Below are 57,671 nucleotides of genomic sequence, written 5' to 3'. Positions count from 1 at the left end.
AGAATGGGCTGTCTCATATATGCTCGTAATGTTTTATAAAAGATATGGAACGGTAGATAGCAAAAACAGTGCTTGGCAGTTTATGAGTGTTTACCTACAAATAACTTTAAGGATCACACTGCGAGAGGATAATCACTTTGCTAAGGTCAGTCAGTTAGGCGTTAGAGTCAGAATGGGATTAAATTCGCACAATCCTCAATCTGAAATAATAAATGAGCTCATTGGTATACATGCCCAGCAGAGTTCATTAGAAAGTATACTAAATGCTATTCGCCGGTATGAGGCTTTAACTAAGCAGTCAGAAGCGTCAAATAAGGTTGTCAATAAAAAGCTGGCAGCAAAAATTAGCCGCATTAGGCTCGCCTATGAGGTTGTGGCGGAAGATAAAGCGTTTATTGGCAAGACTTATTCTAAGTCTGATGACACTGCCAATAATAGTGTTGGTTTAAACAAGGTTTTTCTTGATAGTGATGATGAACCACTTAGAGCCACTATATTTGGGATAAGTCACCAAAACGATAATGTGTCCTCCAATGAAAATTTAGCTGATGATGATCCAGAGAAGCTTTTAGATAATGATTTTAAGCCTTCTAAGTATACTGCTAAGTCTGCTGAGCTGCAGCAATGGAAACTCAAAAATAACTTTCGCCACGCTAGGCGCAATCAATTTGGCTTTCCAACAAGCTTAAGGCAGTTAAGTTTACTCAGTATTCAAAAATTGTTTAATAGAGTTTGGCAGCTTTCAATGGTTACGGATGATGATAGTCGTTTTGGCTATGTAGTTATCTTAATGTCATTCCTTAGTGGACGTAAGATCCAAGAAGTCATTAATGAACTTGGCAAAGAGAAAAGCCAACGCACGTGGCTCAGCAGTAAAAAAATAATAGGTGAAAGCTACTACACTTTGAAGATTGTAGTAAACGTTACTATGAATCGCAGAAGTCATCTACTGCAACATCGCAAGAGCATTGATAACGAATTTATACTTCTTTTACCTACTCAATTGCATTCCATTATTGACGCAGTCAATATCGAAAATACAGATATATCTGAAATACTAAAAGACCTACAAGAACAATTAGACCTGCCTGCACTCAGTTATCAACACATAAATTCAGCTCTATACCTCATCATAAAAAATAAGTTAAATGAGCCGTTGCACGCTGATTTAATCACTGGTGTTGACGTTAGACATAGCTCGCCTCTTTACTACACAAGCATTGATTCTAATAGTATTGAGAATACATATAGAAGTGCTATTTTGTTAATGAGAAAATATTGTCCTGATATGATTCAATCACAGCTTCGTCAAGATTACAAAACTAAATCAGAAAATATAGAGCGCCAGAGTTATATCGGTAGTGATATGGCTTTAAATAAACTGACATGTCAAAAGTTCTTTTCAGAATTAGCGAATGGAGCCGAAAGTTTTAATGGATGCCTTGAGCGAAACTTAAGTATTCGACAGGATCGTTATATAGAGCAGTTTAATGCCTATGGTATTTGGCTATGGCATATTATCATGATTCAGACAGGTATAAGACCTGTTGTACATGCGCCAGGTGTGTTAAACCAGCTTGATTTTATAGCAGGGTTGTTTTGGGTCTCTGATAAAGAAGAGCGTCAAGGACAAGAGCAGGGAAGACTCATACCTTTAAGCAAATTTTTAATTATAGCGATACAAAATTATATTGAATATATAAAAGAATTTGCTTCACTGCATAATGTTATATATCCCTCTGAGCAGTTTCCCATAGATGATATTTTAAACTCTCGCCAACCTCTTATTCAAATCTTTAGTAAAAACCCTAAGGGGTTTTCAGGCATTACACCTAGCAAAGTTCGCTATCAATTAAAGAGATTCTTTAGTCATCAAGACAATTGGCTGAGACACCAGTTGCGATCAATGTTAGTAAATAGAGCGCCAGAGCACTTGATATGCGCTCTTTACGGTCATGAACACCCTGATCAGGAGGCGATGCATCCAATGTCTTCATTATCAATTAATGAGCTAAAGGGAATAAGTAACTATTTGGATGAAATTGCTTATGAACTTAATCTGAAACAAGTTGAGGTGACTATATATGTCTGAGCTAGTTGCACATAAGCTAAGAGCTGAGAATCGTAATAGCGCTCATGAGGACATTAAGAACGAAGCTAAAAGCCTTGTTAAGTCTTATATGAACTCTAATCCACTCTGTAAAGGTATAGATCTGTTTGATTATTACCAAGATATAAATACCATTTTAGAAATCAACTTTGACACTCCTCTTAGTTTTCAGCTGGCACGTCAAGGATTTTTAGAAGTTATTCGTATATATAATAAAAATCATAAAGTTTATCTTGATGAGCCAGTTGTTCCTGTCTTAGCAGAGAGAGACAGCTTGAGCATTGGTTATGATTGGTTCGTAAAGGGGTCACAGGTCAGTCAAGCCAGCCGAGAAATGATAGAAATATGGCAAAGGAAGGTAAAGTTCACTACCAATGATTTGGTCGAATCCGCGATATTCTGCAGCATTGTCTACGGCGCCCTTAACGATATTGAAGTATTAAAAGCATTTTACGAATGGCTTTTGGCTGAATCCGAAGTCTATAGAATAGATTTACCTAGTGAAGGTAATACGGTAGGTGTTGAGAGTGTACCGATTATTCTATTAGTTATTGACGATAATAGTTATGGGTGTTGGGAGTCATCTAGTAGAAACTCAAGTGATACTCCTGACAGCGAATTAAAACGCTATGTTGAGTATGTTCCAGATGATGTAACGTTGTGTTTTTTATATGCGTTAAAGGATAAAGTTTTTAAAAAGGGAGACATTAAATCTTTCGATACAATAATTAGTGATATTAGTAGAAAGCTTTCACTGCAAAACAAAGATAAGACAAAGCCACATCTTTCACACCTGATCAAATACGCTAACTATCACTGGAGACAATTAGAAGGAGCTGATATTGATAATGCATTAGCTACGATCAAGCAGGGTAAAATTAAAACTACAAGTCTACCTATAAATAAGCTGCTTAGTTACAATAAAGAAGAAATTAACTCTAATGTTAAACAGCTGCAATGGAATGAGTTATTTGAACTAGATTATTCTAAGCCTATAAATGCAAGTAGAGAAAGTATAAGTTATCCTGCGTTTAGTAAAAATATGATCAGAGCAATTCAGGAAGAGCTTAAAGATACTAGAGTAAATGCCATAGATGGTATTGAGCAGTTACAGAATGAGTTTCTTCAACCAAACGCACAGCGCATACTAGGATGGGTACGTCAGTTATTGGATGATAAAAGTTTAAATCAAGAGAGCATAAGCAAATATTTGGGGTGTATAGGGCGCGATTGGTTAATGCTGACAATTAATGAGGATATAGATAAATGGGACGGCGAAGACTTTGAGGTTATTTATGAGCAAGTTATTCAGAGCAAAAATAAAGATGGTCGAAAAAAATCAGTCATAAATAAAGACTCTAATTTTGATGATAAGCTAGTAGGTAGTAATGATCGTTCGTACATGAATAAGCTTAGAGATGGTCAAGGGTTTACTTATGGTCGTTTAAGAGCTTTTCATGATTATCAGCGTGAGTGTCATGATGCGCCCTATGTATATTTTGCATGGCGTAATAATAGGCAAATCGTCAAAGCTAATATCATTTCTCCTCGCATCTACCATGCTATGAAAGTATATGTTGACGAATCAAAGTTAGAGCTTGAGCAGAAAAGAATTTGTCTAGTTGTTCTGAGTATTGCTTATAGAACAGGGCTACGGATAAAAGAGCTCATTGGTATTAGAGTTTCAGATATTGCAGATATTTATACTGACAATTATAATCAAGAAATTGATGAGCCTAAGATTTGGATAAGACCGAATCGTTATCGTAGACTTAAAAGTAGCAGTGCAAGTCGTGTAATACCTATTAACTGCCTTTTAAAAAAAGATGAAATGGATTTGTTTATCGAGCTTTTTAAGCATCAGAAACGGTTAAAACGGAAATACTTGTTCTCACAAGGTTCAGGTAAACAGCCATTACCGAGTACGTTCTTTAGTAATATGATGAAGTTAATTTGGGATAGACTGCTTGGAGAGCATGACTTTACTTTTCATAGCTTTAGACATACAGCCATAAGCCAACTGGCTTTAGTGCTAGGTAAGTCTTCCTTAGCATCAATAATGACAGATTATGATGCTAAGCAGCGTGAGACTATTATTGAGGGTATCCTTGGCTACCATAAAGCACAAGGATCATGGTTTGGGCTGGCAAGTTTTGCAGGGCATTTGACACCTGATACAACATTTGAGCACTACATTCATACTGCCCACCTGCATACAGCAATACAGTTAGCTGATGCTAAGTTACAACTTCCTTATACAGTCTTTCAGCAAATCACAGATTTAAAATATCAGACTATACATAGACAAAACAAAGATGTTTACGATGCTAAGTCTAAAAAGGTAAGACTTAGCCTGCTAAGATCGTACTTAGTTAAAAGCTTAGTGACTAATAAGAACCCTTTATTTGTTGATAGTCTTAATATTTCTACAAATTCGCCAGTCATAGAATCTAATAGATTAGCATCGCAATCTATTTTTATTCATCAAAAATATTCGGATGTGATTGCCTATTTAGAAGAGCTACAGAAACTTAACTTAGAAAAACGAGATAGACTATTGCCTGAGGTTGCTATAAGACATGGCATTAATATAACCGAAGCTAGACAGTTATATTACAATGCAAATCTGATTTTTGCTAGCGATGAAAAAATTTTACTAAGCTCGCCGAATGGTAGTAAGAATCAAGAACTGTTAGTTAAAGCATTAGAAAAAGCATATCAAATGTCTATTCATGAACCCGATCAACTAAAAATGTTTGTTGAAATATTCGTAGCGAAACAGAATATAAAAACATCATCTATACATTTTGGGATCAAGCCTAGTGAAATAAAGATGTTAGAGCAGTTCTTAGAGGTAGGATGTAAACTTATTAATGCACTACACTGGCAAATTAGAGCTTCAGGTGAAAACGAAGTAACTCAATTAAAACGATGTTTGAAGCTAGATAGTCAGATACGTACTGGAAGTCGTCAAAATTTCCATGGTTATGAAGTTAGGGTAGTGCAGAAAAAAATCAAACGATCAGATAAGAATATGGCTATATCTGAGAATTATTATGCTTCATCAGGTGTGCTGAAGTATCTTGGATATTTATTGAGTGTGCTGATTTATATAGAGTAATTTAGCTTTAACTACTCTAAATTAACTTGAATAATTTGAAAGCATATTATAACTAAAAAATTTTAGTCAAGCTTAATTCCTATGTAGAATTAGGAAATAAATTAATTATGATAAGCTGCAAGTAAACTCATACAAAAAATTGGGTCTTAATAATGTCCTAGTATTTAATTCTTCTCATCATTATAAACGTTGTTTATGTCTATAGTTCGTAGTAATCAACTTTGTTTATTGATAATATCGATATAATCATTTATCTGAGTAGGTGTACCAACGTTTATGCTAGCAAATAATATCAACTGGAAAGATATAAAAAGCTATGAGTATTCACAAAACACAGCCTTTGAAGAGGTTGTTTGCCAATTAGCTTATAACGAGAACAAAGAAAATGGTCAATATATTAGAGTAAAAGCTCCTGATGGTGGCGTTGAGTCTTATTTAATTTTAGACAATGAAGAAGAGATTGGCTGGCAGGCTAAGTACTTCTTCGATATTCAAGATAGTCAATTCAAGCAGATTAAGAAATCGTTTGAGACAGCTATCACAAAGCACCCAAATCTGGTGAAGTATTACGTTTGTTGTCCTATTGATAGAGCAGACCCAAGAATACCAGATAAAAAGTACCTTCAAGATAGGTGGAATGACTTCGTAGAAGATTGTGAAGCGATAGCGTCAGATAAAGGAATGACCGTTGAGGTTGAGTTTTGGGGTGCTTTTGAACTTAATAATAAACTTCAAAAACCTGAAAATGCGGGCATGGTTCAATTTTGGTTTGGTGGGGATAGCTTTTCTAAAACATGGTTTGCCGAACAGGTCAATACGTCTATTAAAAATTTAGGACCAAGGTTCACGCCTGAACTCAACGTGGAAATACATGGGATCAATCATTATCTTGATGCTGTATTGAAGAATAAACAGTCAAGAACCTATATTTTTGAGAAACTTAACTTGCTCTATAAAGCACTTAAAAGTTTAAAAGAATTTTGCGATAAGTATGGGTTAGATTTAAAGGATGACTTTAGTAAACTATCAAATTGCTTAGTAGATAGTTGGCAAAATATATCAAGAGAAGACGCCAACGTCATCATAATTGGAAATACTGATGACATAGCAGTTAAAGAAATAGTAAGGTTATCTAGAAGCATTCTCGATAAAATTAGTAAAGAAAGCAGAACAATTGAAAGTGATAGCGATAGACGAACGTTTCAAAATGACATGTACGAATTTAGGAATGCTATTGATGATTTTGAAGTTGAGTTACAAACATTTAATTTATTTAATCATCCCTGTCTGATCGTTTATGGCGATGCGGGTATTGGCAAGTCTCATCTATTGGGTGATTTTTCAAACAAGTTGATTAAAGATAATAAGCCCAGCATTTTCGTTCTCGGTCAAACATTGACAGACACCACGAACCCTTGGACGCAAATCTTAAAAGATGAGCTAAGACTTGACTGTAATGAAGATGTATTTCTAGGTGTTTTAAACACCATAGGTCACGCTCAACAAGAGAGAGTTCCTATTGTCATTGATGCTTTGAACGAAGGCAAAGGACGTTCATTCTGGAAAAATACACTGGCAGGTTTTATTGAAAAGTTTAAAAAATATCCTTGGGTAGCATTGGTACTATCAGTTCGAAGTGAATATAAAGAAGGGATTTTAACTAACGTACAGCAAGATATCGAGGATAGTATAGTCAATGAGATTCACCATCTTGGGTTTCAGTCTAACGTTTTTGAGGCGGTTCGGTCATTCTTTGAGTACTATCAGTTAGCTTTGCCCAAAGAGCCGTTATTAACGCAAGAGTTTAGGAATCCTTTATTTCTTAAAATTTATTGCGAGTATAGAAAACACGCAAAAACCGATGACTTCACAATGGTATTGACAGAAGTTTTCGATAATTACTTCTCATCAATCAATGCCAAGATAGCTGATGAGTTTGGATATAGACCTGCTCTTAATTATGTGCAAAAAACACTGAATAAGTTAGCTGAAGAAATTTTTCGTAATAATACTCAATCGTTAACTTATGAAGATGCAATTCAAGTTGTCGATGCTCAAACCTATTCTTTAAATGCAGATGCATTTTTGCAAGTATTGATTGACGAGAACCTACTGATTTCTTACCAAAATCAAAGAGATAATAGCGAAATACTTTATTTCTCGTATGAGCGTTTTTATGACTATTTGACCGCTGAATTTATTTGTAATGACAATGCGACACTGAATGATTTAGAAGCTTACTTAAGTTGTGATATATCAAGCATAATGTATAAAAGCCAATATCTATCACAAGGCACATTGAGTATCTTAACTGTGCTTATTCCTAGCAAATTTGAAGTTGAGCTGTTTGAATTGTTAGATAAGGATAAAGTTCATCAAAACTATTCTTTTGGCTGTGCTTTCATTGACGGTTTGTACTGGCGTGACAATAGCAATTTTGATTTGAGCAAGTGCAAAAGTTATATAAATAAAAGTCTTTTGAGAACTAGAGGACTGTTTGCAGAATTTATAAACCTACAGTACAAGGTAGCAGGTAAAGAAAATCATCCATTAAATGCTAAAAAGTTGCACGAGTGGCTTTCAAAGTATAGTTTAGCTGATAGAGATGCGTTTTGGACGACACATATTAGTGATAGCTATATCAATGATGATTCTGCTATTTATACGCTTATCGACTGGGCAAAAAAACAAGGTTTTTCAGAGAGTTTAACCGATACTAGCAGATACCTAGTCGCTGTTGCCCTTAGTTGGGTTTTTACCAGTACAAACATTAAGTTACGAGACAATGCCACAATAGCATTGACTCGCCTTCTGCAAAACCATATTCATGTTGCGGTTCAATTGCTATCAACCTTTCAAGAAGTAGATGATCCTTATGTGTTTGAGCGTGTTTTAGCTTCAGTGTATGGTGCAATATTATCGTCACAGAGCCATGAATCAATAAATGAGATATCCAGTTTTATCCTTAGCAATATTTTCGCTAAAGAAGAGGTGTATCCTAATGTTCTTGTAAGAGACTTTGCTCGAAATATCATTGAATATGCTAATAGTCATAATTTAGTAGGTTTTAGCGAAAGTGAGCTGAAGTTAGCTAGACCACCATATAAAAGTGTGTTTCCTAAAACTATTCCTAGTAATGAAGACATTGACAATGAGTACGCGAATGATTATGAAGATAAAACCATTCCTAAACATCGTTTTGCTCAAGATAAAATTATAGACTCAATGACGACAGAGTATGGTAGAGGTATAGGTTGGTACGGTGATTTTGGGCGTTATACCTTCCAGTCAAGTTTAGACGATTGGGAAAACGTGCAGATTGATAAGCTTAGTAATTATGCCATAGAAATAATTTTTGATAAATTTGGCTATAATTCAGAAAAACACGGCGAGTTTGACAACAATATCCCATATACAGGTCGTAGTGAAAATAGTGTAGAACGAATTGGTAAAAAATATCAGTGGATGGCAATGTATGAAGTAGTAGCTAGAGTAGCAGATAACTTTAAAATGACAGATCCATCAACACGTTGGAAAGATGATAAGAAATACATATGGTACAACGGTTCTGTAGAGCCTTCTTTTAGAGATATAGACCCTACATTTATTCCCCCTGATTCAACAGATATTCGTCTAATAACTTCTCCCAATTACAATGGTTGGAGCGATGATTTCGAAGAATGGGTAGTTTCAAAAGATAATTTAGTTGATTCAAAAGAAGTCATTTTAAACGACTTCCAAAATGAAGAATGGTTGTCTTTACATAGGCATATTGACTTTAAGCCTAATAAAAAGTTGGGTGATGGTAATTATTCTGGCTCATATCAAAGTATGTGGTATATGGTCAAAGCATACCTAGTAAAAAATGAAGATTTTGATCTGGTCGTAACAAATATAAAAAATAAAAACTTTATGGGTCGATGGATGCCTGAGCCTGTAGAGAGGCATAACGATATATTTAACTTAGAGTATTACTGGTCGCCTCTACTTGAAGTCTATGAAAATGAATATTACGGTAATTCTGGGTGGCAAAACATATATGAACGCCGAGCTGGTTCAAATGAAGATAGTTTAGGTGAAGTCTATGTTTGTTCAGAAAGTCACATTTCAGAAGGGATAAAAAATCGTGATTTAGGCTATAACATCAGCGCACCTGCTAAGTTACTATTTGAAGCGTTAGATTTAAAAAATGATAAATTTTCTGGTTCATGGGTTAATGAGAATGATGAATTAGTAATGTTTGATGCTTCTTTTTATGGGAATAAGTCTGGCAACAACCTAATTGTGAAAAAGGACGTATTAGAAGATCTGCAAAATGATACTGGATGTAAGGTAATTTGGACAATACTGTCCGAGAAGATTGCGATGTACGGAGGTACTAAATCAACTGAAAAAAGGTTAAATATTTCGGGTGTATATTACCTAGAAGATGGCGAGTTGGTCGGTGAGGATTTTTTCTTTACAACTTGAGTTTTATAAGTATACGGAAAACTAAAAATTTAAGAGTTTCCTGGGGCAAACTCCAATATTAAGCACACTACCTAAGTAAAATGCTAAATACGGAAACTCCAATATTAAGCACACTACCTAAGTAAAATGCTAAATACGGAAAGGGTGCTAACGCTATATATCGTAGTACGTTAGCACCCTTTTTTACTACTGCCAATATTCAATTATCATCAATATTTATTCATTACACTAATAATTTCAATCCCTCGTTAATAAGGCTATTAGCATCTAAGAAATTATCATTTGATCCATAAAATAAGTTTTACTAGATGCATTATCATCAATGCGCTTTAGCACTAGCTCGCTGTTTGAACACTAGTAAGCAAACAATAATAAAGCCTAACAGCGCAGCTGATGCACCAAAGCGGCTTAGGGCAAGACCGCCATGATTAATGGGCTTATCTAAAAAGTCACCTAACACCGCTCCTAAAGGGCGAGTCAGTACGAAAGCACTCCAAAATAATAGTGTTTTAGATATTTTAGTACCAAAATGGGCTAGAGCAATAAGTACTAATAAAGAGCCAAAAATGATAGCACTCGTTGTATAGCCCATGCCTTTAGTGTCTGCTACCCAGTCACCAAGTGCAGTACCTAATGTTTGCGAAAATATAATTGTCGTCCAATAAAATACTTCCGCTTTAGGTTTGCTAATACTATTGACGGCAATGCTGCCCATCGTTTTTTGCCACGCTATTAAACACATACCAAGTAGAGCTACTAGCAGCGCTGACCCGCCAGCGTAGCCAATTCCTAAGGATCTAGTCACGTAATCCGCTATCGTTGTTCCCAAAGTCGTTGTCGCTATAATGGTGATCCAATATAACCATTTATTAAATGAATTAGCTTTGATTTGGGTGGCTACTGCTATAGCAAACAATACAGCGAATATACCAGTACTGACAATATAGCCTAGGTTTAGCTACATAGATAAGGCGTCACCTGCTGTCTCACCAAGCGTGGTAGCAGCGATTTTAATTATCCAAAAAAGAAGGGTAACTTCTGGAACTTTGGACAAAGCTTTTAACAGGGGATCGTAACTAGAACCAGTGGGTGAATATCGGGCGTTCAAGGTTGTATTCATAGGTGGATTCACTCTATTGAGAAGCAAATTTAATGTTACGTTGTAGACGTCACTAAATTATCAGTAGAGGAGTTAAGAAAGTGTGAAGATATAGCTAATTAAAGCTATTAAAATTTGTATGTATGGGTTTAGAAGATTAGCGTTATACAAAGTCCTCGATTCCCATTTAAATTTACAATTTCAGAAGTAGAGTCATTCATAAAGACATCGATACCTGCCTGCTCACAGATTGACTTGACGATAGAGAGCCCAAGTCCTGTGCCTTCAATTTCTTGTGATTGCCTACTGGCACTATCTGATCTTAAAGCGCTTATAGTATCGCTGGATTGATCAGTAGCTGCTGTTAGCTGATTGAGCCGTACAAAAGGGTCAAAAGCATTTTCATAATCGCTAGGATGAATGCCTGCACCTGAGTCTATTATCTGCAATACCAATCTGCTACCTGACGTTTTATATAGATTACTTGGTTTTCCAGAGTGAATTATATGTGAGCCAAAATTATATTGAGTATTTAGAGCTAATTTATCCAAGCTATCTGAGTGTGGCTTAAGTTGGTACAGTTTAATCATTACTTGACCACCAGATGGCGTGTAAATAATAGCGTTTTGAATCAGATTTTTGATGAGCATTAATAGTGAAGTCTCATCTATCTTTACTTTGCTATTAGACTCTAAATCGACAGTCAGCTCAATGTTCTTATTATCTGCAATAGGTATGAGTAAACCGATGACTTGTTCGATTATAAATTTAACGTTAGTCGATGTATCTTCATTACTGAGTGCTGTATTGATATTACCCGCTCGTGCCAGTGTTAATAGCTGCTCAACCAAACTTTGATTACGTTTCAGGCGAATAGCTAGTTTATCAAGACCTTCCGACATAATGTCATCATTAGTAATACGCTGTAGTCGTTGTAGCTGTAATGAAATGGCAGTCAGTGGCGAGCGCAGTTCATGGGCGGCATCAGCGATAAAGCGTTGCTGACGTTCAATACTGACTTTTACCAAAGCCAATAATCTATTTAGAGATTCGGCTAGTGGCAGCAATTCAGAGGGCAGTCTGTCAATATGCAAAGGACTCAAGTCATTTTCATTACGTGCGCTTATTTCATGATGTAATTGGCGCACAGGTTTCATCATTCGCCACATGATAAAAGGGAGTAAAAGCAGTAATAATGCTATACCGATAATAAGCGGTAAAAAAGACTGTAAAGCGCTGGCTTTGGCTAAATCATCCTGTAAATCCGTCTGTTGGCGTAAGATTAGCGCCACTTCTTCATTAGGATCTAAAGACTTGATCTCGACATCATTTCTATAAGTTCGCCAAGAATGGCCGTCAATATCTTGATCACTTATTCCTTTTGGAATGCCACTTACTAACGCCATCGGTATAGGCTCTGAGTAATCATGCTCATCATCGCTTTTATTGTTCTGATAATCTTGCACTCCGTTATCGAGTGAAGCAGAGAGTATGACAATATCAACGGTAATAGCACCATCATCGTCATCGGTATCAAAATGGATATTGCTGCTGGCAAGCTTTTCATTGCCTAAAGCAGCCGAATTACTATTTAAACTACTAATATTAAGCGACTGCTCTAATAAAGCGGCGGTATTTTTTAAATTATCATCTTGAAAGTCATTTATCTCGTTATAGCTATACCAAAACCCGTAACCCCCCGCGATTATGGCCAATAGTAACAATGACAAAACGGACCAAAAGATTAGTTGGAATTGTAGGGAGTTAAGGAGCTTACGGAATTTAGGCATATCAGTTATCTTCTAGAAATGACAAGGTGTTTTTAAAGTCATGTGTTTAAAGTTAGGCATTACTGATATACCATCCAAGGCCGCGAACATTCTTAATTCTAGCTTGTCCGACCTTTTTACGTAAGCTATGAATCAAAAACTCAATAGCATTACTTTCAACTTCACCGCCCCAGCCATACAGTGAGTCTTCAAGCTCAGTCTTTGACATCACCTTTTCAGGAGACTGCATAAAGGTAGTGAGCAGCATGTATTCTTTAGCGGTTAAATCTACAGGATTGCTATCCATCATGACTCGTTTATGCGCGGTATCTAAACTCAAATTGCCAACCACTACCTGATTATCCGCTTTACCTTGGGCACGGCGAATCAGTACACGCATTCGTGCAAAGACTTCTGCTAGCTCAAAAGGTTTAACGACATAATCATCGGCCCCTGAATCTAATCCTGCAATTCTGTCTTTTAATTGATCGCGTGCGGTGAGTATTAACACTGGTGTATCAATCCTGGCATCACGCATAGCAGTTAATACGCCCATACCATCAACCTCTGGCAAGCCTAAATCTAATAAGATGATGTCATAAGGCTGCACCCTTAATGTCAGGATAGCTTGGCGACCATCTTTCACCCAGTCGACAGTGTAAGCCTCATCTTGCAACGCTTCACTCAGACTCTCACCAATCATAAAATCGTCTTCGACCAGTAATACGCGCATGGGTATTCCTTATTTGTGAGCTATTTTCTTGGCTATTAGGGTTATCAAAATATAAAAGACGGTTTGCTTTAGTTATAGTGGCACTTTTTAAACGGTATTTGAATTAAAAAGCTCTAATCGATACTAGTGTACAGAGTAGAGCTTCGTGGAAATATATTGAAACTAAATTTTTACCGCATTAATCATCATCGTCTAACTGACTACTGATAACCTGACCATTCATGCTATCGATCATTAGTTTGTATATTTCCATCCCTTTAGCCATTTCAATCTCGTAAGCGGGTATGCCGTTATCAAAATCAAATTTGGCTTCAATAATTTTACCATTGATACTTTTCGTCGCTTTTTGCATGGCTTGGGTTAGACTGATTTTAGCCTGTTTCAAAGCTTCATATTCTGCTAAATCTTCTGCATCAAGTTTTTCTTGTTTGGTCTTTAAAACTTTACCGCTACTGGAATCAATTTTTACTTCATGCTCCACACCATTGGTGATAAATTCGATTTCATACTCGCCACCTGCCATATAATCGTTTTGATCAAATTCAGCGCTAATCAAGTCTCCCTTGACTGTTTTTTGCGCAATAGCGATGGCTTGCTCTAGACTGATTTTACTTTTCGCTATTGCAACTGCGTCACTAATCTTTGCGCCTGAAATAGCGGGTATTTGACCTGAGGCAATGGCGATGGTACCGATACCTAAAGCACCAACGACAACGATGGCTGATTTGCTTAGTGTTGATAGTTTTTTCATAATATTTACTCCGTATTTAAGATTCATGGCTGACTACATCATCGATGTGAATGTCAGATGTGTCCATCATACAAAATAAGACATAGGAGAAACTTAGCGTAGAGTAAGCGTTTGATTAGAGGCTGAAAAATTGAGAGTGATGAAACCTATTCACTAGAACAGATTTATCTTAAAGCTTTGTAGCACAGTTGCGAATAGTGCAAAAAATAAAGCCGTCAGCAAGCTACTAGACAATAGTGCCATACCAAAACCAAATTTATTGAGCAGGTAAGGGAATAACAAGAAAAAAGGCAACGTTCCGAGAACATACCAAAAGGTGTAGTAGGCGTGATTACTTATCTTAGCTATCGGTTGCTTTTCAACATACAGCCAAATTAAGGTAAGGAGAGTGACTAAGGGCAAGGAGGCAAGCAAAGCGCCGACTCTGTCGCTACGTTTGGCAACCTCAGAGATAACAACAACCAGTGAGGCAGTAATTGCGTATTTAAGCCATATATTCAAGGTACTCTCCTAGACACAGATCACCCCATTCAGATTTTATTAACTTCAACAGACACATGAGAAAGCTGAGGCAATGACTCTGATAATATTTTTTTGTATTCTTCCGTACTTAAAGGGGATGGGGAGGATACTGAAAGAATGGCGGCTTGGTGGGTTGACGCTATTTTCCACACATGAATATCGTTAATAATCGTATTTCTCTTATCGAGAGTCTGCGATATCTTCTCAAAAGTTGAAACATCAACAGATTTATCTAAAAGCACGGTACTCGATTCTTTGATCAATCCATAAGACCAGTGAAGAATCACTATTGCACCGACAATGCCCATGACAGGATCAATCCAGATGATGCCCATATATTTACCAGTTAATAACGCCACGATAGCAAGCACAGAAGTGAGGGCATCCGCTAAAACGTGTAAATAAGCCGCTTTCATATTGTGATCATGGTCATGATGATGGTCGGAATCGCCATGACCATGATCGTGATCGTGATGGTGATGGTCATCTTTAAGTATAAATGCCGACACTATGTTTACGATTAGACCGACAATAGCAACGATAATGGCTTCGTTAAAATGTATGTTGTTTGGCTCTATTATTCGTTGGACTGATTCTAAAATCATTAATAATGCGACAATGGCTAATGCAATGGCACTCGCAAAACCACCGAGATAATTTACCTTGCCCGTACCAAAACTAAATGATTTATTATTAGCGTTCTTTTTAGCGTATGAATAAGCAAATATAGCGATAAGAAATGCGGCTGAATGCGTGCCCATGTGCCACCCATCAGCAAGTAATGCCATAGAGCCAGACCATGTACCAGCAGCGATCTCCAAAACCATGATTATCGTCGTTAACCAGAATACAATCTTTACTTTAGATTTGTTTTGGGCGTTATCGACACCGAAATCATGAGAGTGTTCCCACTGAATAGTTGATTCTTTCACGTTTTAAATCCCTAGCTGTGTATGAAAAGATGGCAATCTTATGTATTATAAACATCATCAATAAATATACTACCCCCCAGTATATAATGAGGTAATAAAAACAATGTCACACACACAAAAAAACAAGAGCAAGCTACTAGGGCGCATTAGACGTATCAAGGGTCAGTCAGTAGCAATAGAAGCGTCATTAGAAGGCAATCCTGAATGTATGGCTCTTTTGCAGCAAATAGCGGCATTAAAAGGGGCGGTAAACGGTCTCATGAAGGAGGTCTTAGAAGAGCATATAAGAGAACATTTAGGGGCAGAAGACATTACCCCGCAACAACGACAACAAGAGATAGAAGACGTGTTGTCTATCCTAAAAACTTACCTAAAGTAGAAAGATAAAGGTCTTTAAAAAGGTACTATTTTATTATGTTAGAAATATTATTATTGGCGTTAGCACTGGCTGCGGATGCGTTTGCGGCTTCAATTGGTCTTGGTTCAACGCATAGAAGCGATGTTAAGTCGCAGTTTATAAAAATGGCGTTACTCATTGGATTATATTTCGGGGTTGCTCAGGGAGTGATGCCGCTGATTGGTTATGCACTTGGCTCTACCATGCTGGGCTGGTTTGCTGAGGGGGCTTCTTGGGTAGCCTTTGTCATACTGGTCGCGCTTGGGATTAAGATGCTCTATGAGTCGCGTTCAGTTAATGATGACGATACTCGGATCAATGTAAGCCATAAAACCTTGCTGTCGTTGGCTATAGCTACCAGTCTTGATGCCATGGCAGCAGGCTTTACCTTAAATCTATTGTCGGTTAATGCTTATGTTGCCTGTTTAATCATTGCATTAACGACCGCTATTTTAAGTATTTTAGGGGCTTATATAGGACGCCAATCAGGGACATGGCTCGGCAGTTGGGCAGAAGCTTTGGGCGGTTTGGTGTTGATCGCTATTGGTGTGAAGATGGTTATTTAAAGTAAGATTTTATCCTTTATGAACTAATAGCCGCTCTTTTAAAAAAAACGCCAGCAAGCGCACAAGCAATGGTTAACGACAGCAACATCGACACTAAGGTGTGACTAAAGAAATGATCGCCAAATAGCATTTTATAGAGTCCCATTGTCCAACCTAATACGGTTACGATTTCAAATATTCTGTAGCGATACTTATGCAAAGTAGGTAAAAATGCTAAACCATACAAAGAAAATCCTGCGCTGGCATGAGCTGCTGGAAAGCATTTTACATCGGTTTTAGTGAGCATATTTTGCCAGATGTTTAAATAGGGTAAGTCACCACCGAATAAGGTTAAATGATTAGGGCAACTGACATGAGTGACACCCTTTAATAGCGCGATAGTAGAAGGTACTGCAATAAGAATAATCAGTAAATAACTTATCTCACGAATTGAAAAGGGCACGATAAATTTATTGAACTTACTATTGGCAATATAAGTGTTATTTGAAGATTTTCTGTATTTGACAATTAATATAGCTAATAAATAGATAGCTGATAAAATCAATAACGTTTTAGGCCCATCATAAAAAATAAAGGCGTAAGGCTGAGCGCCTTTTTGTATAAGCCATTGTCCATTAGTATAAAAAAGCTCACTAATACGAATATCAAACTGGCTATGCTCAAATATCAGAGTCGCAATAATGGTTAAGCAAAGTAGCTTGAGCCACATCCAATGAGAGGAGTCATTTTCTAAAGTCATTAAAACGCCTTGTTTATTAAATCGCAAAAATGTAAGCACTACTCAGTATGAAAGACTAAATAACGCCATTAACCATAAAATAAACAGTAGCAGTAGCGATAAAAATTGAGCGGCAGAGCCGACATCTTTGGCTATTTTCGCTAAGGGGTGCTGCTTGGTTGAGGTATGATCGACACTCGCTTCAATACCCGTGTTGATAAGCTCAACGATAAGGGATAAAAAAGAGGCAACTACCAGTATCATTTTGATATTTATGCCAAAAGGCATAAGTATAATGACCATGAACAGTACCAAATTGAGCCATAAAACCTGTCTAAACGCTGCTTCAAATTTATAAGCCGCTTTGAAGCCATCTATAGAATATCCTGTAGCTTTCAAGATACGAGCCAACCCTTTTTTACCTTTAACATTACTGGCAAAGCTGTCAGCCACAATCAAAGTGTCGGCAATTTCCTGTATTTTATGATTAGAGTTTACAGTGTCGTTGTCAAGATCAGATTTGAGGTTGCTCATAGTGATTGCTTACTAGTCATTAAAATCGGAACGGGTGGTAGGTTTTGATAAATATACAAGATAATAAGCAGTAGCTGACACTTAGTTTTACTATAGTACTGGCTACTGCCACCTATTAAAGTCAAAGTTAAAATATAAGAAAAGTGCAATCACCGATATAATTATTGTTGTAAGGATCCCAGTGTAGGAGAAGAGCACTGGTTAGCACTTGGGTATCAGTATGAGCTTGAGGTTGTTAAGAAAGCGTTAAGAAAAAAATTTATAGTGAACTGAGATACCATAAAACTCTGGCGAAGGAGCTATTGTAATAATGAGCTTATTATCATTAAAAAAGCCAACCCCTTAATGATCTAAGGTGTCGGCTGAGTTACGTGTGGTTATGTGATTATTTATCTAAAAACCAGTTCAATCAATTATTAGTCATCGTCCTCCATATCAACTTGACTACTCAAAACCTTGCCAGTATTGGCATCTATACTCACATCGTATATCTGATTGTCTTTGACAACTTCGATGTCATATAAGGCTTGTCCTTTTTCAAGCTCGAATTCAACACCAATTATTTTACCATTTACGCTTTGAGTGGCTTTTTGCATAGCACTAGTTAGCGTAACTTTGGCCTGCTTCATGGCGCTGTATTCAGCCATATCTTCTTTATCTAATTTTTCTTGCTCAGTCTTAATAACTTTGCCAGTATTGGCATCGATCTTGACCTCGTAAGAGGTACCATTAGAGATGAATTCAACTTCGTATTCACTCGTTGCAGTACCTTTATTATCATCATCGTCGTCATAATCAAACTCTGCACTGACCAGATCGCCTTTGGCGTTTTGTTTGGCTATATCGATTGCCTGCGTTAAGCTGATTTTACTTTGCATAGCACTGACAGCTTCACTTGATCCTGTTACTGCTTTGGTATTGGCAACAGGGGCGGCTATAGCAGTTGCACCTACACCTGCAATAGTAAGGGCGATGAGTGCTGATTTGGTTAGCGTTGATAAGTTTTTCATGAGAGTCATCCTTTGTATTAAATCAATTTCTGACACACCGTTAGTGGTTTTGTCAGCTACCTTGTGGGTATGAATCTATAATACGAGAGACGACATAGGAGAAACTTAGTGAGGATTAAGGGTTTAATTAGCGAATAGATATAATAAATATGGTGGTGCTATTGATACTGGGGTTTGTGTATCTATAATTTATAGTACGATAATAGTCAATGCCAATTTTAACTAAATGAGGTGATCTATGAAAATATTACCGATACCACCGCTAAATGCACAACTAACAAAAGCAATAAAAGTTGTGGAAACTACTGCGTTTGAACAAGCTAATCAGCAACATTTACTGCATTACTTTCTTAAAGGACTAGGTGATCTACCAACGATAGTTCTTGAGAAACTTAACCGCTCTTTAAAGGCTCCTACAGCTGAGCAGTATCCTCACACTGATGCACATATGAGACTAATTATCGGCTTAAACCACAAGCTTAAGCCGCCTATACAAATTACGCAATTGGTACAGTTACGGCAAAAATTTGCAGCCGAGATGGTCGCTATGCAATCTCCAAGCGTATGGCAACAAGCAAATACTGATGATACCTTTAAAAGTAAAGACAGTAATAATAAAGAAAACGGTAATTTGGTGAGCTGGCAAGATAAAACTATTGCCAATGCTGATGGTGGTGAGATGATTATTCGTTGTTATCAGGCAGAGTCTAGTGCCGCTCAAAACCACGAACAAAATCATCATATCTATAATAACAGTGAACAAATAGTCATGCTGTTTTTTCATGGCGGCGGATTCTGTCTCGGCAATGTCGATACAGATCATGAGTTTTGTCATACCATTTGTACACAAACTGGCTGGGCGATTGTCAGTGTGGATTATCGACTGGCACCAGAAAACCCTGCTCCTACCGCTATTAGAGACTGCCTTACGACTTATGCTTGGTTGGCTAAACACGCTCATACCCTTGGCGCGTCATCCTCTCGCATCATTTTAACAGGTGATAGCTCGGGCAGTGGTCTTGCAGCATTGGTAGCGCAGCAGGTGAGCAATGCCACTATGAATCAAGCCTTTGATAAACAAAAATATATTAATACGCTTGATGATTTCACTATTGATATTTTCCAGCAGCTACAAAATCTACCACGTCCATTAGCACAATTATTATTATACCCAGTCACAGATATTGGAGAAGACTATCCAAGCTGGAAGCTGTATGGTCAAGGCTTAATACTGGATTATAACGACATCAAAGTGTTTCATGCCGCCTATCTGCAAGATAGCGCTTTAACACAACCGCATGCTCTTCTTTCACCCCTACATGGTGATAATACCCAAGTGTGTCCAAGCTATATCGTCGCGGCTGAATTGGACATTTTACGTGATGAGGCACTTGTTTATGCCGAGCAGCTGCAAGATTACGGTATCAACGTGCAGACTCATACAGTACTTGGCGCACCGCATGGCTTCATAGACTTAATGAGCGTGCATCGAGGCATTGGGCGCGAAACGTATAATATTATTGATAATTTCGCTACCTTTGTATGTCAGATAATTAATAAAGAAACGAATACTGTGACATTGGAATAACATCTTGGAAGTCTATTTAATAAAGAGCGCTTAGTAGCTTTTACTGGCAAGTACGTGTTTGTTAAATCTGAAGATATATTGTCGTCTAGCGATTGGTTTAACAAGCATGGTAAAAAAGCGGTATTTTTTGGACGTATAGTACAAGCCCTTGATACGGGCTACAAACAAAGGAAAATAATGTCAGAAAAATTCTTACAAAATACGACACTTATCGCTTATTCATCGTCACAAGTCTCAAAAGTACCCTGTGATGAGATTGCAAAGTTGAGTTTTGAGCCACACAATAATGAGGTTTTTTGGCTGAATACTTATGGTCTAAGTGAATTTGACGCGATAAAGCAGGTTGTCATCCAAAATCAATTTGATGACTTTTTGCTCAAGCTATTGCAAGAAAAAGAACATGCCACTAAGGTTCTTGAGCTGGATAACGTCTTATTTATTGCCTTAAAAGTGCTAAAAACAGAGGATAAAAATCTAAACAGTGAGCAGATAATTTTTATTGTCTCACCAACTCTGTTATGGAGTTTGCAAGAGAATAGTGGCGGTCATTTTCAATGGATTCGTGATCGCTTGATGCAAGGCAGAGGTCAAGTTCGAAACAAAAAGGTGGATTACCTCATGTTTCTGTTGATTGAATCCTTAATTGCAAACTATGAGGAGATGTTTGAAAAATTACTGAATGCTGACAATGAGGTTATAAAGGTATCAAACATTACTCCAACGCCTTATTTTACCGAAAAGGTTGAGGCGCAAAAACGACGTATGCTAAATTTTAAAAAAGCGACGATGAGTTTGCGCAATACTATCGTTAAGCTGAAAACTATTAATACTATTGATATAGAAAGTAAGTATTTCACAGAGCTTAAGGAGCAAGCTAATAATTTGATTAGCGAGATTGATTTTGAGCTGCTTGAGCTTGATAGTAAAACCAATCTAATATTTTCAATTCAGGGGCACCGTTTAAATGAGATCATGCGCACGCTGACTTTGGTAACGGTGGTGTTTATACCGCTGACATTTTTAGCAGGTATTTACGGTATGAATTTTGAGGTCATGCCTGAGCTAAAATGGCAACACGGTTATTTTATTTTACTTGGTGTGATGGCAACATCGACTGTGATTATTATTATGTATTTTAAGAATAAAAAATGGTTCTAAGCGGCTCGTTATTTGGCTTAAATAACTTGAGTTTTATTAATGCTATTCCATAGATCCATAATATGATTTAAAGAAGAGTAGTAAAGCTGAACGATTTAATTAGTAAAACATAATTATTTTAAGAGGTAAATGATGATGTCTTAACACTTTCTTAATAATAAGATCGTTACTATGGTTCTATGACTAAGTGTGCTGTGGCTCAACTTAAGTATAGCGCAACCTCATAACGAACTTAAATAGGAAGGTGTCTATGTCTACTCATAATGCAGCATCAGTATCAACGAATCGCGTATCTAACCAGTCTAAATTTAGCAACATGCTCAATAAAGTGCCTGAGATTACATTAGTGTTTTGGCTCATTAAAATGATGTCAACCACAGTAGGCGAAACAGCCGCTGACTTTATGATCTTTAACTTTAAGCTAGGGTTGCCAGTCACTTCTCTTATCATGACTGTACTGTTCTTAATCGTATTAGTGATACAGCTAAAAGCCAAAGAATATATACCGTGGAAATACTGGCTAACCGTAGTGTTCGTCAGTATCTTAGGCACGCTGATTACCGATAATATGACAGATAATCTCGGTATCCCACTATCGTATTCAACGATAGGGTTCAGTGTAGTGCTGGCAGTAGTCTTCGCTGTTTGGTATGCCCGAGAAAAGACTTTATCTATTCATCACATCGACACCTTTGCTCGTGAATTATTCTATTGGGTAGCTATTTTGGCTACTTTTGCATTAGGAACTGCCGCAGGGGATTGGTTTGCAGAAGGGCTCAACATCGGCTATCAAAACTCTACATTGATATTTGCTGTAGGAATAGCACTCATCACAACAGGGTTTTATGTGTTTAAATTAGACGCCGTATTATGCTTTTGGTTGGCCTATATTTTGACACGTCCTTTGGGAGCCGCACTTGGCGATTGGTTATCACAACCAATAAGTAATGGCGGGTTAGAACTGGGGGTCACTAGCATCAGCGTTGTATTTTTATTAATGATTGTAGGCCTAGTGGGCTACGAGACTGTTAAAAAAGGTAATAAGATAAATAGTTACTAGTGAGTTAAGGGTATATATAATGTGAATGTGTTTTATAAACTATAGCTGATCAGCGCAATCTATCTATGTGCCCAAAATGCCTAATACAAGTAAGTAAATATGACTATAAAAAGTATAAAATTTAATTGGCATTGGGTTTTAGCGATTGTTGCTATTGTCATGTTTGCCTTAGCATCCAAATCGTTGTTTCATATGGCACATACGCTAGATGTAGCACAGATGAAGTCTGTCATACTGGCAACGCCGGCATTAACGATGTTTAAAGCCGTTGCAGTAGTCATAGCCGCTTATATCCTCCTTAGCGTTTACGATTTAATAGCAGTGCGCTATTTAAACACTAAGATACCTTATCCAAAAATCTTAAATACCTCACTTACCGCTTTTTCAATTGGACATACTTTAGGGGTGTCTATGCTTTCAGCGGGTGCGGTGAGGTTTCGCTATTATGGCAAATACGGGGTTGAAAGTACCAAGATAGCCAATATCATTTTGCTAGTCTCTTTAGCGTTTAGTTATGGCATGATGGCGGTCATTGGCATATCCTTGGTAGTAAATCCGCATATGCTATCGCAGTTACTTACCACTGTATCCTGGCTAAGCGGCATATCACCATTGATATTTAGAGTAATCGGTTCTCTTATCCTAGCGTTAATCGTCGCTAGCTTAATATTTGCTGGCAAGTCAGGGCGGATATTTGCGATAAAGGACTGGCAATTACAATTACCACCAGCAACGGTACTGTTTAGACTGATCGTTCTTGCCGTGATTGATATCGCTTTAGTCGCCTACATCATTCATATACTAATACCTGCCAGCACACAGATCAGTTATCTAGAGGTTTTCTCAGCTTACGTTCAAGCAATTACCGTGGGTATTATCAGTCATGTGCCGGGTGGGCTGGGAGTATTTGAGCTCACTATGGTAGCCTCACTACCTAAGGTAGATAAGACTACGCTGTTATCAGTGCTGCTGCTATTTCGCATTCTTTATTATTTTATCCCTTTTATGCTAGGGATATTATCTTTTGTTCTGCATGAGGCTTATATTCGCTCAGGTATAGAGTCAACCAAAAAACGTAGAATTCTGCCTAGTATATGGGTCCCTCAGCTATTGGCTTTGGCAACTGCAGTTTTGGGTATAGCCATGCTAATAGTCAGTATATTACCGCCTATTGCTGATCGAGAGCTATTACTGGGAGAGTTTATACCCATACCTATTGTTGAAGCCTCCTATCTTCTCAATACACTTATGGGCTTTGCATTAGTAGTATTGGCGCGTGGATTGTACCAACGTCTCAATGGCGCATGGCACTTATCAATGTGGTTATTAGGTGCGTCAATAGTGACGTTATTGGTCAAACATCTAGAGATAGAAGTTGCTGTTATCTGCACCTTCTTGTTCACCGTAGCTTACTTTAACCGAAGTTACTTTAACCGTCAGTCTAATTTGATGAGTTTGCGCTTAAATACACAAACCTTAATTTTGTTATCAGTATTCTTAATCAGTCTATTCTGGGTGGGCATGTACGTTCATCGTAATGAAGCCTATAGCCCTGATTTGTGGTGGAATGTATCAGACGATGGTGGAGCACGTTTTTTACGCTCATACGCTATGCTTGCTATATTAACTATCGCCTACGTATTATTCAGCCTTATTCGGTTCAAAAAGCCAACTCCAAGCCTACCTACTCAGGCAGAGCTCGCTAAAGCTGAGTTAGTAGCAAGACAGTCTGCTTACTCAGTGGCAAATTTAAGCTTATTGGGTGATAAGCAACTACTATTTAGTGACACGGGCAATAGCTTTATCATGTATCAAACTCACGGTAGAAGCTGGATTGTTATGTCTGATCCTATTGGAGATGAGAGTGAGTTTGGCGCTTTGATTGAGACATTTATCGAATTATGCCAAAGCTTTGGTGGTACTTGTGTGTTTTATGAAGTTAGCAATAGATATCGTCAAGCATTTAATAAGAATGGCATACAGCTTTTAAAAATCGGTGAAGAGGCTATTGTTGACTTAGATGCCTTTAGTTTACAAGGCAGTAAAAACTCTAAATTTCGCCAAGTCATTAGTCGCGGCAGCAAAGACGGACTGAGCTTTGAGGTGATACCACAAAAGCAAGTTTCCGCATTACTAGGAGATCTAAAAACAGTTTCTGACATTTGGTTAGGAGATAAAAAGTCAGCGGAAAAAGGCTTCTCGCTTGGCTATTTTGATGAAGACTATTTAAAGCGTTTTGATTGTGCGGTAGTCAAATATCAAGGGGACATCGTTGCTTTCGCCAATCTTTGGCAAAGTGGTCATCTCAATGAGTTGTCTATTGATTTGATGCGTTATAAAGAGGTGCAAAATAGCGCGGGCAAAGAAATTAAAAACATGATGGACTACCTATTTATAAATTTATTTATGTGGGGCAAAGAAGTTGGCTATCATCATTTTAGTTTAGGAATGGCACCGTTTACTGGGCTTGAAGTCCAGATTAAACCAGTTGTTGAAAGTAATGTCTTAAAAGATGACGCTTTAAAATCTAATGACCAAAACATAGTAGATAGTGAGCAAATCGAAGTTCCAGCGGCTGAGGCTATCGGACCTAGATGGCGCTACGTGACCAATACCGTGACCAAGTATGGTAAAACCTATTATAACTTTACAGGGCTACGTAATTTTAAAGAAAAATTCAATCCTGATTGGGAGCCCCGTTATATAGGAATTGAAACGGGGCTTAGAGCGGGCATGAAACCCATTAAAGGTTTAACCGACACAACATTACTAATATCAGGTGGTCTTGGCAGCTTGGTTAAAAATTAATACCAGTTAATACAGTTATATAATTTAAGCCTTCATTAATGGAGTTTGATTAAAGTTATGGCGCTATTACCAAACGCGTTTTTCAGTCATTGGCGCTTGCTTAGCAGCTTACTAAGCGGCGTACTTATTGGCTTAATAATAGCTGCGATATGGCCTATGTCTTTTAGTACTGGCTTTATTGTCGGTTGGGATAGCGGCATTTTAATCTATATTGTCAGTATTATTGTTATGATGCGCGCTAATACCATTCATGGTCATCTGACCCAAGACCATGAAGGTAAAGTAATTATCTTAAGCCTCATTAGTATTGCGAGCTTGATTTGTTTGCTAGCTATTGTAAAGCAAACTCAGATTGGTAAGGACTATCAGGGTATAGCACGTATTTTAACTATTGTGCTTACCGTGAGTACTATTTTTATTACTTGGCTGATGATACAAGTTACCTTTGCTATGCAATATGCCTATTTGTATTTCTCTGAACAACGTAGAGGAGTAGCGTCGCCTTTTATGTTTCCTGAAGCCATGATGGCAGGTGATGGCTTCAGTGAAAATCATACAAGGGCATTCAGTGCTAGATTTGAGGACTTTTTTTATTGCGCAGTTGCTATTGGTACCTCAGGTCAGACCGCCGATATTGCTTTTACCTCAAAAGCGGGTAGAAAGCTTGCTACTTTGCATAGCATTATCGCCTTTGTATTCAATTTGGTTATTATCTCTTTGTTAATTAACATTATAGCCAGTTATATATAATTGTGCTTATCGTTCGATAGTCTTAACGATAATAAATACTAAAGCTGCTGCCACCAGTTTTATTCGCTTGATGGGTTAATTCCCAATCCATATGCGTCATAATACGCTGCACGATACTAAGACCTAAGCCCGACCCCTCAACCTTATTACTAAATGCCTTATCTGTGCTCGAATCGTCATCCGTTTGAAAATCCGTATTGCTATACCCTAAACGCTCAAAGCGCTCATACAGCAGCGGCATCATAGCCTCAGGAATACCCAAACCAGTATCGGTAACGGTTATCTTCTCATCGTCGATAGTGACTCTGACTTCACCATCGTCTGTATATTGAAAGGCATTTTTAATAAGATTCCCTAAAGCCATCTTTAGTAATTCAGGTCGTATATTTGCAATATGCTCTTTTTCAGCGACTATAGTGCAAGTGACTGGCTTATATTTGAGCAGATACTTTAAGCGCTCCGTCTCATTGATAGCAGTATTATTAATAGAGGTTTGCGGGGCATCCAGTTTTTCAGGGGCACGAGAGAGCAGTAATAACGCGCTGATAATTTCAGAGGTTTCCTTAGCAGTGGTGCTGATACGATCAGTGAATTCGCTTAAACTGCTGTTATGATCCAATTGGGATGCGAGTACCTCTGATGCACCCATAATAATAGTTAAGGGGGTACGCAATTCGTGGCTGACATCGCCTGTAAATAACTGCTCGCGTTTGAGGTACTGCTCTAGCTTATGGTTTTTCTCATCGATAGCTCGTGCTAATACGCCAATTTCAGAAGGTAAGTGAGTTAATTTATCTAACTGTTGATTTTCTGATTCAACCGATTTTTTTAGATCTAGGATGGGCTTTGTAATCGCTTTTGATGAGAGATAGGAAAAAAGTATGGCAATCAATAGGCTCAGTATAATAGCGCCACTGAGAGCTGTATAAATAATGGCTTCAAGCTCTTCAAAAATAGTCAAGACAGGATAGTCAGTAGCACTCAAAAGACTGCTTTCAAGATAGCTTAAAATATACTCCTGGTTTTGGTAGTTATATTTTAAAAAGTGCAATTCAGTGGCTTTATCATCTGCTACTATTTCTAACTCTTGCACTGAGTCTGTTGCCATTTTTTGTAAATTTTCGGGCGCTGCTTCAAAATGATAAATACTAATACCAGAGTTCGTGTGGTAAGCTTTTTTTTGATCCTCATGTTCTAAGGTTAATTGCAGTTGCTGTAGCATTCGGCTCTCTACTAGGGCCTGCTCAATTTTAGTTTCTGCCACAAAAAAAATACTAACGAAAGTTGAGCATAGCAATAAGGCAAAAACGAAGTAGGATAGTCGAAATTTATTAGCGATAGAGTCAAGGTTGAGCATGGCATTACTTCCTAGTAAAAGGTCGTAGATGGAGAGAAAGATATAGACACAACGGCTGGTAATAAAGAGGAGCCCTTGTATAGTATTGAGATATTTTGAACTTAATCTGGATCAATTATTTGGTAACCCACACCAGATACCGTCATTATCATAGTCTTGCCAAATGGTTTATCGACTTGAGCCCGTACACTATGCATGTGGGTACGAAGTGCATCACTACTTGGGACATCCTCACCCCATACTTTTTCCTCCAGCTCATTCTTGTTGACAACCCGAGGCGACGCATTCATCAATGTCTCTAGGATTTTAAACCCTGTAGGTGTCAGTTTTAATGATTTACCTTCGCGTGTAATTGTGTGCTCCTCTGAATTTAAAGACAGTTCCCCAACAATGGTACTATGATGAAAATGATCATCTTGGTGACGACGGATGAGGGCTTTGATACGAGATTCTAATTCAACCAGTGAAAATGGCTTAACTAGATAATCATCAGCGCCACTATCGAAGCCTGCCACTTTATCTGAAATCGTATCACGAGCCGTTAGCATCAGTACTGGGGTTTTGTTATGCAAGTCTTCTCTCAACTTCTTACAAAGTTTGGTGCCATCCATACCTGGTAGCATGACATCTAGTAGTATAACGTCGTAACGATTGTTCGAGGCTAACGTTAAGCCGCTTATGCCGTTATGAGCATTATCTAACTCAAAACCTTTGGGCTCAAAAAAGGCATAAATATTGGCGACGATATCGGGGTTGTCTTCAATAACAAGTATCTTGTACATAGATGTCTCGTGTATAAATGCAAGCAAAGCTTATAGTCTAAACCTTAATAAACAGATTTAAAAAAAGTCGGCGCTGCTGCCACTTCTTTGGTCGTAATACCGAAGAAGTTAAGTAAAGTTGGGGTAATAAAATCGTGTGATACAGGCTGGTCTAACATACTAGTGAGGCTGCTTTTATCAATATTATTGTTGTTAGGCGACCAGATAATAACGGGCACCTGCTTTTGAGCATTAGGCGCTATAGAGTAGGGTAGGCCGTGCAAATAAATATTGTTTTCGCCTAAACTTTCGCCATGATCACTGATGTATACCATAACTACATCATAATCTTGCTCATACCCTTTTAGCGTATCAATCACGTTATTCAAGAAATAGTCAGTATAACGAATGGCATTGTCATAACCGTTGATGACGGATTGATCATCACATTTAGACAGCTCGTTGGTCATACATACTGGCTTATACTTTTCAAACTCTTTAGGATAACGCTTATAGTAAGCAGGACCATGATTACCCATTTGATGCAATAAAATAAGGGTGTCTTTAGCAGTACCGTCTGATTTTACCCCTGCATCTGACTTAACTAAAGTATCAAAACCGTCAAGCATACCAATATCACGACACTCCTCATCACAATTTGGATTGACATCAGGCGTTTTGAAATCCTCAGAAGTGACTCTATCAGCGACCCCTTTGGAGCTTGAGTTATTGTCTCTCCAAACCACATTTACGCCTTGCTTATTGAGTGTATCCAGTACGTTTTCATTATAGTCTGCACTACTAGAGTCATAATTCTCTCGATTGGCATAACTAAACATGCAGGGCACTGAATAAGCGGTAGAAGTGCCACAAGAGGTTGCCTTTTTAAAGCTATAAACATCTGATTGGCTAGCTAGCAGTGGCATAGTATCGCGCTTATAGCCATTAAGACCAATGTGATCAGCGCGAACCGTCTCACCGACAACAAATACCATGAGTTTAGGTTTTGCTGAATTAATCCCTACAGTAGGAGTTATACGTCTGGCATCTGTCGCATGCAGGGTCAATGTATCAGGACGGCGCAATTCATCGATGTAATCGGTACCTAATTTGATAACCGAGTAAATAGGGGTAATGGGATTAGCGTAACTACGAACCATTTTATGTTGACGAAAAAAGGTAGCGTACTGATCACCAAAGGGCAGTAGGCAGATAGCTACTAAAGCGATAGACAAAATTAAAGTCAGGGCTCTTTGCCATAGCGCTCGACGTAAAGGCAAGCGCTTGATATTTAATTTGGCGGTAATAACTGCGGGTATAACGCCTAGCAGGAACACTCGTATAAAGAAGCTTAGCGACATCAGCCCCATTGCTTCGCCTTGATCGGTCTGCATACTATTAATTAACATACTAGTGTCAAATATAGTGCCGTAAGCGTCTGTGAAATAACCACATACAGCCGCTATCATAACCATAGCAATTAAAACTGGTTTGGCGATTGGGCGATAGCATAATAATTGGTTGAGTAGCCACATCAAACCGAACAATAAGCCTGTGATAGAAATAATAAAGCCAATGTTATTACTAAAAGGGTAAATGCTTAGTACTTGCGAGAAAAAACCAAAATTCGCAGTAGCGACTAAATAGAGCGCAACAATGATAATCAGATAGTTAAGATTAATCTCACGATCAAAGATTTTACTAAGATATCTTGATTTAGTGCTAGCTTTGGTGATTTCGGTGCTAAGTGCTTGAGAGGTTGACATAACTAGGCTTCTCAACAGAGTGATAAGGAATGCGATTCCTTACGATAGCAAGTAGCCTGTTAAGAAGACGTTAAGAGGATTGAATAGGAGTCTGTCTTTTGGTATTAATATTAAAAATTTTAGATGCGTAGGGTTATATAATAAGTAGCGTTAGACAGTATTGTTATGAGGATTAGAAAGCCGATGTTTGACAAACCAACCAGTGATAATAACTACAGCAAACCCTAATATTAACAACACCACCTAACAAAAGTAAATTTTATAAGTTAGCGCTCTAAACCATGTAAGTAATAGCGTGTAGAGCTTTTAGGACTTGTCAAAGTAAAACCAATCTATGATATATGTAGATATCAATGATATTTTAAAAACCATAATATCGAGAAGTTTATTGCCTAATAAGTTATAGTTTAAATTCAAATCTAGACTATTATAGGGTTAAATAATTTTTAATATCGATGCTAATTTTATAGCTATAAGCATATTCAAATAACCACAATGGTTAAAGGTATCGATCTAGCGACTACAGCTTCTTAAGTTATTGCTAAGAAACTATCCTTTAGATGATTATAGTAGAGTAGGGCTGTAGAGCAGGGTGACTGTGAATACCTATCGATTAAAAACTTGCAAAAAATCTATCAGTCATGGAGAGACCCATTAGAAGATATGCAAACTCCTTATACCCCTTATTATCTACAAATCTGGCTATACGAATAATCTATTAGTCACTCTGAAGTGGTCTGCGTGATAGAGGATAATAAAGACTTTTATCGACATGTTTTTGAGCCAATAGATGAGCAGCTCAAAGAAGGTATTGAAAGCTCTACTCACTAGGGTCAGAACCCGGTGGAAAGTCATGACGTAGTTGAGCGACATTGGCCGCAGTGACTGTATCTGTAAAACTATTTAAATCACTATGCACATATTGAGTGACCGCTGCTATTTGCTCATCACTCATCATGCTGTGAAAGGATGGCATACCACGCAGCCCATTCATCACAACGCTAATAATATAATATTTTGATTGCATCTTACTGTTATCGGCAAGCGGCGGATAGTAACCTGCGCCTTGTGCACCCTTACCATCTTGCATATGACAGCCAGCGCAGGAATCGTCATAAAGCTTCTTGCCGTTGGTCGTTATAAAGCCCTTTTTACCTTCAGAACTACCTTCAAATTTTGCTAACCACTTTTGCAGACTAGCATCTTCTGCCATTGTTGGTAGCGAGCTGATATCAACGATATTAGCTCTTGGCGACCTAAGCTCTTCTTTCGTCATATAGACAGCACCCCACGCACCATTATTGCGACTGTCTTGATTATCAAAGACCGTTTGCTTGGCTTGTTGCTGACTGGAAAGAGTGGCTGTTGTATGAGCGGTTTGGTCTTTTTTATATTGACTACAGCCAGATAACGCGACTGTGCCTCCAATAGTTAATATCATTACCACAGCAAGCAGGTTTGGTTTATTCATATCCATGATTACCTCTACATTCATTATCGTTATCACAACTTAAGCATTCTTACTAATCAATGTCGTTAATCAACAACCATTCCGACTAGCCGAGCTTTTTTGCCTTTTGGTGTAGTCGCTGAGCGGCATCCATGCCAGATAAAATTGCGCCTTCTTGCCATGCTGGGATATGCGAGCAGTGCTCACCTGCTAGCACGATACGGTGATCAATCGCGCATAGCGTATCGTAGTACTGATCACGGCTTGATTCACTCCAAATGCCGTAGCAACCGAGCGACCATGGAATACGATGCCAAGCGACGGATGTCCCAGAGCGGAACTCTTTGGTATATTGCGGGTGGATATGTTTGCCATACTGAAGTGCCGAATCGATGCGCTCTTTTGGAGTAAGGGTATTAAATTTATAAGAGGCTTCGCCAAATCCATAGGCACCGAGTAGCACCCCTGAGCCAGTGGTAAACATATCGTGTGAAGGATATGAGATTTGTGAGATGGGCATGTCAGTATAAGTGATACCGCCATAAATCCATTCGTCTTCCTCCCAAAAGCGCCGTTTAAACTCCAAGCCTACTTTATAAGAGGTGTCATAAGGGACGGCTGCCATCGCTTGCTTCATTGGCGCTGAGACGTTAATGTCAATTTGGGTCAATACTGATAGTGGAATGTTGCAAATACACCAGTCAGCACGTACGGTTTTAGTTTCGCCATCTAGATTGTTACTAATGCTATTGCTATCGACGTAATCGACAGTGACGCCGCTCTCATCTTGATAAATTTTAGTGACTTTGGCATTGAACGTAATCATGTCTCGACATTCGCGAGTGAAGGCATCACCGATTTTTCCCATACCACCGACAGGCTGAAACATCGCTGGTTGATGGTCATATATCGTATAGTTATTATAAATATCTGACCACATGCTTGAATTTAATAGTTTATTCATCGGTATCGGTGTCGAAGGTTTGGCATCAGGCATCAAACCACCACCCGGATAAACACTATAGCCACGATACTTACTGGTTTCATGGCTTTTAACATAGCGATAATTATTATCAAGGACACCCCAGCCTTTTAGCCCTTCTAATAGCTTCTCTTTGTCTTCTTTATTGACCGTCTTATCAAGGCTACCGGTATTGACCGCTTTAGATAATAGCTCTGAGACATAGCCACGTATGTCGCTTTGCACCTCGCCTAAGCGTTGCGGTGCGCCATTAAAATGGGCTGTACGGTGCAAATAAGCGCGGTCATTAGTTTGTATAAAGGGCTGTAGTGCTACACCGAATTTTTTACAATAATGGAATACTGCATAATGATGAACCGGCAACCGCCATGGTCCACCGTTAAAGTAGTTGCCTTTTTTAAAGTCGCAAGTCACCTCGCCGCCGCCAAGCTCAGTATATTTATCACCAGCGTTTAGTGTCCAACTGCGACCACCACCGCGATTTTGAAATTCAAGAACTGTCACTTTATAGCCGGCTTTACGGAGCTCATAAGCAGCGGTAAGCCCGCCCAATCCTGCGCCAAGTATCACAATGCTCGCACCAGCAGGCGCACCCTTTAGATTCATCTCTTGTTTAAAGCTAGATTCAGAAGCAAAGCCCAATGTGGTCATCGCCTGATACATTGCCGTCGCTCCTGCAGTCTTACCAATCATTGACAGTAGTTGCCGACGTGTGGGCGATTGAAGCATATCATTCATTTTATTATCCTTGTTATAGAACCGTCATCCATGACATCAGGTGGTACTAGGTATTTTTATAGCTGTATTAGTAGTGAGGTTAATAATCCTTACTTTAAGATGTGTTTGACGTCAGCAGCACTGACATCACTAGTTGGTAGACCACCGAAATTTATCCGCACGTAATTGGTAATACTGGCGATCTGCGCATGACTTAACTCTTTCTCGAAGCCGGGCATTTTGGATGCTGTGTTTAACGCCCCTTTTGCACCATAAGCAATAACGTTAATCAGTGCGTCTGGCTTAACGCGACGAATACTACTCAGTCCTACGATAGAGACGTAACGAGCATCGGGCTGCGCGTAACCATCGACCCCATGACAGCTGCCACAGGCAGCAAGATATAGCACTTTTGGTGAGTTACGGTCATTATTAGAATGAGCATTCGCGGATGTTTTTGCCTGCGCTAAATAGTCTTTTTGCTCTATTAAGTTATAAGTAATAGAGCTGCTGACCGGATTAGGCAGCCGTGATGTATCTACAGGTATCACGTAATCGTCAGTCTTGAGGATAGGTACGACTTTTAAATAAGCAGCCATGGCGCTTAAGTCGTCATCGCTTAGATAGCGGGTACTATGGGCGACCGCTTCAGCCATAGGTCCACCGGCATAAGCGCGTTTATCGAGCATGCCAGTACGTAGATAAGTGACGATATTATTCTCGCTCCAACGCCCGATACCACTGTCATTATCTGGGGTAATGTTAGGTGCATACCATTTACCAAGCGGCGCACCTGATAAATATTTTTTCTTATCAAGACCTTGCGTAAGGTTGCGCGGGGTATGACAAGTGCCGCAATGCTCTAAGTTATTGACCAGATATTCACCGCGTTGCTGGGTTTGGGTGAGCCCTGTACGGTTTTTGGTAGAAGGTACATTAATTACGTTCCAAGCCAGCATTAAAGTGCGGATATTTAACGGAAATGGTAGCTTAGTTATTTTTTCAGGCGACTCTTCTACTGGAGGTACGGTTTGAAAGTAAGCAAATAGTGCACTGATATCCGCATCAGCCATACCGTGATAAGACGGATACGGCATCGCAGGATAAAGCTGATGCGTGGGTGCACGACCTTTTTGCAGAGCTTTTTTGAAGTCGGCTTCGGTATAATTGCCGATACCATAACGTTGAGAGGGTGTGATATTAGTCGAATAAATATTGCCAATCGGTGTTTCAATCGCGACACCGCCGCTATAGTCCTCGCGATGACAAGCCATACAGTCAGCAGTACGGGCAATATAGGCACCGCGATTGGCTAGATCGCTATTCATAGGACTTACATTGGGCAAGCTAATAGCGGGACTAATATTAAGCTGGCTTATTACATGAGGTAAGCCAGCGCTATCAGCCATGATAGCGCTGGAAGCCATACTAAGTGCAAGTGCTGATAATATTATAGAAATTGGCTTCATAGTATCCTCGCTAGGCAGGCAAAAACTCATTTTTAATAACTTTGGCTATCACTCTATAACTCGCTGATTTTTTACTGGACTGGAAAAGCTACTGTTTAGCTGCTTCAACTTGAATATTTAAAGTCAGATTTTTAGTCATGCCGAATAAGACATATTTTTTGATATTCCACTGGGTACGATCAATCGTGGCGGTAAAATTGCCGCCACAGACCGTTCTATTAATTGGAGAGCTCAGGTAACAATTAAATTTGGTCGCCAGTAAGCTAATAGGATGGGTCTGACCTTTTAGGGTTAGCTTGCCATCCACTCGTGTGACCTTTGGATTGTCTTTATCAGAGGTGAAATGCCATTTGGTAGATTCAAAACGTGCTAATGGATACTGTTCCATATTAAAAAAATCAGGTCCCATCAGTTTAAGATTAAAAATCTTGTTACCGGTGTTTAAGGATTTTATGGGAATAATAAGGGAGATGTCACCGGTTTTTGCGCTCGGATCATACTGGAGTATTCCGGTCACATTATAGAAGCCGCCAGTGGTAACAGAGGTTTTGAGGTGGTCAATAGCGAAGCGTGCGTTGGAATGGTCAGGCTCAATTTTATAGGTAGCAGCATGGCTGCCAACCGTACAACCTGCCAGCAATAATAATGTCCCTAATCGCTTGTAGTAACGTAATACGACTTTGTCACATACAAGCTGGCTCATGACAACATTCCTTTGTTGTGTAATCTTAGTTATGACACGCTTCGTAAAATTTTACTAGCCCTATCTTATTAAACTAAATACAAGGGCCGTTCATTACAGCAGATAAAAAACTACGTTTTCAATTAAATATTATTGATATTACGTCGAGCCATTAAACGACGTTTCATAAACCAAGCAATAATAATAACCACAGCGAGTAATAAGAAACCCTTAGAGTACGGTGCTAGCATAGTCTCAATCACTTCGTAATTCTCACCAAAATAATAGCCAGCAACGGTCAATAAGCTTGTCCAAATGCTTGAGCCCAAAGCAGTAAACACTAAAAAAGGAAGAATCGGCATTTTACTCATTCCCGCAGGGATGGATATAAATGAGCGAATACCCGGTACCATACGCCCAAAGAAGACAGCCTTGCTGCCATGTTTGTCAAACCAAACACTAGAGGACCGTATATCGCTAGGCTTAACGAACACGTATTTGCCATACTTTTGCGTAAATACCATTAGGCGATCTTCATTCAGTAAGCGCCCTAGGTAATATAGCGGCAGTGCTCCAAGTACCGAGCCAAGCGTACCTGCTAGGATGACTAATATTAAATTTAAATCACCTCTTGCTACCGCAAAACCAGCGGCTGGCATGATAAGCTCAGAAGGTATGGGCGGAAAAACGTTTTCGGCAAACATAGCAAAGATAATACCGAGATAGCCAAATTTTGCCATTATAACCAGTACCCACGCGCTTACCTGACTCATTAAAATACCTTGTTAAATAACTGATGTGATTTTTGCACCATGAGCCAATATATCATGCCCTTCTATTTCTACCTCTATCATCATAACTTAGCTTGCCGTTAAGATAGCGTTAAGGTGATGGCTAATGTTAGGAATAGTTTTAATTGATAGGTCGTTTTCAGAGATACAGTGAACGCTAGACCGCCACCCCAAATAATCGTCCAATTAATGATGTTGCAACCATCGCTAGCACGCCCCAAATCACGACTCTAGCAGTAGCAGGAATAACAGGAGCGCCGCCCAAGCGCGCCGATATTATCCCAAGTAGCGCTAAGCCTACTATAGTGACAGACGCTAGTGACCAAACCAGTGTTTGTGCGGGTAACAGTAGAATCCCAATAATCGGTAATATCGCACCAACAATGAATGATAATCCAGAAGCAACTGAGGCATGAATGGGCTTAGCTTGACTCAGATCTGTTAAGCCAATCTCATCTCGAGCGTGTGCCTCAAGCGCATCATGCTCAGTCAAAGCGACAGCAACTTGATGCGCCAAACTATGCTCAAGTCCACGTGTTTCATAAATTTTAGTTAGCTCAAACAGCTCGCGCTCAGCGTTATGAGTCAGCTCATGCAACTCTTTATCTAGATCCGCTTTTTCGGTATCCGCTTGTGACGATACTGAAATATACTCACCAGCAGCCATTGATAAAGCACCTGCTGTCAATGCTGCCATGCCTGTTAATAGCAATGTCTGACTACTGGGACTAGCTGATGCGACACCAACTAATAAACTGGACGTAGAAATTAAGCCATCATTCGCGCCAAGTACAGCCGCTCTTAACCAATGATTGCGGTTACTTAAATGCGCTTCGTCATGAATAGAATGGTGCATAAATACCCTCAAACGGTTTAGACATAAATTAGAATATGTCAGTTTAGCTTATAATGTCACACCCTTTCATACAACTTAGCAGACGGTCACTTTGCTTGCTTTAGCGCCACTAAGCGATAGGTCATCAGTAGAAAAACCAGTGTCTGACTACCTGCGTAAAATAACAATAAAGGCAGCGCGCGACTGTCCGATCCCACCATAAATACGTGAATGCTGATAAACATATAAGCCATAAAAGTTAAAAAGTGTAGCCAGCGCCATGCGGATTGCCCAATATATTTCTTAATATAAAAGCTAAAAGCACAGATAAACAATAGCCAAAATCCCAATTGTCCTAGTGCAACGCCTACACGCTCAGTCTGAAAACCAAAAGGAAGTAAAATTTGCCATAGATTAAGGTTTAAGAAGTTATCTGCTAATAAGATACCTGCATGGAACGCAGCAAAACCCACCGCTATCAGGCTTAAATACTGATGTAAGGAAAATACCCGCGCTGCATTAAAATGCTTGCCTAAACGAGTGCTTAGCAACAAGCCAAAAAGGACTGCTAGCCAAAATAATGTGTAGGCAATAACCCCACTTGCGCGTGACAAATACCAAAAATGTTTATCAGTGGCTGTCAGCAGCTGAGAAACCGTCTCTCCCCATGTGAACAACGCATAACCGCCGACTCCGGCAGCAATACTTAATATTAAACCAACCCATAAAGCCTGAGTGAGGATATTGGTGTTGGAAGCAGTATGACTGCGACTAAGATGGTCTGTGTGCATGACTATACTCCTATGAGTGGCTTTACTTTATCTATTAAATCTTGCGTATGTAGGGTGATAAGTTAACCAAGAATCAAGTCTGGATGTAGTAAGTTTGGCTGAACTAAGTTTGGACGCATGGCAGATGTCATCAGAACTTTGTTATTCGTATCGATTAACAGCGCAGCAATATGATGTTTGTTAAGCCATGCCATCGCTTCCGTGACGCCAAGAAGCACACAGTATTTTGCGTGTACCTCTGCTGTCATCGTGTCCGTAGCCAATATAGTTGCAGTCAATACATCACTATTTACGGAACAAGAATAACGAGGGTGAATTAAATGATGTTGCCAGCGGCCTTCATGCCACCAGCGACGATAGTCTTGTCCAGACGTAGCGACAGCGCCCGAGCTGAGTTTGAGGATAGCGATATCTTCTTCTTGAACATGCTCAATGTTAGCAACGTAAGGTTTAGCAACAGCAACTCCCCAAGTCATTGGTTTATCTATTTGGACTCTTGGAATACCAATCGCCATATCTCCACCCATATCTACTAAGCAAGGAAGTTGCCAGTCGTGAACTCGGCTAATATGCTCAGCCAGCTGCATGGCGCACCATCCTTTAACATACCCATTCAGATCCAACGCCATTCCAGCGGGAAGATATACTTGATGCTGTCCATCAGCTAACTGGCGCAGTTGGATACGCTCTATGTGCTGATGGTTTAATTTAGAATCGTTCGCTATAGAGGTGTCTTGTAAATTTGCGTTGGTATTTAAGTCAACGTTTGAGTTTGAACTAATAACAGGCAAGGGTGGCACAGACACTTTGGGTAGGGTTTCAAATGAATGCTTATAGCCAGCGTTCCAAAGATCTTTAAGTAAGGTCGGTGTTACCAAACCTTGAGTTTTTGAGACAAAATGAATGGCACGTTGCAAGACCTCGAATAACTCTGAGCTCACTTTAATCCATTGGTTAGTATGGTTATTAAGTCTCATCAGCTCGCTGGTCTCATCAAAACGACTAAACGTATGTTCCCAGTGAGTTAAGCGCTGCTGAATATCACTTGTCAGAATAGCAATTTGCTGGTCTATTGCTATCGCTGAATACTGCATGTTCAGCCTTGTCGTATTTAAGCTGACTTGAATATGACAACCCATCGCGACCAGTTGGATAGTTGCCAGTTGTGGTGTGTTTTTATTAAGCACATTTTCTTTCATTAGAGGTCTCCATCTTTTTGCGACGAGGTATAAATCAAATGACCATTAATCTTTTTTATTGAGAAGAACGTGTGCGGGCGACAACTCTTATTGCCTCAACAGGAGCGACTTCGTTGACCTGTCGCAATTGACTGATATCAACAATGGGTACTGCCATCTCACTATTCCCAGAAGCGGTAGTACTTAAAACAGCAGTATTAACAGGCGCAGTGTTAGTTTCTTGATTGAGTAGTAGTAACCATCCCGCCATAGTGCCTGCAATTGAGACGATCATAATGCTGCTTTTAAGATAGGCAAAAGGATCTGCTTTTTTAGCAGTTTTAGTAGTGGCTGTATTAAGGGTTGGAGCCTGATGTGATTTGGTATTAGTCATCGTATTCATCCTCATCATGTTGCTGATAGCTCGTAGCAATTAAACGCCCACTCTCTTTATAGCGTTTGTCGTCGTGTTTTTTATTGCGGTGTTTATCATCATCGTGATGCTTATCTTTATAGTCATCATGATCATCGTCATCAAAGCCCTCAGCACGATAGTCACTAGTAACGACCGTGCTGGCAACTGGATTTAAGACAGCACCAAGATTGGCATCAACATAACTAGGACCGCTGTCTAATAGCACTTCATAAGCGACTGTACCGTTATAGTTGATAAGCTGTGGGGTCGCCTGTAATATGGCGTCAGGAGCTTCTTGTTTGGCAAGCGCAGTTGCTTGCTCAGCAGTTAGTGCAGCAAGAGACGAGGTTTGGGTAGATTGAGAGAGAGGATTGACGACTGCTTTAAATGAGGATAAAGAAGGAGAGGTTATGTCAGGGTTTTGACTCACAGTATTTGCTGCTGCTTGAACGTTATCAGCATTAGGCGACTGGACAGATAAAGCGATGACGCCGCCAAAAAATACTAATGAGGTCGCACCGACAGTTAATAACAAGGGTTTTAATAGAGGTAAGCTCATAATATGTGTACTCCGTATATGTTGTTAGGGAATACAACTAGCATACGTAGTGAATATTAACTCAAGCTTAAGAAAGTAAGGTTTAATTCTTTATAGTGTTTTTATAAGACGCTTGATGGTTGTTTTTTATCTATTACCGTTGCGATAAAACCTACTTCTGGTGCAGGGCGGTTCGCAAACGTTATGGCGATACCATGTAGCTCGGCAATTCGATTAACAATGGAGAGACCTAAGCCGCTACCCAATTGGCTTTGACCTGCTGGACGATAAAAGCGTTCGCTCAGACGCGCTAACTGCTGCGGATCTACGCCTAAGCCATTATCAACTACTCTAATAGTATTGGTATCCAATTGAAGTTCAATCAAAGCCCCTTCAGGACAGTAGCGAATGGCATTGTCTAACAAGTTGCGGATTAACAATTTGAACAAGATAGGATTGATAAGAATCGGTAAAATATCAGCAGGGTTATCACACTGTACAGTACGTTTTAATTGAATGTGTTTTTCACGAGCCAAACGATTAACATCACTTAGCACAATATCCGTTAGCGCCAGCCAATCTGGTTTTTCTAATTGCTCAGGTGGCAATTGTTGTTGCGGTTCTATTTTGGCTAAAATAAGTAGTTGGTCAACTAAATGAGTGGCGCGCTCAATGCCATTGCTGATTTTTTGAGCATGGTAAAATAGCTGATTATCATCTTCTATATCTGACAGCTGTAATATCTGCTGCTGTAATAAGTCCGCTTGTAGCTTTAATGCCGCAAGTGGACTTCGTAGCTCATGCGAGGCATCCGCTGTAAAGCGTTGCTCACGCGCTAAAGTTTCCGCTACTTTGACAAATAAAACATTTAAGGCGGTCACCAAAGGCTGAATCTCTTTGGGTACATCTGCGGTGATGGGACTATCATCTTGTGGCTGACGTTGAGCAAGCTCGGCACTGATTTGGGTGAGTGGCATAAACCCGCGCCGAATCAACCAAATAACCAAACCGATAAATGCCAATAGACCAATCAACATCGGTAGCACTTGCACAGACATGGCACTGACAATCATTTCTTGGCGAGAATCTAGGTTTTGCCCGACCGCAATCACCCGACCTTTATGCTTAGAATCATGGTCATCATGCACATAAAATAAACGCCAGCGCTTACTAAATGGGTTGAGGCGCTGATACGCAGAATCATGCGCTTCTACAAAACCATGCTGATCAGATAAAAAGGCAAATGACTGACCATTTTCATCGGCCATTAATAAGCGTCCTTTTTTATCCCAGATAGCAAAGCCCATATAGTCATCTTTAGCATTACCAAGGTCACCTGACAGCTGCTTACTTTTTAAGTTGTATATTTTGGCGGAACGCTTCTTTTTACTTTTACTATCCTCTTGCTCATGATCGTCTCTATCATCATCGTCTTTAGGAGCGACACCTATTAGGTAGCGGGCAACTTGAGTAATTTGGGTATCATTCATCTCGTTAATTTCGTGCCACAGCCGCCACGCAATAAAGCTGGAGGTGAGTATCCACAACAAAGGAAGTCCAATAAGTAAGGAGGTTAATAGCCGTTGCTGGATACTTTTCATAGGCTCACGTGTACTTACATATTAAATAAAATAGACAAGATAGATAAGTTAAAGGTAATCAAGGATATCATTCATGACTGTTATAAGCGGGATTGAGATAATAGCCGATACCGCGTTTGGTCAAGATAAAGTCATTGCCCAGTTTTTTACGTAAGTGATGAATGTGCACTTCAATGGCATTACTTTCGATATCTTGTTGCCATCCATACAGTTTATCTTCTAAGCTCGCTCTACTATGGATTTGTTTGGGATGGGACAGCATTTGCTCCAAGATTGCCACTTCTTTGATGGTCAATTCAATCACTTGACCTTGATACGTTAGTTGCTGATTATGAGGCTGATAGGCAACCTCGCCATAACGGATTTCAGGTTGGCTACGTCCCTGACTGCGTCGCATCAAAGCTTGCAGACGAGCAACAACTTCATCTAATGCAAACGGCTTAACCAAATAATCGTCAGCGCCCACATTGAGTCCTGCCACCCGATTGGCAATCGCGTCGCGTGCAGTGATAATTAAAACCGGCGTATCAATGTGTTTGGCGCGCCAATTTTGCAGCACGGTCATGCCGTCCCCTTTTGGCAAGGTTAAATCAAGCAGCACCGCATCAAACATATCCTCTTGCAGCGCCATTTCACCTTGCTTAGCATCACTGAACCAATCGACCATCATGCCATGGCTTTTTAAGCCGAGAATAATACCTTCAGCAATGCTGCTATCGTCTTCTATTAATAATATACGTGACATGTGTTTTCCATCGCTCTATTTATTCCGCCGCTTCGTTTATTTCACATCTGACGGCTTATCTGTCACCGTTTTATTGCCGGTTATCATCGATTTAATCAGGTTTTGGCGTTGCCAGTAACTCATGGCAATCGCAGCGATAATATGCAAAGGAACGAGTAGATATAAACTGTTTGCTAATAGCTCATGCACATCTTCAAGAAAATCTTCATTACCAATGATTTCTGATTCCATTAGATAACCGGTTATTCCTAATCCTATAATCACTGCCCATAACGATAGTATCATAAGGGCTGCCAATGGATTATGCCCAAGATGCTGCTCATCAACACGGCGAACACTTAAGTCTGATATATGATACTTAAGTCGTGTTGGTGTGGGAAAGAAATTAGTAAAGCGTGCATATCGAGTGCCAATTAAACCCCAAAGCAAGCGTATCACCACTAATCCTACCACGGTATAGCCTACATAGGCGTGTAGATCGCTACCGTCTTCAGTAAAGAGTAGATTGGCAATAATACCCGCTGCCACTGTCCAGTGGGTGATTCTAACTAAAATATCCCAAACTCGTACTTGTCTCATCTTGGGGATGCTGGATGACGGTACGCCAGAATTAGGGATCAAATTGGTGGTGTTATTTTGGCTCATGATCGTCACTCCCTTAAGAATACATTTGTTTATTAACGATATTTGGCTGCAAGAAACTAAAGCGAAGCGAGATATCGTAAGCAGACTAGATGTCGCAGTGTCTGTCTTATAGCTATTACAACAAATGAACCTTAAGGTGAGCTTAGTAAGCTAAAAAATTAATCGCTGATTAATATATTATGAAATGCCTTTTTCTTAAGCCAGTAGAAAGAACTTAGAATTTGTAATACAGTAATAAATAGAGCAACTAACTTAACAATTTATCTATGTTAAGCTTTTCTTAAGATTTCCTTAAGTTTTATCTATTATGATTGAGTTATTAACATGGCAAGTTGTAAAACCCATTAAGTGTGTTATTGAAATCAATTAAAAACTCTAAAGGCAAGGAGAACATCATGAAAAACTTATCAATGTTTAGTAAGTCTATTGTTATGACACTTAGTATGATAGCGGTTAGCAGCGCTACTATTTCTGTCGCACAAGCTGCTACTCCAGCCGTAAAGGTCAGTGAAGCGGTGGCAGCAGCACAAAGTAAAATCAGCCTTGAACAAGCCATTGCTATTGGCAATAAAACGATTAAAGGCGATCTTGTCAGTGCAGAGTTTGACCAAAAGGGTTCTTCGGCAGGTGGTAAATACGATGTTAAGTTCATCGCTAATAATACTGAATACAAAATAAGAATCGATGCTGATACGGGCAAGGTTTTAAGTGCTAAACAAGATCAGCTTGATAGAGAGGATATGGCAGAATACAAAGCGATGAAACAGGCGAAAGTTAGCCTAAACCAAGCAATGAAAAAAGCCACTCAAGATGTAAACGGAAAAATCATTAAAGCAGGGTTTGATGTTGACAATGGCAAGTCAGTGTATGAGATTAAAGTTGCTAAAGGCAATCAGATACACAAAATGGTTATCGATAGCGTGACTGGCAAAGTTGTTAGTAGTCGCCTAGAGCGCTCTGATGATGATTAAGAATGCAGTCTGCTAACTTTTAATGCTGTAATTGTAATCCTACTTAATAATGGCTCTAAGTGGTACTCAAACCCCGAGCTTAACAAAGCCACCTGAGAAATCTTATTATTAGCCATTTGTAGTGAAATCCTTGTATGGAAAGGCTCAGATGAACTAGTGATATAGCATTTTCACATTTTGGTAAGTAATAAGTACATCTATAAATGCGATTTGCAGACCCGCAATGTTATAGGAAATCACACCTAACAATTTTGAATTATGGATGTAAGTTAATTCTAAAAACGCTCATTACTTCAAAACCACCTTGCCAGCCGCACCATCCATTCGATAGTTTTTAATGTCCCCGGCGATAACCAGATTAATGGCTTTCTCAATCTCATCAAGGGGAACGTTGAACCACTCTGTTGCCTTGTAGAGATTATCGTTTGCTGCTTTTAAGGATACTTTGACTCTTTGATCATAAAAGAAAGCGTGTAAAACACCTTCCACGCTGCGGGCATTGGCGTCATACACTTGCCACTCAGCAATGATATCTACTGGTTGTTGTAGGAATGCGGTATCTCTAATCGAGTGCTTTGTGCGAGCCTCTCCTGTAAGGGTAGAGAAACCTACTTTATGCAGGTGCTTATAGTGTGCTAAATTGCTTGGCGTATCAGTTAGCTTGGCGACATAAATGACACCAGTAAGCTGTCTATCATCTCCGAAGTTTTTTGCTAATTCATCGTCCATCCAGTCGGGATCAGTAATGAGTAGCTGATAGCTGTTTTCATATTTATATTGAGCAGTAGCTAAAGAGCGAATGAGCATGTTCGACTCAGTACCGTTAGCAAACACCAGACGAAGTCGCTGCTGGTTACGCTCATTCTTTCGATTCTCTGCTTGGTATATATCCGCCACATAACACAAAATCCCATTTAAAACGAAGACACTGCCAATATTGATATCTTTCACTGATGAAAAGTTGGTTTTAGTAAAAGCCCCCGTTTGAATGGCGTGAGATATACGCTCAAAGGTTGCCTCAAACTTATAAAAGTCCTTACATTCAAAGCGAGTTGCTATTTCTTCATCATCGTATTGATCATAAGTATTGCGAGAATTGAGCTGACTATCACTGACTAATATTTCAGAATGAATGTTGTCAAAAATACCTAGGTCATCACTGTTGAAAATATCATCTAGACTATTAATAATAGGTAGCTCGCTAACAGCCTCTGTTACCGGCTCAGCTTCTTTAGTGTTATCACTGATTGCCTTTTCAGGCTCATCCTCCTTATTGCTCACGCTTTTGTCTGAGAGTGTCGGTTTGTCGTCAGATGGGGTAGACGCCGTACTTTGAGCAGTTAGTAAACCATGCTTATCTAAAGCTAGCAGTTCTTGCGATTTTGCGTGATTGGTTTGTATGGTAGCTAGGAGGCGAGCATTTATCTTTTCATTAATATCGCTAGCACTGCTACTGGGTATGCGCCCCTGTTGATCGATAAAAAGGTTGATAGTGTCAAACTGCTGCGCTAAAACGCTGTTATTCGCCGAGCTTTTGGTGACAGGCTTTATATCGTCTAATAAACCAGTACTGTCATTTAAAAAAATATCGTCTAGTGTTTTGTACTCACGACTTTGATAGATCTCATCGAGTTTAATCATGACTGTTGGCTTCTCGCTTAGCTTTTTGGTTTCTGACATAGGAGATAACTTCAGTCATACGCCGCTCGATAGCATCTTCTGAGTTTCTATTAGGCTGACGACCTTTATTCTTGATAAAAGAAACTATCTTTGGCCACATCAGGACCGCTTCCGCTTCAGTTACGGTAGAACGGCTGGCATGCAAGACGTCATTGATGGTTTGTAGTACTTCTTTGTCGACGGTTCTAGAGAGGACTTCATAAGCATCATGAAATGGGTTGACCGATTTAACAAGATCAATGGGAAGGTTGTTTACATTGACAAACTTACTGCCAACCTTCACAAAGCCGTTGCTAGGATTTGAGTCATTGCTACTGCTTGATTTGGTTTTAGGGTTATATATTTTTGCGTCAGCTGGCAGGTGGCGCTCTTTAATAATGTCGTTTTCATTGAGCTGACTTTTTCGTTCAGCATTTAGAGTAGTGATATCTACATACTCAGTGCCTTGCTTAATGAAACAGCGTTCATTTTCGATGATGGCATCTTTAGGAATATCCTTACCTTCAACCACGCCGCCTTGGCGGTTAATGGCCATATACTGCATGACGCCTTCTTGTACTTGCCGCACCTCATCAGTGTCTAGCGCTGGATACTTACTACGAATAATACTAGGGATGACGGAGTCTGACACGGCTTCGGTCTCGACGTTATTGGTCTCGGCGGCAATATACTTTTTGACCGTCTCAGTGTTCTGAGTGAGCTGGGCGAGTATCTCTTCACGGTCTTGGTTAAGTATATTCATCACTCGATCAGAGGGAGGATTGACAGTATCATCAATAATAATAGTACCTGCCGGCAAGTCGAGCGTCCCTAATATGTCTAGCTCACTACGGCGTTTAAAGTTAATATTAGGTTTAAGCACTTGCTCCATAAGCAGCGATAGGGTGATGGCTTTTAATAAATCATTCACAGAGCTTGTCACCTCAGACTTATCCGCTTCTGGCTCAGCGATTAGATTGGTAAACTGAGCATGGTGTTTGCCCGCGCTGTCACGTGTTGAGCGTCCAATAATCTGCACCACTTCGGTCAGCGAGCCGCGATAGCCAATGGTTAATACGTGCTCACAATACTCCCAGTCAAAGCCCTCTTTTGCCATCCCAAGAGCTACGATGATATCCATCTGATCGCGAGAGGTAATATCAGCCAAGTAAGCCTGTGTATTCACCCTTATGGCGTCATCAGTCACTAAGTCAGCTAGTAGTAAGCGCCTGCCATCATGTGACCGTACTCTGATGACACCAGTATTCTCGTCACGAGACTCAATCTCACCTATGATGTCTATAATGCGACCAACGGTTTCATACTTGTCTGTCTCAGCAGTTAAGCTATTGACGTTAGGGATGTGAATGATGGTCTTTTTGCTAGTATCTAAGCATTCATTTAAGGCATCAAAAAATGACTTTTTATAAAAGTGATAGCCGAGTCCTAATGACTTTAGGTGTTCATAACCATTGAGCTGTTCGTAATAGGTGTAAGTCACCTTATCGAATTTTTCTTCATCGCTATCTGACAAGATAGGCACTGAGTCACCACGGAAATAAGAACCCGTCATTGCCACAATATGCGCGCTAGTCTGCGTCATAATGCTATCGAGTATGGCTCCCAAGCGGTTAGAGTCATCTGCTGATACATGATGGAATTCATCAATACCGATAAGTACATCGTTAAATAGCTCAATACTGCCGCCATCTTCGATAATCTTATCAAAGCCATATCTAAAACTGTGATGAGTACAGACTAGGACTTGGGGAAGAGAATTATCATTGACGTCTGAAGTGATAAACTCTGAGAAGATAGCAGTTTTGCGAGTATCACTTTGAGCGAGACTTAAACATAAGTTATAGCGGTCTGCCACCTCCCAATCGGCAAAGAAACCAAAGTCACTAAGCGCTGTTGATTTAAAGGATTTACCAATACTCATCTCTGGGACGGCAATAATGACCTTTTTTATCCCTTGGTTGATAAGCTTGTCTAAGGCCAAAAACATCATGGCGCGTGATTTACCAGAGGCAGGTGGCGACTTAATAAGCAAATACTGGCTATTACGCTTCTCGAACGCACGTGCCTGCATTTCACGCATACCCATCGAATTATGTGTCTTGCTTTGACCCGTGCGGGCGTAAGTTTGATTTAAGATATTAACGGGCTGAGACATGGTTTACTCTACTATAGACAAGATGTGTGGCATTATTTTTTAGGCTGCGGCTCGTATAAAAAGCTACTTAGCTTTCTTTTTGATTTTACTTTGCTTTTCCGCTTCGATAAGCTGCTCATAACGTGCCAGCAAATGCGCCAAGCGCTCTTCGGTATTGGAAAATCCTTGCATGCGATACAGCTTGTCCACCGCATCATCGAGGTTGCTATGCGCTTGTTTTAAGTCCTCAGGCATCTTATCCGGATCGTATAACTCAGCTAATGTCATGCCAGCATTACTGGCTCTAGCGAGTAGAATTTCTTCCGCAAGACTTTCAATGTGCTGTTTCTGCTCGTCTGTGGCGTCAGGGAAGGGAAAGGTGTTGTAGACGATGGTTCCTGAGTAGTTATAACGGCTTTCTAATCGACCAGCTACCAGCCGCATCCATTCATTATGCATTTTAGAAGTTATTAATCCAAAATCATATAATGATCCATTAGGAATAATACTCACCTTGTTTGTAGCAATGACATTGCTATCGAAAAAACCTATTGGAATATAAAATCGCCTTTCCGAAGATACTTTCGGAATTAGAAGATAACTTCCATCCGTAGGTTGTCTTATTTCAGGGAATAGGTGAGGAATCAATACTGCTTTTTCTCTAGTATCTTTCTTTTTACTATTTTGTCTATCAATTTTAACTTGTTCTACTAAATCGCTTAGTATTTTAGAATTACTAATATCGTCCTCTAATGCATCAACAAGCCAAAAGCACCACCTTTGAATGCCGTGCAAAAATTCTTTAGAGCCAAGCAAAGGCCTAATCCATTTTTCTAAATCGGGCTCTTTGTTCAAGATTTCGTTCTTCTGCTCAGTATCCATGATTAGAGGTTCTGACTTAGTGTAATTAGACCCATCAACAACTTGTGAAATATCAGTAAATGGGTATGTTCGCGAGATAACAGCTATAGGATTGCCAGTCATCAAATAAGGGTTAATACTGTCAGTATTTTCTGTATGCCAATTTGTACCTATAAGCTTAAATATTTTCTTATTTTTATTGGTTTTTGGTGATAGGCCAATTATAACTACGTGTACAGCTGCATTATCTTTAGCGCTATTTTTCCAAGGGAATGACTGATAAGCAAAATCGATACTTATTCCTAATTCAAAAATATCAGGGAATAATATTGAAACTTGTATCCCTTGAACAACTGAACTTGTGGATACGAGCGCGAGTTTTGCATCTGAATCTGCAATATACTGTGCGCCTTTCCAAAACCATGATGTGACATAATCAAGATTTTTAAAGTTTTTAAATTCTTTAAAAGTTACTTCCATATCTCTTGTCTGGTCCTCTGTACGATTTTTCCGTCCTTTGAACGGTGGATTACCAATAATATAAATCTCATCACTGCCATTATTTGGACATACTTCATTCCAATCGATACGCAAGCTATTGCCATAAACAATGTGCCCACTGTCTTTGAGTGGCAGCATTGGCTGAGATGCACCAAACTCTTGCTCGAATAGCACATTCATCTGATGCTCAGCGAGCCATAGTGACAAACGCGCAATCTGACTGGCAAAGTCGTCATACTCGATACCGTACAGATTATCTAAGCTGACCACACTATCAAAGCCTAAACCTAATAGATTGTCCTTAGAGCCTAGTAAGTCGCGTTGTGCCTTTAATACATCAATTTCTAGCTTGCGTAACTCTTTATACGCAATGATCAAAAAGTTACCTGAGCCACAAGCCGGGTCAAATACTTTGATTTGGCTGATACGCTTAAGTAAGGCATCTAAGCGCTCGGCTTTATTGTTCTTATGGCGATTGTCATAACTTAGCGCTATAACTGTGTCTAGCTCTGTACGTAGCTCATCTAAGAATAAGGGCTGTATGACCTTCATGATATTGCTAACACTGGTGTAATGCTGTCCTAAGCTGCCACGCTGCTCAGGGTCGATCACTGCTTGGAACATCGAGCCGAAAATATCTGGGTTAATCTCGGCCCAACTCAAACGTGCGCACTCTAGCAAGATACGGCGGGTACGCGCATCAAACTCAGGAATGGCGAACTGATATTCAAATAAGCTGCCGTTCACATAGGGGAATGCACTTAGATGAGTGGGCTTGGCACGGCGCTCGGCGCTCAACTCAGGTAAGTCTAAAACCTCAAACAGCTCATACAAGACGCTATCGACATCGCTGCCATCTATATTGGTGGTTCTATCAATCACGTCATAGAACTGGTCTGCTTTAAAAATACCCGTATCTTCTGCATAAAAGCAGAATAGCAGTCGCGTTAAAAATATATTAAGAGCATGTAAATCATCAGCAGTATTAAACTCGTTAAGCTTGCGGATGTGGTCAAACAAGCGACCCATTTTCTCTGATGCTTGTACATCAGCAGGGTGCTCTGAGTATTCGCGAGCACGCTCTAGGCCGGCAAGTGGCAATAGAAAGTGATAGTTCTTATAAAGATCAGCAAAATCGCAATCAAGCGTCTCATCATACTTAGTGTCGTTAATCAGTACAGTGTTGAAATCTGTCACCATTACCATACGGATTTTGTGCTGATTGATGATTGGGCTGCTTACCACCTCACTTAGGGCTTTTGCAAGGTCTTGGCCTGCATCAATAGGCTTGAAGTAGATACGATGCTTGTTGGCAACCTCGCCAGCTTCAGGATTGGCTGCGACGTTGAAACGGCCGTCATTCTTTTTAAGCGAAGTTATCGTAGATTTTGAGACATCTAGCAGCGTTAGAAAATCGTATATAAAGCCGTCTTTTTTATTCTTATCAATGACTTTGGTGGTTAATTTTTCTAAATCTTCAAAAAACTGGGTTTGGTTAAATGCCATGGTTGTCTCTGTAGATGAATTACGGGTTTGAATAAGTAGGCTAATGTGCAATTATAGCGCTATCTTAGAAGATTTAAAGGTTTAGTTGCTTTGAATGAGGTGATACTGATTTTATCACTCGCAATAATCAGACTAAAATTTCGTTAATGAGGCTGGATAATGATAGTTGGTAGTTATTTTCAAGGTGACTCTACCCGTATTGGATGGATCCAACATGATTGCTATAGAGAAGCATTACATATCATGGTTGATTTCGCCATCGATAAGCATTGCCATGCTGAAAGGGTAGTTGATGTCCGTACGGAGCTTAGTGACTTACGTGACGAAATGAGCGGCTTTGATCATAGAACCTTGCAATGGCTTCATGATTGTATAGCAGCTGCGTTCCGTATGGAGTATTGTCTTAATGCAGATTTATTTACGTATGTGATACCTGACCCTCATACACCCGCAGAAATTACTACTTTTTGGTTTGAATTTCTAAGAAGAGAGCTGGCGAAAGTATTTGCTAATCATTTAGAGCTACCTAGATTGATACTTACCGCTGCTGCCTATCCTAATCCTAATCCCAAGGGATCAGATGCAGAGGACGAGATTTATAGATTAACCAAGATTCTATATCCTGAATTAGAATAGATAAGTGTTTATCCGTTAAAATCATATACTAACTTTTAGTTCATATTTATTAGTTTTATAAACTATTTTTTCATCTTTAGTCTAGGGCTAGCGTGTCTTCAATTGGATAAGCTATAAGTAATAGCTCTGCACACGACAAAAAAATCATCCCCACCCGATTTTCATAGGTTTAGGGGTTAAAAAGCTAACTAACCCCAGTTCGGGATAAGGGCTCAAAAAAAAGATAAAAAAAGAAGTCCGAAGTTGCTAAAGTGAGTTTACCAAGACAAACTTCACAACAAGGACTTCTTACATGGACAACCTAACCGAACTATACTGCCATATTGACGACTTTTATCAGCAATTCAAACCTGAGTTTGACGCTCATTTAATCGCAACGGGCCGTCAACGGCTAAGAGCATGCCAGATAAGTGTAGCAGAGATTATGACCATCTTGGTACTGTTTCATCAACGGCGGTATCGACAGTTTAAGGCGTTTTACTACCATCACATGCTTGGCATGATGAAACGGGAGTTTCCAAATCTGCCGAGCTACTCGCGATTTATAAAGCTTGTGCCGCGCAGTATCATGCCACTATGTGCCTACTTGCAAAGCATGATGGGCGACTGTACGGGTATCAGCTATATTGATTCAACCAAGATAGCAGTTTGTCATAACAAACGTATCTACCGTCATAAAGTCTTTGAAGGACTTGCAACCCGAGGCAAAAGCAGCATGGGCTGGTTCTATGGCTTTAAGCTACACGCCATTATCAATCATAAGGGCGAGCTTGTATCTGTTAAAGTCACTGCGGGTAATACGGATGACAGAGTGCCTGTTAAGGATATGGCAACACCTGTGTTTGGCAAGGTGTTTGGGGATAGAGGCTATATCAGTAAAGCCCTAAACGAGTGGCTCACAAAACACAGTGATACTACGTTGATAACTAAACTTCGGCGTAATATGAAACCCCAATTACTTGAGCCTATGGATGAGGCTCTACTCAATCATCGCTCTTTGGTTGAGATGGTGTTTGGGGAGCTGAAAAACTTGTGTCAGATTGAGCATTCACGCCATCGTAGTGTCACGGGTTTTATTACAAACTTGCTGTCAGGTTTGATTGCTTATTGCTGGTTTCCGTATAAACCCACCATCAAAAATATGCCTCAGCAGGGACAGGTGGCTACATTGTAAATAGTATCAATGAGTTACAATGTGGCTTATCCCGAACTGGGGTTAAATAGCTTTTTTACAGTGAAGCGATGCCAATATTGATCAAGCCGCCACCAACGATTAACCAAGCAAACATAATCGCACCTAAGATAAGGGGTTTAACGCCAGCTTGTTTGATAGCGCCCAAATGCGTGGTTAGACCCAGCGCAAACATTGCCATGGTGAGCAGCACATCGTCTAGTATCACCATACTACGCTCAAAGCTTGCGGTCATCGGCACCCAAGTGTGCAGTAAGACGATGGCAATGAATATGAAGGCAAACCAAGGCACTTTGACTTGTTGAATGCGGCTCATTACAGAGGGTTTGTTACCTTGATCGTTACTGCCTTTGGTCAACGCAAAAGATAAAACCAATAAGAACGGCGCGAGCATCATCACGCGTATCATCTTGGTGACAACCGCTGTGTCACCCACTTCGGGACTGACTGCGTTACCAGCGACGACGACTTGCGCCACTTCATGAATGGTGGCACCCGTATAAATCCCGTACTGCTGAGCATTTAGCCAAGGTTGCAACCAACCAAGATGGTATAAAAACGGATAAAGCAGCATCGCAATGGTGCCAAAGACCACGACCGTAGCCACAGCGATAGTGACTTTGTGCGCTTCGGCCTTGATCACTGGCTCTGCGGCGATAACAGCTGCTGCCCCGCAAATACTCGCGCCTGCACCAATCAATAACGTCGTTTGTTTATCGACTTTGAGCCATTTTGTACCTAACCAATAAGTGATTAAAAAAGTCGAGGTCAATACCAACGCATCGCTCATCACCGCAGACAGTCCGACACTTGATACTTGCGTTAGGGTCAGCTTAAAGCCATAAAACATGATGGCGAGACGCAGTATTTGACCTTTGGCAAATGTCACGCCCACATGTAGCTGCTCAGCGAAACTAGAATAAACGGTATTGCCCAATATCATACCGATCAAAATCGCTAGCGTTAACGAAGACAAGCCTATAATGCGCCCGTGACTCCAGACATCCAAGCTCGTATTTAGCCATAAGCAAAATAAGCTACCGACAAACACCACTATCAAACCTGCGAAATGGCGATTGGTTGGGAAGTAGTTGGTCACTGTTTTAGTTAAGGCGTGCATGACGAAGTGTCCTATTGTCCATAATCGAAATAAGCATAAGCTTATGAATAGACATTATAAGGCAGACCAATCTATAATAAAAACAGATTAATTAGATAAAAACTATCGATTTTTTAGGTTAATAAAAGTCTTTGGGCTAAAAAGATGGTTTTTTAGATAATAAAGGGTTTTTAAAATAACAGGTGGTTTTTAGGTTGTATCAATAAGATAGGGTGTCAGAGAAATTATGAAAAAAGCCATGCAGGTATTACCAAAGATTACCCTCAAGCAATTATCAGTGTTTGTCAGTATTTATCAAACGGGCAGTACCAGCCGTGCCAGTGAAGAGCTGCATTTATCGCAGTCAGCGGTCAGCAGTGCACTCACTGAGCTGGAGGCGCGGTTACAAATGCCGCTATTTGAGCGCGTCGGTCGCAGGCTTAATCAGCATCCAAACGCCCATCCTATCTATATACAGGCGCAAGCGATTTTGGGACAAGCTTTAACGCTTGAGCATTATCATAAGCATCAAGCAGGGCAGATTCATATTGGTGCTAGTACCACGATTGGTAATTATGTATTGCCACCGCTGCTTGCCAAATTGTACGAAGCGCTACCCGATGCCCATATCGATATGTATATTGCCAATACCCAAGAAGTGGTCGGCGAGGTTGAGCAATTAAATATCGATATTGCGCTTGTAGAAGGTATGCCGCGCCCGACAGATATGAAAGTGATTGAGCAGCGCGCTTGGCGGACCGATACCTTGATGGTATTTGCTAAATCTCATAGTAAATGGCTGGCAAACATGGACTATAACCATAAAGAAAAATGCTATGAGCTCAGCGCTGAACGATTGGCAAGGCTGCCATTACTGGTACGAGAGGCGGGTTCGGGGACGCGGCAGATTATCGATGAGCAGTTATTGCAGCATCTACCGCATGCCGAGATTGTCATGGCAATTCAGCAGTCAGAAGCCATTAAGCATATGGTCAGCGCCGATATTGGGCTTGGCTGCTTATCGCAGTATGTCATTCAAGCAGAATTGGATAAAGCAGAGCTGGTGCAGGTGAAAGTAGCAGGTATTGATTTAGCGCGCACGTGGTGGCTGGTGTGGCATAAAGCGCGTCATCAAAGCCCCATTTGGCAGAGTTTTATTGATATTTTGACAGAAGATTGATTTTAGTAGTAAAACCCCAGTTCGGGATAAGCCAGTGCTTAAGTTGTTGATACTATTTGTATAATTATTATCTGACCTTATAAAGTCATGCTTTTGACAGTAGTTTATAGAGAAGCCTGTCTTCAAAGACTTAGCTGGTCTTCAAGAGTAATAGAAAATATCAATACTATCAGCAGCTTAATGAATCACTTATCCCGAACTGGGGTTATAATAATAAAAAAATATATTTGCCTTTAATGATAAGAGAGATTGACGCTAAGTACTGGGATGCCACTTCTACTTATGGGTATGGCGGTCCGCTGGTTGACGACACTGTGACCACTGATGAGCTGGATATTATGTTGAAAGGCCTTCAGGATTTTCTTTATGAAGAAGGCTGTGTCTCTTTGTTTATGCGCCTGCATCCCATCATTAACAAAGAACGAGAGCGCCCCCCAGCTATTGGCAAAATAATAAAGCATGGCTTAACAGTAGCCTCTGATTTGACTAAATCTGAAGAAGAATACTGGCAAGAAACTCAAAATCAGCACCGCCGTGGCATCAAAAAAGCAATGAAAATGGATGTGACTACTAAGGTTGAAGCGTTGGACGAAGAAAACGCTAAAATCTTTTCAAAGATTTATGAAGAGACGATGGCGAATGTTGGTGCCACTGATTATTATTTTTTTGATGACAATTATTACTATAATTTGTCTAAAAACCTACAAGGCAGATTGCTGTTGATAACGGCTTATCAAGAAGATAAGCCTATTGCTTCTTCTTTATACACTGCCTGTGAGGAGTCAGGGATTATGCAGTATCATTTAGGAGGAACGCTCGACGATTATAGAAAACTGCAGCCTGCTAAACTGATTACTCATGTGGCAAGAGACTGGGGGCGGGAAAATAACTATAAATTACTTCACCTTGGCGGTGGCCTTGGTGCTAGCCTCGACTCACTATACAAATATAAAAAAGGCTTTAGCTCCCCCTCTGAGGAGTTTGATTTTAAAACCTATAGACTCATTGTCAACCCAGAGAAATATGCCGAATTGGTAGCCAAGGTTGGTCTGAGCGAGGAAGATTTGAATTCTGACTTCTTTCCTTTATATAGGAAAAAGGCAGCACTTGCTTCTGAAGATGAGGCGAACAGACCTGCTTAATAAGGTAGTATTAAAAAGTATTATTGCAGACAGTATCACTATAAAAAAACACCAGCTATAACTAGTTATAGCTGCTGTTTTTTGTCTCTACAATATATTGGGCTTTATTGAGTTGGAACAATATGCCAAACGCCTTTTACATTATCGCCGTTTGCATCTCCAGCTTTAGTGTCTTTTACAAAGAAGTATAACGGCATGTTATTGGCAGCCCACTGATAAGTACCGTCATCACGCTGAAAAGTCGAGAACTGACCGACGCTTTTGGCATTGTTAGGGGCGGTAAGTGCTGGCCAAGCCGCTAAACAATCACCTGTACAGTTCGACTTATTGGCAGTGTCTTTGTCAAAGGTATATAGCGTCATGTAATTAGTAGAATCAACCAGCATACCGTTTCTACTAGTCACTGGTACGGCGCTGCTACTAACCATCTGGTTATCATTCATTCCTGACATATTAGTGCCAAATACTTTATCCATTGTCGAGCAGCCTGTAAGCGCTAAAACACCACTTAGTGCAGATAACATCATAATACGCTTCATAGTAACTTCCTTATTCTTAGAAAATGATTAGTCAGTAGACCTCTTGCAAAAGTCATAGGTTTAGCTCGAAATTAATGATACCAGCAAGAGCCCATCCCAGATTCTGTGTAACTGCCATTTAGATTAAATGCTTACTGATACGATCATCAAACATAATTATAAAGCGATTAAGAGCCGCCGTCCAGTTACGAATCGGCATCGACCACCTTGACGATGCCTGTTGAGTTGCCAAATAGACCACCTTGAAGGCGGCTTGATCAGAGGGAAACACCTTACGCTTATTCACCGCTGTTCGAATGACACTATTTAGCGACTCTATCGCATTGGTGGTATAAATGACTTTTCTGATGTCTTTAGGGTACTCAAAGAACACCGTTAAGCCCTCCCAGTTATTACGCCAAGACTTGATGACATGCGGGTACTCTTTGCCCCATACTTCATCAAAGTGCTCAAGGTTGGCCTCTGCCATCTCAAGCGTATCAGCACCGTAGATGGCCTTTAAATCAGCTGCTACGGCCTTCTTGTCCGTCCAAGGTACGAACTTCATCGAATAGCGCACCATATGCACGATACACAGCTGAACCTGAGCGTTAGGGTAGACCGTATTAATGGCATCAGGGAAGCCTTTTAGGCCGTCTACACAGGCAATAAGAATATCTTGAACCCCGTGGTTTTGTAGCTCAGTGAGAACACCAAGCCAGAATTTAGCGCCCTCGTTCTCTGATAGCCACATGCCAAGCAGCTCTTTTTTACCATCAAGAGCAACGCCTAAGGCCAGATAGATTGCCTTGTTGATGATCTGCTTGTCTTGACGTACTTTAATGACAATGCAGTCTAAATAGACGATAGGATAAACACTGCTCAGCGGCCGGTTCTGCCAAGCGGTGATGTCCTCTAATATGTTATCGGTGACTCTTGAGACAAGAGAGCTTGAGATGTCGACATCGTAGAGCTCTTTAATGCTCTCTACGATCTCAGTGGTGGTTTGACCTTTGGCGTATGAGCGAGGATCAGCAAGTGTCTGGGAGACACTTGCCCGAAGCGCAAGACGTAAGGCTATGCCTGTAGTGAAATATGATTTTATCATCAAGACCTGAAATACGGGTTTGATGCTTACTGACAAGTACAGGCTCAAAGCTACTGTCGCGGTCTCTGGGGGTGGAGATCTCAAGCTCGCCTGTGTCGCTACGGACTCTCTTTTTAGTGTGCCCATTGCGCTTATTAGGCCTGTCTGCCTTTTCATGCTTGGGGTAGCCGAGATGCTCTTCCATTTCTGCTTCTAGGGCAGTGTCGATGAAGGACTGCATGAGCTGCTTTTGAAAGTCTTTGATGTCATCGAAGCTTTTCATGCTGCTGGCCATTTGCTCAGCCAGTTTCTTGATGTCAGATTGGTTAGTCATTGCTTATTCTC

44 protein-coding genes and 2 pseudogenes (1 of these 46 running past the window's edge) are annotated in these 57,671 nt (G+C 39.9%); 15 read left to right on the top strand and 31 right to left on the bottom strand.

Annotation, left to right across the window (positions count from 1 at the left end; all coding sequences use genetic code 11):
• The 3 genes from JMX75_RS08770 to JMX75_RS08760 all read left to right on the top strand — a co-directional run.
• On the top strand, positions 1–2,092 hold the 3' portion of the coding sequence (locus JMX75_RS08770) for a hypothetical protein (RefSeq protein WP_201532035.1). The gene continues 224 nt to the left of window position 1, outside the view; only the last 2,092 of its 2,316 coding nucleotides appear in the window; the start codon falls outside the window, past its left edge; its stop codon occupies positions 2,090–2,092.
• Positions 2,085–5,231 (top strand): tyrosine-type recombinase/integrase, encoded by a 3,147-nt coding sequence (locus tag JMX75_RS08765; protein ID WP_201532034.1) that lies wholly within the window; start codon positions 2,085–2,087, stop codon positions 5,229–5,231. Before JMX75_RS08770 ends, JMX75_RS08765 begins: the two co-directional genes overlap by 8 nt.
• Before the next feature lie 276 nt (positions 5,232–5,507).
• Complete coding sequence (locus JMX75_RS08760) at positions 5,508–9,701, top strand: NACHT domain-containing protein (protein WP_201532033.1); 4,194 nt, start codon at positions 5,508–5,510, stop codon at positions 9,699–9,701.
• A 319-nt stretch (positions 9,702–10,020) separates the two neighbouring features.
• On the opposite strand, the pseudogene JMX75_RS08755 reads toward JMX75_RS08760, so the two are convergent.
• The 6 genes and pseudogenes from JMX75_RS08755 to dmeF all read right to left on the bottom strand — a co-directional run bounded on the left by JMX75_RS08755 (position 10,021) and on the right by dmeF (position 15,507).
• Positions 10,021–10,821 (bottom strand): annotated as a pseudogene (locus tag JMX75_RS08755) (hypothetical protein).
• Positions 10,822–10,949: 128 nt separating this feature from the next.
• Complete coding sequence (locus tag JMX75_RS08750; RefSeq protein WP_201532032.1) at positions 10,950–12,530, bottom strand: sensor histidine kinase; 1,581 nt, start codon at positions 12,528–12,530, stop codon at positions 10,950–10,952.
• Positions 12,531–12,642: 112 nt separating this feature from the next.
• A complete protein-coding gene (locus JMX75_RS08745) occupies positions 12,643–13,302 on the bottom strand; it encodes a response regulator (RefSeq protein WP_201532031.1) in 660 nt (219 codons plus the stop codon).
• Between the two features lie 178 nt (positions 13,303–13,480).
• The gene (locus JMX75_RS08740) at positions 13,481–14,053 is read right to left on the bottom strand and encodes a PepSY domain-containing protein (protein ID WP_201532030.1); all 573 of its coding nucleotides are present in this window, start codon (positions 14,051–14,053) and stop codon (positions 13,481–13,483) included.
• Between the two features lie 153 nt (positions 14,054–14,206).
• A complete protein-coding gene (locus tag JMX75_RS08735) occupies positions 14,207–14,554 on the bottom strand; it encodes a DUF3147 family protein (protein WP_227673153.1) in 348 nt (115 codons plus the stop codon).
• A 29-nt stretch (positions 14,555–14,583) separates the two neighbouring features.
• Complete coding sequence (gene dmeF / locus JMX75_RS08730; protein ID WP_201532029.1) at positions 14,584–15,507, bottom strand: CDF family Co(II)/Ni(II) efflux transporter DmeF; 924 nt, start codon at positions 15,505–15,507, stop codon at positions 14,584–14,586.
• A gap of 103 nt (positions 15,508–15,610) precedes the next feature.
• Between dmeF and JMX75_RS08725 the strand changes: the two genes are divergently transcribed.
• Both JMX75_RS08725 and JMX75_RS08720 read left to right on the top strand, forming a co-directional pair.
• A complete protein-coding gene (locus JMX75_RS08725) occupies positions 15,611–15,886 on the top strand; it encodes a metal/formaldehyde-sensitive transcriptional repressor (RefSeq protein ID WP_201532028.1) in 276 nt (91 codons plus the stop codon).
• Between the two features lie 35 nt (positions 15,887–15,921).
• Positions 15,922–16,470, top strand: coding sequence for a manganese efflux pump MntP family protein (locus JMX75_RS08720; RefSeq protein WP_201532027.1), 549 nt, complete (start codon positions 15,922–15,924; stop codon positions 16,468–16,470).
• A 16-nt stretch (positions 16,471–16,486) separates the two neighbouring features.
• Here JMX75_RS08720 and JMX75_RS08715 read toward each other — a convergent pair whose 3' ends face one another.
• The 3 genes from JMX75_RS08715 to JMX75_RS08705 form a co-directional block, all read right to left on the bottom strand.
• A complete protein-coding gene (locus JMX75_RS08715; RefSeq protein ID WP_201532026.1) occupies positions 16,487–17,209 on the bottom strand; it encodes a PAP2 family lipid A phosphatase in 723 nt (240 codons plus the stop codon).
• A 42-nt stretch (positions 17,210–17,251) separates the two neighbouring features.
• On the bottom strand, positions 17,252–17,722 hold the full coding sequence (locus tag JMX75_RS08710; RefSeq protein ID WP_201532025.1) for a diacylglycerol kinase: 471 nt from the start codon (positions 17,720–17,722) through the stop codon (positions 17,252–17,254).
• A 416-nt stretch (positions 17,723–18,138) separates the two neighbouring features.
• Complete coding sequence (locus tag JMX75_RS08705; protein WP_201532024.1) at positions 18,139–18,732, bottom strand: PepSY domain-containing protein; 594 nt, start codon at positions 18,730–18,732, stop codon at positions 18,139–18,141.
• Positions 18,733–18,970: 238 nt separating this feature from the next.
• Between JMX75_RS08705 and JMX75_RS08700 the strand changes: the two genes are divergently transcribed.
• From JMX75_RS08700 to JMX75_RS08680, 5 genes are all read left to right on the top strand, one after another.
• Entirely contained in the window at positions 18,971–20,320 is a 1,350-nt protein-coding gene (locus JMX75_RS08700; protein WP_201532023.1) for an alpha/beta hydrolase, read from the top strand.
• Positions 20,321–20,374: 54 nt separating this feature from the next.
• Entirely contained in the window at positions 20,375–21,478 is a 1,104-nt protein-coding gene (locus JMX75_RS12935) for a CorA family divalent cation transporter (RefSeq protein WP_227673152.1), read from the top strand.
• 250 nt (positions 21,479–21,728) lie between these two features.
• Positions 21,729–22,538, top strand: a complete 810-nt coding sequence (locus tag JMX75_RS08690) for a hypothetical protein (protein ID WP_265089559.1) — start codon at positions 21,729–21,731, stop codon at positions 22,536–22,538.
• 99 nt (positions 22,539–22,637) lie between these two features.
• Positions 22,638–25,346: a bifunctional lysylphosphatidylglycerol flippase/synthetase MprF gene (mprF, locus tag JMX75_RS08685; RefSeq protein ID WP_201532022.1), complete on the top strand. Its 2,709-nt coding sequence runs from the start codon at positions 22,638–22,640 to the stop codon at positions 25,344–25,346.
• Between the two features lie 57 nt (positions 25,347–25,403).
• Positions 25,404–26,096 (top strand): DUF1345 domain-containing protein, encoded by a 693-nt coding sequence (locus JMX75_RS08680; protein WP_201532021.1) that lies wholly within the window; start codon positions 25,404–25,406, stop codon positions 26,094–26,096.
• Positions 26,097–26,118: 22 nt separating this feature from the next.
• On the opposite strand, the gene JMX75_RS08675 is transcribed toward JMX75_RS08680, so the two are convergent.
• The 16 genes from JMX75_RS08675 to JMX75_RS08600 form a co-directional block, all read right to left on the bottom strand.
• Positions 26,119–27,360: a HAMP domain-containing sensor histidine kinase gene (locus tag JMX75_RS08675; protein ID WP_320157703.1), complete on the bottom strand. Its 1,242-nt coding sequence runs from the start codon at positions 27,358–27,360 to the stop codon at positions 26,119–26,121.
• 194 nt (positions 27,361–27,554) lie between these two features.
• Complete coding sequence (locus tag JMX75_RS08670) at positions 27,555–28,235, bottom strand: response regulator transcription factor (RefSeq protein ID WP_201532019.1); 681 nt, start codon at positions 28,233–28,235, stop codon at positions 27,555–27,557.
• A 44-nt stretch (positions 28,236–28,279) separates the two neighbouring features.
• A complete protein-coding gene (locus JMX75_RS08665; RefSeq protein WP_201532018.1) occupies positions 28,280–29,980 on the bottom strand; it encodes a phosphoethanolamine transferase in 1,701 nt (566 codons plus the stop codon).
• Positions 29,981–30,800: 820 nt separating this feature from the next.
• A complete protein-coding gene (locus JMX75_RS08660; protein ID WP_201532017.1) occupies positions 30,801–31,457 on the bottom strand; it encodes a c-type cytochrome in 657 nt (218 codons plus the stop codon).
• Positions 31,458–31,536: 79 nt separating this feature from the next.
• The gene (locus JMX75_RS08655) at positions 31,537–33,150 is read right to left on the bottom strand and encodes a flavin monoamine oxidase family protein (protein ID WP_201532016.1); all 1,614 of its coding nucleotides are present in this window, start codon (positions 33,148–33,150) and stop codon (positions 31,537–31,539) included.
• Between the two features lie 89 nt (positions 33,151–33,239).
• On the bottom strand, positions 33,240–34,598 hold the full coding sequence (locus JMX75_RS08650) for a cytochrome c (protein ID WP_201532015.1): 1,359 nt from the start codon (positions 34,596–34,598) through the stop codon (positions 33,240–33,242).
• A gap of 88 nt (positions 34,599–34,686) precedes the next feature.
• On the bottom strand, positions 34,687–35,301 hold the full coding sequence (locus JMX75_RS08645; RefSeq protein WP_201532014.1) for a YceI family protein: 615 nt from the start codon (positions 35,299–35,301) through the stop codon (positions 34,687–34,689).
• A 122-nt stretch (positions 35,302–35,423) separates the two neighbouring features.
• Positions 35,424–36,053, bottom strand: coding sequence for a DedA family protein (locus tag JMX75_RS08640; protein WP_201532013.1), 630 nt, complete (start codon positions 36,051–36,053; stop codon positions 35,424–35,426).
• A 175-nt stretch (positions 36,054–36,228) separates the two neighbouring features.
• Complete coding sequence (locus JMX75_RS08635; RefSeq protein WP_201532012.1) at positions 36,229–36,927, bottom strand: VIT family protein; 699 nt, start codon at positions 36,925–36,927, stop codon at positions 36,229–36,231.
• An 86-nt stretch (positions 36,928–37,013) separates the two neighbouring features.
• Entirely contained in the window at positions 37,014–37,697 is a 684-nt protein-coding gene (locus JMX75_RS08630; protein WP_201532011.1) for a ferric reductase-like protein, read from the bottom strand.
• Between the two features lie 62 nt (positions 37,698–37,759).
• Entirely contained in the window at positions 37,760–38,896 is a 1,137-nt protein-coding gene (locus JMX75_RS08625) for an FAD:protein FMN transferase (protein ID WP_201532010.1), read from the bottom strand.
• 55 nt (positions 38,897–38,951) lie between these two features.
• Positions 38,952–39,269: a hypothetical protein gene (locus JMX75_RS08620; RefSeq protein WP_201532009.1), complete on the bottom strand. Its 318-nt coding sequence runs from the start codon at positions 39,267–39,269 to the stop codon at positions 38,952–38,954.
• Positions 39,262–39,849 (bottom strand): PepSY domain-containing protein, encoded by a 588-nt coding sequence (locus JMX75_RS08615; RefSeq protein WP_201532008.1) that lies wholly within the window; start codon positions 39,847–39,849, stop codon positions 39,262–39,264. The genes JMX75_RS08620 and JMX75_RS08615 overlap by 8 nt, the downstream gene beginning before the upstream one ends.
• A 101-nt stretch (positions 39,850–39,950) precedes the next feature.
• Entirely contained in the window at positions 39,951–41,429 is a 1,479-nt protein-coding gene (locus JMX75_RS08610) for an ATP-binding protein (protein ID WP_201532007.1), read from the bottom strand.
• Between the two features lie 67 nt (positions 41,430–41,496).
• On the bottom strand, positions 41,497–42,174 hold the full coding sequence (locus JMX75_RS08605) for a response regulator (RefSeq protein WP_201532006.1): 678 nt from the start codon (positions 42,172–42,174) through the stop codon (positions 41,497–41,499).
• A 36-nt stretch (positions 42,175–42,210) separates the two neighbouring features.
• Positions 42,211–42,819, bottom strand: coding sequence for a cytochrome b/b6 domain-containing protein (locus tag JMX75_RS08600; RefSeq protein WP_201532005.1), 609 nt, complete (start codon positions 42,817–42,819; stop codon positions 42,211–42,213).
• 395 nt (positions 42,820–43,214) lie between these two features.
• Here JMX75_RS08600 and JMX75_RS08595 point away from each other — a divergent pair, with 395 nt between their 5' ends.
• Positions 43,215–43,790: a PepSY domain-containing protein gene (locus JMX75_RS08595; protein WP_201532004.1), complete on the top strand. Its 576-nt coding sequence runs from the start codon at positions 43,215–43,217 to the stop codon at positions 43,788–43,790.
• Between the two features lie 288 nt (positions 43,791–44,078).
• On the opposite strand, the gene JMX75_RS08590 is transcribed toward JMX75_RS08595, so the two are convergent.
• The 3 genes from JMX75_RS08590 to JMX75_RS08580 form a co-directional block, all read right to left on the bottom strand.
• A complete protein-coding gene (locus tag JMX75_RS08590; RefSeq protein ID WP_201532003.1) occupies positions 44,079–45,470 on the bottom strand; it encodes a GIY-YIG nuclease family protein in 1,392 nt (463 codons plus the stop codon).
• The gene (locus JMX75_RS08585) at positions 45,424–47,625 is read right to left on the bottom strand and encodes a DEAD/DEAH box helicase (protein ID WP_201532002.1); all 2,202 of its coding nucleotides are present in this window, start codon (positions 47,623–47,625) and stop codon (positions 45,424–45,426) included. Before JMX75_RS08585 ends, JMX75_RS08590 begins: the two co-directional genes overlap by 47 nt.
• Positions 47,626–47,688: 63 nt before the next feature.
• Positions 47,689–50,472, bottom strand: a complete 2,784-nt coding sequence (locus JMX75_RS08580; RefSeq protein WP_201532001.1) for a class I SAM-dependent DNA methyltransferase — start codon at positions 50,470–50,472, stop codon at positions 47,689–47,691.
• A gap of 159 nt (positions 50,473–50,631) precedes the next feature.
• On the opposite strand from JMX75_RS08580, the gene JMX75_RS08575 reads away from it, so the two are divergent.
• Both JMX75_RS08575 and JMX75_RS08570 read left to right on the top strand, forming a co-directional pair.
• On the top strand, positions 50,632–51,108 hold the full coding sequence (locus tag JMX75_RS08575) for a hypothetical protein (protein ID WP_201532000.1): 477 nt from the start codon (positions 50,632–50,634) through the stop codon (positions 51,106–51,108).
• Positions 51,109–51,400: 292 nt separating this feature from the next.
• Positions 51,401–52,282: an IS982 family transposase gene (locus JMX75_RS08570; RefSeq protein ID WP_201531999.1), complete on the top strand. Its 882-nt coding sequence runs from the start codon at positions 51,401–51,403 to the stop codon at positions 52,280–52,282.
• Positions 52,283–52,337: 55 nt separating this feature from the next.
• Here JMX75_RS08570 and JMX75_RS08565 read toward each other — a convergent pair whose 3' ends face one another.
• Positions 52,338–53,420, bottom strand: coding sequence for a YeiH family protein (locus JMX75_RS08565; protein WP_068037311.1), 1,083 nt, complete (start codon positions 53,418–53,420; stop codon positions 52,338–52,340).
• Positions 53,421–53,646: 226 nt separating this feature from the next.
• Here JMX75_RS08565 and JMX75_RS08560 point away from each other — a divergent pair, with 226 nt between their 5' ends.
• Positions 53,647–54,579 carry a LysR substrate-binding domain-containing protein gene (locus JMX75_RS08560; RefSeq protein WP_068037308.1) on the top strand — a complete coding sequence of 311 codons (933 nt, stop codon included), beginning with the start codon at positions 53,647–53,649 and terminating at the stop codon, positions 54,577–54,579.
• Between the two features lie 314 nt (positions 54,580–54,893).
• Entirely contained in the window at positions 54,894–55,721 is an 828-nt protein-coding gene (locus JMX75_RS08555) for a GNAT family N-acetyltransferase (RefSeq protein ID WP_157822716.1), read from the top strand.
• A 104-nt stretch (positions 55,722–55,825) separates the two neighbouring features.
• On the opposite strand, the gene JMX75_RS08550 is transcribed toward JMX75_RS08555, so the two are convergent.
• Positions 55,826–56,260, bottom strand: coding sequence for a hypothetical protein (locus tag JMX75_RS08550; RefSeq protein ID WP_068037304.1), 435 nt, complete (start codon positions 56,258–56,260; stop codon positions 55,826–55,828).
• Between the two features lie 118 nt (positions 56,261–56,378).
• Positions 56,379–57,660, bottom strand: a pseudogene (locus JMX75_RS08545) (IS256 family transposase).
• Positions 57,661–57,671 lie beyond the last annotated feature (11 nt).

Origin of the sequence: Psychrobacter sp. LFX-11D, from assembly GCF_904846475.1 — a bacterium.
GTDB lineage: Bacteria > Pseudomonadota > Gammaproteobacteria > Pseudomonadales > Moraxellaceae > Psychrobacter > Psychrobacter cryohalolentis.
The sequence above is the reverse complement of the archived record's forward strand: the minus strand, read 5'-3'. Positions and strand labels throughout refer to the sequence as shown.

What these genes read in the sequence shown, in the direction of transcription:
- JMX75_RS08620 (WP_201532009.1), bottom strand. Translation starts at nt 39,269, where the DNA reads ATGACTAATACCAAATCACATCAGGCTCCAACCCTTAATACAGCCACT.
- JMX75_RS08610 (WP_201532007.1), bottom strand. Translation starts at nt 41,429, where the DNA reads ATGAAAAGTATCCAGCAACGGCTATTAACCTCCTTACTTATTGGACTT.
- JMX75_RS08595 (WP_201532004.1), top strand. Translation starts at nt 43,215, where the DNA reads ATGAAAAACTTATCAATGTTTAGTAAGTCTATTGTTATGACACTTAGT.
- JMX75_RS08655 (WP_201532016.1), bottom strand. Translation starts at nt 33,150, where the DNA reads ATGAATGATATGCTTCAATCGCCCACACGTCGGCAACTACTGTCAATG.
- JMX75_RS08690 (WP_265089559.1), top strand. Translation starts at nt 21,729, where the DNA reads ATGTCTACTCATAATGCAGCATCAGTATCAACGAATCGCGTATCTAAC.
- JMX75_RS08660 (WP_201532017.1), bottom strand. Translation starts at nt 31,457, where the DNA reads ATGGATATGAATAAACCAAACCTGCTTGCTGTGGTAATGATATTAACT.
- JMX75_RS08615 (WP_201532008.1), bottom strand. Translation starts at nt 39,849, where the DNA reads ATGAGCTTACCTCTATTAAAACCCTTGTTATTAACTGTCGGTGCGACC.
- JMX75_RS08605 (WP_201532006.1), bottom strand. Translation starts at nt 42,174, where the DNA reads ATGTCACGTATATTATTAATAGAAGACGATAGCAGCATTGCTGAAGGT.
- JMX75_RS08580 (WP_201532001.1), bottom strand. Translation starts at nt 50,472, where the DNA reads ATGGCATTTAACCAAACCCAGTTTTTTGAAGATTTAGAAAAATTAACC.
- JMX75_RS08740 (WP_201532030.1), bottom strand. Translation starts at nt 14,053, where the DNA reads ATGAAAAAACTATCAACACTAAGCAAATCAGCCATCGTTGTCGTTGGT.
- JMX75_RS08570 (WP_201531999.1), top strand. Translation starts at nt 51,401, where the DNA reads ATGGACAACCTAACCGAACTATACTGCCATATTGACGACTTTTATCAG.
- JMX75_RS08715 (WP_201532026.1), bottom strand. Translation starts at nt 17,209, where the DNA reads ATGACTTTAGAAAATGACTCCTCTCATTGGATGTGGCTCAAGCTACTT.
- JMX75_RS08725 (WP_201532028.1), top strand. Translation starts at nt 15,611, where the DNA reads ATGTCACACACACAAAAAAACAAGAGCAAGCTACTAGGGCGCATTAGA.
- JMX75_RS08560 (WP_068037308.1), top strand. Translation starts at nt 53,647, where the DNA reads ATGAAAAAAGCCATGCAGGTATTACCAAAGATTACCCTCAAGCAATTA.
- JMX75_RS08650 (WP_201532015.1), bottom strand. Translation starts at nt 34,598, where the DNA reads ATGAAGCCAATTTCTATAATATTATCAGCACTTGCACTTAGTATGGCT.
- JMX75_RS08585 (WP_201532002.1), bottom strand. Translation starts at nt 47,625, where the DNA reads ATGTCTCAGCCCGTTAATATCTTAAATCAAACTTACGCCCGCACGGGT.
- JMX75_RS08575 (WP_201532000.1), top strand. Translation starts at nt 50,632, where the DNA reads ATGATAGTTGGTAGTTATTTTCAAGGTGACTCTACCCGTATTGGATGG.
- JMX75_RS08590 (WP_201532003.1), bottom strand. Translation starts at nt 45,470, where the DNA reads ATGTCAGAAACCAAAAAGCTAAGCGAGAAGCCAACAGTCATGATTAAA.
- JMX75_RS08680 (WP_201532021.1), top strand. Translation starts at nt 25,404, where the DNA reads ATGGCGCTATTACCAAACGCGTTTTTCAGTCATTGGCGCTTGCTTAGC.
- JMX75_RS08550 (WP_068037304.1), bottom strand. Translation starts at nt 56,260, where the DNA reads ATGAAGCGTATTATGATGTTATCTGCACTAAGTGGTGTTTTAGCGCTT.
- JMX75_RS08665 (WP_201532018.1), bottom strand. Translation starts at nt 29,980, where the DNA reads ATGTCAACCTCTCAAGCACTTAGCACCGAAATCACCAAAGCTAGCACT.
- JMX75_RS08720 (WP_201532027.1), top strand. Translation starts at nt 15,922, where the DNA reads ATGTTAGAAATATTATTATTGGCGTTAGCACTGGCTGCGGATGCGTTT.
- JMX75_RS08700 (WP_201532023.1), top strand. Translation starts at nt 18,971, where the DNA reads ATGAAAATATTACCGATACCACCGCTAAATGCACAACTAACAAAAGCA.
- JMX75_RS08765 (WP_201532034.1), top strand. Translation starts at nt 2,085, where the DNA reads ATGTCTGAGCTAGTTGCACATAAGCTAAGAGCTGAGAATCGTAATAGC.
- JMX75_RS08630 (WP_201532011.1), bottom strand. Translation starts at nt 37,697, where the DNA reads ATGCACACAGACCATCTTAGTCGCAGTCATACTGCTTCCAACACCAAT.
- JMX75_RS08600 (WP_201532005.1), bottom strand. Translation starts at nt 42,819, where the DNA reads ATGAGCCAAAATAACACCACCAATTTGATCCCTAATTCTGGCGTACCG.
- JMX75_RS08710 (WP_201532025.1), bottom strand. Translation starts at nt 17,722, where the DNA reads ATGAGCAACCTCAAATCTGATCTTGACAACGACACTGTAAACTCTAAT.
- JMX75_RS08745 (WP_201532031.1), bottom strand. Translation starts at nt 13,302, where the DNA reads ATGCGCGTATTACTGGTCGAAGACGATTTTATGATTGGTGAGAGTCTG.
- JMX75_RS08635 (WP_201532012.1), bottom strand. Translation starts at nt 36,927, where the DNA reads ATGCACCATTCTATTCATGACGAAGCGCATTTAAGTAACCGCAATCAT.
- JMX75_RS08625 (WP_201532010.1), bottom strand. Translation starts at nt 38,896, where the DNA reads ATGAAAGAAAATGTGCTTAATAAAAACACACCACAACTGGCAACTATC.
- JMX75_RS08640 (WP_201532013.1), bottom strand. Translation starts at nt 36,053, where the DNA reads ATGAGTCAGGTAAGCGCGTGGGTACTGGTTATAATGGCAAAATTTGGC.
- JMX75_RS08565 (WP_068037311.1), bottom strand. Translation starts at nt 53,420, where the DNA reads ATGCACGCCTTAACTAAAACAGTGACCAACTACTTCCCAACCAATCGC.
- JMX75_RS08670 (WP_201532019.1), bottom strand. Translation starts at nt 28,235, where the DNA reads ATGTACAAGATACTTGTTATTGAAGACAACCCCGATATCGTCGCCAAT.
- mprF (WP_201532022.1), top strand. Translation starts at nt 22,638, where the DNA reads ATGACTATAAAAAGTATAAAATTTAATTGGCATTGGGTTTTAGCGATT.
- JMX75_RS08705 (WP_201532024.1), bottom strand. Translation starts at nt 18,732, where the DNA reads ATGAAAAACTTATCAACGCTAACCAAATCAGCACTCATCGCCCTTACT.
- JMX75_RS08760 (WP_201532033.1), top strand. Translation starts at nt 5,508, where the DNA reads ATGCTAGCAAATAATATCAACTGGAAAGATATAAAAAGCTATGAGTAT.
- JMX75_RS08645 (WP_201532014.1), bottom strand. Translation starts at nt 35,301, where the DNA reads ATGAGCCAGCTTGTATGTGACAAAGTCGTATTACGTTACTACAAGCGA.